This window comes from Nocardia camponoti, assembly GCF_014646135.1.
Lineage (GTDB): Bacteria > Actinomycetota > Actinomycetes > Mycobacteriales > Mycobacteriaceae > Nocardia > Nocardia camponoti.
The window spans coordinates 135,781-193,451 of the sequence record NZ_BMMW01000001.1; the positions used below are offsets into that span (position 1 = coordinate 135,781).

The window sequence follows — 57,671 nt, forward strand, 5'->3', positions numbered from 1 at the left end:
GAGGCCGTGATCGAACTTACGGGCCGCGACGCGGGTGCCGACCTTGGGCGCGCGATCGATAAGCCCCTCATCGCGCAACAGGCCAAGCGCTTCCCGCACGGTGTTGCGCGACGCGTTGTGCTCGGCGGCCAGCTCGTTCTCAGTCGGCAGGCTGCCGGTGAGCGAACCCGCCAGAATCTGGTGTCGCACGATGTCGGCGATGCGGCGTGCCCGATCGGCGCGCGCACCGCCGCCTCGTACCTGACCTGTTTCGCCTGGCGAATCGCTGACCTGCATAGATAGCGACGATAGCGGCACTTACGCGGCCAGTTCAGCCCAGCGAACCGAGGCCGAAATCAGGGGATGTTTCTCCGCCAGTCGGGCCAGGTCGCCGATCGCTACGACCTGCGTTGCTCGGGCGGCCCAGCGCTATTGCGCCACCTTGGCGTTGGCGGCGGGCATTGAATTCACGCGGATTCCAATGCTGGGAGCATTGCTCGTTACGGCTGACCAGGGTTGAGCACGATGAACAGCCCATGCGCCTCGGCGCAGAGCCGCTCGCCGTCATGCAGCGTGGCGCGCAGGTACACCTTGCGGCCGTCGCGGCGTTCGGCCCACGCGCGCAGCGTCAGCGGGGTGTTCAGCGGCGTGATCGAGCGATAGTCGACCGTCAGCGACGCGGTGCGCGTGATGTCTTTGGTGTGCACGGCGGCGGCCATGCCGATGAGATCGTCGAAGGCAAGCGCGATGTGACCGCCGTGCGCGGCACCGTTGCCGCCAAGGTGGAAGGTGCGGAAAACCACTTCGGCGACAACACCTTCGGTGGCACTCGCGCTCGACACCGTGTACGGCGGCAGCGTCACGTTGCCGCGCGCGGGCAGGTCGGTGCGACTCCAACTCGGCGACGACCACTCGTCAACAACACCGGCGTCGAGGCGCGCGTTGAGCGCTTCCAGCGTCGCGATGGCGTCCTTCGCCAATTCGTCGGACGGACTGATCAGGCGCACGCGGTCCATCAGGTCGCGGGTGCGCTCGATGAGGTCGCCGTAGAACTCGCCGCCAGCCGGACCGTCGGTGACGTTGTTCTTGCCCGCGGAGATCAGCTCGGCGATCGGCCGGAACCCGCCCTCGTGATGCTCGGCGTTGGGTCGCGAATTGTCCGCCTGTGTATCGTGCATGTGGAACACGTTATCGCTGTCGAGCTGGACATTCGCACACGGGACGACTCCTTTTCGCCCGGTGTGTCGCGCGTCACTGGCCAAGCTCGTCTCTCGATTAGGATCGACAACGACACCGGCATCGGCGGCGAAAGGCCAAGACGCATGAGTATCGCGGCGGTAATTTTCGACATGGACGGCGTACTGATCGATTCAGAACCTGTGTGGGAGAAGGTCCGTCACGATTACGTGGTCTTGAAAGACGGCCGCTGGCAGCCCGACGCGCAACGCAAAATGATGGGTATGTCCACCGACGAGTGGGCCGCCTACATGAGCGACGACCTCGGTGTCGCCAAACCGCTCGACGCGATCTCGGGCTCGATCATCAACCTCATGGCCGCCCAGTACCTGCATCACGTTCCGGCTATTCCGGGCGCGGTCGACGCGGTGAAGCGCCTATCCACCCAGTTCAAGCTGGGGTTGGCGAGTTCGTCGCCCGCGACGCTCATCGATCTCGTGCTCGACCGACTCGGTCTTATCGACGATTTTTCCGCCGTCACCTCAACGGCGGATGTCGGCAGCGGCAAGCCGTCGCCCGACGTGTACCTGGAAACCGCGAAGAAGTTGACGCTGAAACCAGCGCAATGCGCCGCCGTCGAAGACTCGACCAACGGACTCATCTCGGCGCACGCGGCGGGCATGCGGGTGATCGCGATTCCGCGCCCGGAATTTCCGCCAGCACCCGACGCGTTGGCCCTGGCTGACGTGGTACTCGACAATATCGACCAGCTCACCGCTGAGGTCATTACTGGCTAACCCGCCACCCTCGGGCGAAATGGTGCGTTCGCGAGGCTTCGCGCTCTAGTCTGTTAGCGCTACGCACGCTGTGGAGGGTGAATAATGACGGTCGAGATCGTGGCCGAGTCGGCGGTACCTGTCGGGTTGCCGCCCGCTTCGATGATCGAACGGATGACGCTCATCCTCGACGCCTTCGACGGGGCAACGCCCACCCTCACCCTGCTCGGGCTGGCTGAACGCACGGGTCTGCCCCGGTCGACCGTGCATCGCATTCTCGACCAAATGATCCGATTGCGTTGGCTCGCACACACTCCCGGCGGTTACCGCCTCGGCCTGCGCGTGCTCGAACTCGGTGGGCTCGCCGCCGAACACAATGAGTTGCGTGAAGTGGTGAGCCCGCTGCTGTACGACCTCAGCCAGCGCACCGGCCTCGTCGGCCACCTCGCCGTGCTCGACAACCGCGAAGTGCTCGTGCTCGAACGCGCGGGCGGACGTTCGCGGTCGGCGATCCCCACTCGCGTCGGCGGCCGACTACCCGCGCACTGTACGGCGGTCGGCAAGGCCCTGCTCGCCACGCTCGACCCCGGTGTCGCCGAAGCGTCACTGCGCGCGGGCACCGGGCCGCGTACCCCGCATTCGATCAACGATCGCGTTGAACTGCACCGCGAATTGGCCCGTATTCGCAACCGCCAGGGTGTCGCGGTCGACACTGAAGAACTCATGACTGGCGTTGGGTGCGTCGCCGTGCCGATCCGGGGACGCGGGGTCGCGCTCGCGGCAATCTCGTTGTCGGGCACCGTCGATGGAGAACGCGCCGCGCTCGACACAGTCCGCCTCGCGCGGGCACTGTCGGAGGTAGCGACCGAGGCGGGGCGCGCGTTGGCACCGCGCCAGGGTCGCCTCCGCTAGCTTCCGGTCGCCGCCGCCATCGCACGGCCAGCCGCACGGCCCGAGAAGATGCAGCCGCCGAGGAACGTTCCTTCGAGTGCGTTGTACCCGTGCACGCCACCGCCGCCGAACCCCGCGACCTCACCCGCCGCGTAGAGCCCGTCGAAAACCGTTCCGTCAGGACGCAACACCTGCGAGTCCAGATCAGTTTGTAAGCCGCCCAAGGTCTTTCGGGTAAGCACGTTCAAGCGCACCGCGATCAACGGGCCGTGCGCGGGGTCGAGAATGCGATGTGGCTTCACTACGCGACCCGCGCGATCACCAAAGTACTTGCGCGCGTTCGTGATCGCCGCGATCTGCGCGTCCTTGGTGAAGGGATTGCCGACCTCGCGGTCACGCGCGACGATCTGCCGCTCCAGCTCAGCGACGTCGAGCCGCGGGCCGCGCGCGATCTTGTTCATCCCGGCGACCAGCTCAGCAAGGGAGTCGGCGACGACGAAGTCGACCCCGTGCTCTTTGAACGCCTCAACCGGTCCGGGCGCACCCTTCGCGAGGCGACTACGCAGCGTGAGCTTGAGGTCCTTGCCGGTGATGTCCGGGTTCTGCTCCGATCCCGACAGCGCGAACTCTTTTTCGATAATCGACTGATCCAGCACGAACCACGAGTAGTCGTACCCGGTCGACAGGATGCGCTTCATCGTCTCGTTGGTGTCGAAACCGGGAAAACACGGTGCGGGCATGCGGATTCCGGTGGCGTCGAACCACAGCGACGACGGGCCGGGGATGATGCGAATGGCGTGGTCTGGCCACACCGGGTCCCAGTTCATGATGCCTTCGGTGTAGTGCCACATGCGGTCGCGGTTCACCAGCGCGGCACCCGCGCTTTCGGAAATGCCAAGCATGCGCCCGTCGACGTAGGCGGGAACGCCGGAGATCATCGTTTCCGGGCACGGCCCGAGGCGCTCGGTGGGCCAGTTGCGCCGAATCAGGTCGTGCGCGTGCCCGATCCCGCCGGAACTCACCAGCACCGTCGGGGCGGCAAAACTGAAGTCGCCCACCGCATCTCGATTCGATGCGAAGCCGCGCTCGGTATCGCTCGGTGCCAAGACGGTGCCGCGCACCCCGGTAACGGCGCCGCTGTCGTCGGTGACGAGTTCGTCGACCTGATGACGGAAAGCGAAGCGCACCAATCCTTTTGCCTCGCCAGCGAGCACCGGTTCAAGGAAGACGCGGACCACCTCGGGGCCAGTTCCCCACGTCAGATGAAAGCGCGGCACCGAATTGCCGTGTCCGTCAGCTAAACCGCCGCCCCGTTCGGCCCAGCCGACCACCGGCGTCGACCGCCAGCCCAGCGCACGCATGTAGTCGCGCTTCTCGTCGGTGGCGAAGCGCACGTACGCGCGCGCCCACTCGCGTGCCATCCGGTCTTCGTCCTCGCGATCGAAACCGGCCGAACCGAGCCAGTCCTGCAAGGCCAGTTCAAACGAATCCTTGATGCCGAGGCGACGCTGCTCGGGGGTGTCGACCAGGAACAGTCCGCCGAGCGACCAAGACGCCTGCCCGCCCAGGTTCGCCCGGTTCTCCTGGTCGATGACCAGGACTTTTCGGCCAGCGAGGACGAGTTCATGCGTGGCGACAAGGCCAGCGAGGCCCGCGCCAACGACGATCGCGTCGGGGGCGAAGTCGCCTTCGGAGGTCTGCTCAGTGGTGCTCGACATGCCCCAGAAACTAGCACCGGCGGCATTGTTGGCGGCACTAATAGCGATAGTGCGAAAAGAGACGTACTCGCCGCACAAGCGATGCGCGCCGTGTGCTTACTCGATGCTGAAATCCGGGTATTCAACCACATGAGCGAGCGCGAATGTTGTTGCGGCAGACGCGAATCGCTCTTTCTTTATTCTCACAACGGCGTGAGTGGGTGGCCATCATGTTCAACCGGAAGGTATTTCGTATCGTCGCAGTTCGCACACTATCGGTGCTGCTACTGACCGTCGGGATCACAACAACGACCAATCTAGGCGCGACGGCGTCGGCGCAAAACTATTGCGCCACTATCGATGTCGTCGTCGCGCGAGGAACAACCGAACCTGGCTATCTCGGCGCCGCCGTCGGCGACCCGCTTTATGGGGTGCTAAGCAGCCAACTTTCGGTCGACACTTCGGCATATCGGGTGAATTACCCGGCCGATCTGCTTGTCCCGACGTCGGTGAGTGACGGCACCCGCGACATGGTGACCCACGTGATCAACCAGGCCGCCGCGTGCCCGGATCAGCGGTTTGTGCTCGTCGGCTACTCCCAGGGCGCCGCGGTGACGCACGCGGTGCTCGGCACGCCAGCGATGATGATGCTGCCCGGCATGTGGGTGCTGCCCGCTGAGTTGTCGTGGCGGGTAACAGCGGTGCTGCTGTTCGGTGACCCGTTACGGCTGGTAGGGCAGGGCGTCGCTGGCGCGTACGCCGACCGCACCGCCAACTACTGCACCTCCGGTGACCCGATCTGCGCGGGCGGGATCTTCCCCGCCGCACACGGGAGCTACCAGTGGGCGTTCACGTCGGCGACGGGGTTGGTCGAGTCGCGGCTCTAGAAGCAGGACGGCCGCCGAGAAGTGTTCTCGGCGGCCGACTTTCGCGTGTCTACCAGTGAATTCCGGGCAGCACGCGACTCATCCGCGCAGCGGGGCTCGGGACCACCATCAACGGACTCAGGACGGGCCCGAGCATCGACAGGGCCGAGCGAGACGGTTCAGTCGACGAGGCTTCGGTCGACTTCCCTTGTGCCGCGGTGGATTCTCCGAACATCCGGAATCCGGTGTGCATGATCGTGCGCTTGAGCGACGGCATGAACATCTCCACCGCCTGCGAGAACGTGCCGACCGGCGTGTCGATGCGGTCGGGACGTTCGATCAGTGCGCGAACCACAACGTCGGCGGCGCGTTCGGGCGCGGGCAGCGGCAGCGCGCGGTACACCTCGGTCGGCGCGACCATCGCCGTCCGCACCAGCGGCATCCGCACCGACGTGAAAGTGACTCCCGCACCACGGTTTTCGACGGCGGCGATTTCGCTGAAGTTATCGAGCGCCGACTTGCTCGCGGCATACGCGGCGAAGCGCGGCACCTTAGCCTGCACCGCGATCGAGGAGATGTTGACGATGTGGCCGAACCCGCGTTCTCGCATCGACGGCAACAGGCCGAGGATCAGTCGAACCGCGCCGAAGTAATTCACCGCCATCGTGCGCTCGAAATCATGCATGCGCGCAACGGAATTCGCGACCGACCGCCGAATTGAGCGGCCCGCGTTGTTGACGAGGTAGTCGACGTGGTCGTGGTCGGCGAGCACGGTCTTGACCAGGGTGTCGACGGCGTCGGCGTCGGTGATGTCGCACGGGTAGGCGAACGCGCGGCCACCGGCTTCGCGGACCGCGTCGCGGGCAGCGGTGAGTTCGTCGACGCCACGCGCGACCATGAGCACGGTCGCGCCACGGCTCGCCACCGCGTGCGCCGTCGCCAGACCAATGCCCGCCGACGCGCCGGTAATCAGCACGATCCGGTCGGTGAGTGCGTCGCTGGTCGCGCGACCACGCTGCGGGTCGAGGTTGCTGCGCCAGTAGTCCCACAGTCGCGCGGCGTAGGTGTCGAAACTAGGCACGACCATCCCGTGCAATTGCGCGCGGGTGGAATCGGCGACGAACTCGGCGCTGAAGCTGACGTGCGGCGCCACTTCGGCGGGAATGCCGAGGCGCTCGAACAGGAAGTCGCGCACCGCGGGCGCGTACGGGAGGTGGCCGAGTCCGCTGAGCGCCTTCGCGCTCCCGGGAACGGTGCCGATGCCCACCGGGCCGCCCGCCGCTGCCGCGAGCGCCCCGTAGATCTCGCTGAACGGCTGCGGGCGCGGGTTGACGAGGTGGAACGTGCGGTGATCGAGGTCGTCGCGACGGACAAGGCGGACCATCGCGTCGGCAACGTAGTCGACCGGGACCACGTTCGTCGCGCCCAAATCCGGTAGGGGAAGCGGCAATTCGGCGGGAAGCGCGGTGGCGAGCGCACCGATGGCGCTAAAGAAGTAGTACGGTCCGTCGATCTTGTCCATCTCGCCGGTGCGGGAATCGCCAACGATGATCGCGGGTCGATAGACGCGCCAGCGCAGCCCTTCCGCTTCGCGAACCAACTTCTCGGCGGCGAACTTCGTGCGGTGATACGGCGACGTGAGCGCTTGGCCGAGGTCGAAATCGTCTTCAAAGAACTTGCCGCGATGGTCGCCAGCGACGGCGACCGACGACACGTGATGCAACGTGGCATCGAGCTCGCGAGCGAGCGCGATAACCGATTCGGTGCCCGCGACATTGGCCGCGTGCGCGGTCTGTTCGTCGGCGGTCATGTCATAGACCGCGCCGAGGTGCAGGACGTGATCGATGTGCTCAGGCGCGTTTTCAATGCCGAGACGTTCGGCGGTGAGGTCACCGACGACGGCGAAGACGCGATCGCCATGCGGGTGGGTTGCCGTTTGCGCGGTGAATTTGTCGACCGATTCCGCGCGCACGAGCACGTGCACTGTCGCGGTTGGGTCGGCTGCGAGCAGCCCAGCGACCACTCGACGGCCAAGAAAGCCAGTGCCGCCGGTTACAAGGTAGGAAACCATCGCCCCTCCAAAAGATTTCATCGATTCGCAGTCGGAAACGGTGAATGGGCATGCGGCAATGAATGCGCACATCAACGAGTTCCTGGAAACCGAGCACATCGTCATCGACGGCTCGACTGTGTCCAAAGATACTCGTCAGTAACGTACGACGGCAAGCTGGCGGAGTGTGGGAACGGTCACCATCGACGCAGGTCAAAGGGTATGTGTAACAAGGAATTTCAGTTACTTGAAGTGTCAGATAACTTGTCGCTACTGGTTCGCCAGCACCTTGTCGACGGTGGCGGCCATCTTCGCGCGAAACACCTCCGGCGCGAAGGAGTCGGCGTGGGCGCGAATCTTGGTCACATCGTATCGATCCGAGCGGAACGAACGCATGGTCTCGGCGAGTGCGTCGACAACGTCATCGTCGGTGCCCGCGGGCACATATTCCCCGGTCACGCCAGGGCGAACGGTGTCGAGCGCACCGCCAGCGCCAACCGCGAGAACCGGTGTGCCACAGGCCATTGCCTCGACCGGCACAATGCCGAAGTCCTCAATGCCGGGCATGAGCAGGGCTTGGCAGCGGCGGTACATGTCGAGCAGCAGTGCCGCCGATGTCGCGCCGAGGAAGGTGGTCTCTGACCCGGCGATGGACTCAAGCTGGGTGCGAAAACGCCCGTCGCCCAACACAACTAAGCGAACACCGGCTTTTTGCGCTGCCCGAATCGCGAGATCGGCACGCTTGTAGGGCACGAGGCGACCCGCGCAGAGAAAGAAATCCTCGCGTGGCAGCTGCGGCGCTGGGGTGAAATCAGCGACGCGTACGGGCGGATTCACCACGGTGGCGGGCAAGCCCCACCAATCGCGCACGCGGTCAGCGACAGCGTGCGAGTTCGCGACAACATGGGCGAGCCGCGGGGCAGCGCGTAATTCGCCGCGACGGGCAAGCGTGCCGAGGGCGGCGAGCGCGGTTTGGCCGGCACGGCCACCGGCTTCTTGCGCGCGAAAGTCCTTGTCCCACGCCCATCTTGCTGGGCTGTGCACATAGGCGACGGTGGGTGGCGCACCTGCCGCGAGGGCTGCTTGGGTCGCGAACGCGTGGTGACTCACCACGGCAACGTCGAAGTCGCGCAACGGCATTCGCCGAAATTCACGCGAGACCAACGGCAGCAGGGGAGCGTGGCGCCCACCGGTGAGGCGATGCGCCTTACTCAACCAACTGTCGTGCACGTCGCGCACTGGTTCACGCACCCCGGACGGTTCCACGATCGGCGCGAAAACCCTACTGTTCGACCAGGTTTGGACGAACTCACCAACGACAGCTTCCGATCCACCGAACTCGGTGAACCGTTCGTGGACAAGCGCGACTCGGGTCATTGGCTGATTCTCGCTTCGAGCTGTCGGGGCGCGGCGGTGCGCCGCAGGGCGGGGGCGACCGGGCGACCGGTCAGTAAGCCGTCGACGCTGCCCTGTTCGATGGCGGTGCGGTAGACGCGCGCGGCGTCGGCGCAGGCGGTGATGGTCTCGTCGATGGCGGCGTCATCATGGGCCGCCGAAGTGACAAACGACTGCCCGAGCACGCCACGCTGGAGTAGCTCTTGCAGGAACAACGTGCGGAACGCCTGCGACGGTTCATGATTGGGGTCAAGCGTCCGGAAGATCAGGCACGAAGGGCGACCACTGAGCATGAGGTAATCAGCGATCCCAAGATCGGCGACCAGCGCGGCAAAGCCCTCGATCAGGCGCCGACCCGCCGCTTCCATCCGTGCCACCGGGTCGCCAGCGCGGTAGGCGTGCGCGACGGCGCGGAACGCGGCGAGCGACGCGGTTTCCGGGCCGTGCGTGGTTGAAAGGAGGAAGACGCGATCGTCGTCGGTGCGCAGGCCACCGCGTTCCATGTACTCGCGTTTGCCCGCGAGCGCCGAGATCGGGAACCCGTTGCCCATCGCCTTGCCCCAGCACGACAGGTCGGGCGCGACCCCGTACACCTGCTGCCCGCCCCCTGCTGACCAGCGGAAACCGGTGATCATCTCGTCGAAAATCAGCAGTGTGCCATGCCTGTCGCACAGGTCGCGCACGGCGGCGAGGTAACCAGGCGCTGGCTCGGCGAGCGCGGTCGCGGGTTCCATCACCACGGCCGCGATGGGCGATTCGGTGAGGACACGCTCAAGGGCGGCGATGTCGTTGTACGGGAAGGTCGCGGAACTGACGGTGGGGATGCCCGCCGACATCGGGGTGGTGCCGATGAACCAGTCGTCAGTCGAGAAGAACGGTTGCTGGCAGATCGCGACGCGCTCGCGGCCGGTGACCGCGCGGGCGAGTCGAATGGCGGCCGTCGTCGCGTCGGAACCGTTCTTGGCGAACTTCACCATATCCGCGCCAGGGACGAGGTCCAAGAAGTCTTGCGCGGCAAGCACTTCCAGCTCGGTGGGCCGAGTGAAGGACATGCCGTTGGCCATTGCCGCCGCTGCCGCGTCGAGCACCGGCGCGTAAGCGTGCCCCAGAGTCACCGACCGCAAGCCCATGCCGTATTCGACGTAGCTATTGCCGTCGGCGTCCCACACCCGAGAACCCTTGCCGCGTACCAAGACTGGGGCCATTTGCTCGGGATATTGGTCGGCGCCACGCGCATAGGTGTGGGCACCACCGGGGATCAGATCGTGCAGGCGATCGTTGAGAGCGTTACTGCGGGTGAAATCGCGCATCAGTAGTGAACTTTCGGGTCATGCGGACTGGTGCGTGGCTCGGCAACGACACCATCCGGTACGGCTCGATGACTCCGCGCGCCCAAGCAACCCCGGCCGCGCGGCACTGGCGGTGCTCGGTCCTACTTTGTCGACGGTTTGTCGTCGGGCGCGCCGTTCTGCTTGCCAGACTGGCTGAACAGGTTGCGCGGCAATGCCGTCGTTTCCGGGTCCTCGGTCGGGGACAGCGCCCGTCCTGTCGATCGCGGGGCGACCGGCGTCGCGCGTCGCGGGGGTAGCGGAACCTCCGGTGCTGGCGGACCTGCCGTCGGCGCGGGTGCCGTCGGCGCCTCCCCGGACGCGGGCGCTGCCGGGTCCTTGACCACAGGTACCGACTTATTCGCGCCGAGGTCGCGCGCTTTCGCGCCGGTCCCGTACTCCTTTGGCTCCGGTCCGCGCTGCTCGGCGACGGGCGGGCGCTTTGTCAATGCTGAGTCGCGCTCGTTCGCCGTGAGCCCGCGCTCGTTCGTTGCTGACCAACCGTTGTGTGGGGGCAGCACCCGGTCGTTCAGCGGTGCGCGGGGAGCTGGTCGGTACGTCGGGGGAGGGGTGGGAGGGGTGGGAGTTGTTGGCGTCGCCACTGTCGGCACGTCTTTTTCGTCAACCGTCGGTTCAACCGACTTCTGCTCGGCGGGTTTGGTCCGACGACGTCCTCGCGCGACACCCGCGATCACCAACCCCTCGGCAACGACAATCAAGGTCGCCAACGCGGCAAACAGCGCTTCTTGAATCGGGTGCGGCGCGACCAATTCCCACGTTGGCGCGGCGATCACCGTGAGTCGAGCTGGCCCGACGATCTGGCGGAACTCGGTTTCGCGCGCGACATCACGCCCGTCAAAGCTGAGCTCAGGACGCAGGGGATCGGCAACGAGTTCCTTGGCGAAGGAATCCTCAAGGGTGCGACGGTGGCTTTCTAGGTCCGTCGCCGACCTTCGGATCGCCTCGCTGCGCATTTGCGAGCCCAAGCTGTCGAGTGACTCTTCAACGGCGACAACAAGTTTCGCCGCCTGCTCGGGCGTCGATGCCTGCGCCTTAATGATCAGCAGCGACGGCGACGGCCCGGTGATCGCCGAAACGCGCTTGCGTAAGTCGGCTTCGGACGGTGCCAGCCCGTTCTTCACCACATCCGACAGCACGCGGGTATCGGTGAGCATCACGATGTAGGGCTGAGTGAGTTCGTTGAACACCGCGCCAATGGACTGCTGGGAGATCTGGGCGGTGATGCTTGCCTCGTAGGTGCGCGGGCTGCTCTCGCGCACAAACCACACGCCACCGCCGACAAGCAGGGCGGCGATCAGGGCGAAGGGCAACACCCGAACCAACTTGCGCACGTGGGCGGCGATGTTGACCGAGGGCATCGACCGTTCACCGCGACTGTGCTCGTCGGTTGACACCGGCGATTGAGTGTCGGTCACTCTTCCCCCAAACTCCACGACAAAAACGCTCCAACCATAAACCTTGCCCCCGACGTAGGCGCGTCTACGATAGCGCACCGGACGGGATCGGTCTCGTTAGCTAAGTCGGTGCTGATTCTCATCGAACGCGGTAGTGGGTCACCAGGTAGGGTAATGCCGATTCTCGCGCGGCAGCGCCTGTCAGTGGGCGACCCGCGCAAAGTTAGCTTAAGTAAAGGGGTTATGTGGTGGGGGTTCAGGTCTCGGTATGTGTACCGGCCTTCAATGCCGCGCGGACGATTGTTCAGACGCTCGCGTCCATCCAAGCCCAGGATTTCACCGACTTCGAAATCGTCGTTGTCGATAATGCGAGTACCGACGGCACTGGCGACCTCGTCGCCGCCATTGACGACCCGCGCATTCGCTTGCACACCAACGCCGACCTTTTACCGATGGTCGACAATTGGAATCGGGCAATCGAGCTGGCGAGCGGCGACCTCGTCAAGCTCGTTTGCGCGGACGACCTCATCGCGCCGAATTGTCTGTCGGCCCAGGTCGCGTCGCTTGCCGACCCGACGATCGCGGTAGCGGCAAGCAAGTTCAGCGTGATCGACGACGACGGCGCGACGCTCGCCCAGCATCTCGGCTTGCCCGGTCTTGTTGGTCGGCACGAGTCGGCGGCGGCGCTGCGTGCGCTCGTTCGCAAGCTGCCCGACGACGTGTGCCCTACCGCCGCGTTCCTGTTCCGTCGTGCTGATTTTGCCGCGACCACGGGTTTTCGGGCCGACTTCCTGTACGCGATGGACATCGACCTGATCGCGCGACTGTGCGCCAACGGCGCCTTCTACGGCCACGGTCAAGCGCTGGCGACCAATCGCGCGTCGGCGTTCAACCACTCAAGCGCCACCTCATCGCTGAGCAAGTTCGCTGACGTCGTGCGGTTCAACCATCACCACCGACGTGCCCCCGGTGTCCGTCTCGTCGACGTGATCGCTGGCGACGGCCGCGTTGGCAAGCAGGCGCTCACCCGGGTTGGCGTGCGCCTGCGGCAGTTAGCCGGAAGAGGCTGACGACGGTGGGCACCCTCGCGTACTTCGCCGCTCTGCCTGTTGGCTGGATGTTCCTGCGCTGGATCTGGGACCGTCCGCAACGGGGGGTTCTGCTTGTCGCGGCGTTGGTGCCCTTCAACGGTCTGTTGCTGATCGCGCCCGAATGGATGCGGGTCGACGGGTGGAAGGAAGGGCTGCTGCTGCTCACGCTCGCGGTAGCGGCGTTCGTTCCGCATCGCGACAATCAGCCGCGCCCCGCGCTGCCGTGGTGGCCAATTGCCGCCGCGCTGTTGGTCTTTGGCGTTTCGTCGGCATTTCTCACCGCGGGCAAGCTCGGCCTGTTCGGCATCAAGATCACGTTCTTCTATCTGCTTGTCGTTCCGCTAATCCTTTATTTGCGACCGTTCACCAGCCGTGACCGCGACGTGCTCGTCACGATCATGATGATCGAATCCGTTGGTATCGCGCTGTTTGGTCTTGCCCAACAGGCGATTGGTGCCGACGGGCTCGCGCAAATGGGCTACGAGCACAACGTGACGATCCGGTTCGCTGGCGGCTTGCTGCGCTCGTTCGGCACCTTCAACCAGCCGTTCCCCTTCGCGTTCTATCTCGTCATGGTGTTGCTGGTCGGCGGGTCGGTCGCGCTCGCGGCGCCGGGTCGCGCTCGCAACCGGGCCTTCCTTTTCTGCACGCCGATCCTGGTCGCGGGCGTCGCGGCGAGCGTCGTGCGCGCCGCCATCGTTGGGCTCGTCGTCGGCGCGCTTGTCCTCGCGGTTGTTCGCTATCGCGAGCACCTCAAAGCGCTCCTTATTGGCACGGGCGTGCTTGTCCTGATCGCGGGCGGCGCGGCGTCGTCAAGCGCGCGAAGTTCACTGCTGTCGTCGGATAGTCTCGCCGCTCGTGAGATGGGGTGGCGCGTTGTCACCCGCACGGTCGGCAGTCATCCTTTCGGCGACGGGCTTGGTTCGACCGGTGCGGCCAAGGCCGCGCAACTGGTCGCCGAACTCGGACCGATGGCCGAGAACCTGCCGTACGCGACCGGCGAGGTGCAGATCTACGGCAGGCCGTATCAGCCAGACAACTACTACGTGAAGCTGCTGATCGAACTCGGCCCGGTCGGGGTGTGGCTGTTCGTCGCGATCATGGTCGTGATTTACCTGCTAAGCATGCGGACCGCGCGCACGGTGAGCGGCAACGATTCCGCGCTGGCGCTCGGCGTCGGTGCTTCGGTGCTCGCTTGCGCGGTGGCCTCGGTGGCATCGAGCTACTTCGAGATTTTCCCCAGTGATTTCTATTTCTGGCTCCTCGCCGCCGTCGTCGGTTGCATCGCCACTCAACACAACAGCGCGGACGGCGAGCCAGTCGTCGCGCGTTCTTTCGTACGTGAGCAGGTTTCATGAGCAACGAAAAGCCAAGCAGCGCACTGTGTTTCGGCGCGCTCGCGTACCGGCCCAACGGGGCGGGGGTGGCCACCTACCAGCGCGAACTGCTCGCCGAACTGCCCGCGCTGTTGCCGACAACGCCGCTGTCAGCGCTAATCCAAGCCGACGCCGCCGCCGAATTGCCAAGCGCGATAACGCCGCTCACCCGACCAGTCGCTGCGGGTGCGCGGCGGGCGTGGCACGGCATCGCGCCGCTGCGCGGGGTTGACGTCTTCCACGGCCTTGACGTCGACGTGCCGTTGTTCGGACCGCGTGCGTGTGTCGCGACCGTGCATGACCTGTCAGTTTTCGACGTGCCGTGGGCGTTCAGCCGCTACCGCGCCCGGGGCGAACAGGTGCTGGTGCGAACCGCGCTCGCGCGCGCCGACCTGCTCATCGCGGTCTCGGAGTTCACCGCTTCCCGTCTCGCTGACCGGTTTGGGCGTGACGCGGTTGTTGTGCCGCTCGCGCCCGCGAGTTGGGCGGCCGTTCCCGACGCGGAAACCGTCGCTAGGGTGTGCGAAAAGTATTCGCTGCCAAGTCGATTCATCATTCAGGTTGGTACGGTCGAACCGCGCAAGCAAGTTGCCATGCTCGCCGACGCGGCCAAGGCGCTCGACGTTCCGCTCGTCCTCGCGGGTGCGGGGTCGACGGGGCCGGACGCGCCTGCCGGAACGGTCGGCCTCGGCTACGTCGACACCGCTGACCTGCCCGCGCTGTATTCCGCGGCCACGGTTGTCGCGTACTGCTCGCAATACGAGGGGTTCGGGTTGCCACCGGTCGAGGCGATGGCGTGTGGCGGCGCGGTGGTTGCCAGCGCGGTCGGCGCGCTGCCGGAAGTGTGCGGCGACGGCGCGGTGCTTGTCGCATCAACAACCGTCGACGCGTGGACGTCGGTGCTGCGCCCGCTGCTTGCCGACGCCGAAGCCAACCTCGCGCTGCGCGACCGCGCCGTCGCCGCGATGTCGAAGTTGAGTTGGCGTAGTACCGCTGAGGCGACCGTCGTCGCTTATCGCGCGGCAGGACTGCTGTCATGACCGCCGACGCCCCGCCGAAGAGTCGGCTCACCGGCCGCATCGCCGTGAGCAACACCGTGGCGATGCTGGCGAGTCGCGTGTTCTGCGCGGCACTCGGGTTGGTCGCGACCATGGTGATCGCGCGAATGTTGCCCGGCGTCGAATGGGGTTATTTCTCCTTCGTTTTCGGGCTGCTTGGCATGCTCGCGATCATCACCGATCTCGGGGTGGGTCGCGCGGTCATCGGGAAGCTCGTACATGGCGAACCCGACGAGGTCGCCGAGATCGCTACCTCGTTCATCGTGCTGCGCACCCTGCTCGGGTTACTCGGTTACGTCATCGCGGTCGGGTACGTGGTGGTGTCCGGGTGTCCGCGCGAAGTAATCGTCGCGACCGCGCTCGCTGGCATCGTCGTTGTCATCGCGACCCCGAGCCACGCGCTGACCGTGCTGTTCGAGTCGACCATGCGCATGACCGTGGTCGCCGCGAGCGAGGCGCTGGCGCGCGCGGTGCAGGTCGCGTTGACCGTGCTGGCCGTCCTGTGGGCACCAACATTGCTGGTCGTGATCGTTCCCGCGCTGATCTATGAGCTCGTTTCGATCGGGATCAAGATCGTCGGCGTCGCCCGTGGACTCGGCGGCCCGATTCCCGCGCGGCACATCCAGTTCAGTTGGTGGGGGCCGATGCTGCGTGAGGCGTTGCCGCTGAGCATCGGGCTCGCGCTGATCATCATGTTGCAGAAGGTCGGGCTGCTGCTACTCGGCCACTTCGACACCTTCGAATCGGTTGGTCATTTCGCTGTCGGGATGAAGTTCGCCGACCTGCTCGACACCGCGGCGGTCGCGGTGATCGCACCGGTGACGACGCTGCTCGTCGCGGTCTGGCCGGCCGACCCAACCCGATTCCGGCAGTACTTCCGGCAGGGGACCGCCGCGCTTGCCGCCTTGATGTTCCTCGCACTTGTCGCGTTTTGGCCCGTCGCCGATGACGTGATCGCGCTGCTTTTCGGGCAAGCGTTCACCATCGCCGACACCGCGAGCCGGGTCCAGATCGTCGCCGCGCTATTCGGCGCGCTAGCTCACCTCGCGTTGGTAGCGCTGATGGCGGCGGGGCGAAGCACGCTCATTCCAGGGGTGGCCGCCGCGGCGCTGGCGGTGAATCTCGTTGTCGCGTGGCCGCTCATTGCCGCCGATTCCTTCACCGGCGCGGCCGTCGCCGGGCTGGTTGCCCAGGTTGTGCTGCTTGTCGCGATATGGGTTGCGCTGCGGGTCGCCGTCGGCATTCGCCGATTGATTCCGCTGTGGCCCATGAGCCTCCTTGCCGTCGCGGCGGCGGGCGTCGCGTGGGCCGGTACTGTTGTCGCGCGGCAGTGGGAACCCCCGTGGCTCCTCACCGCGGCGGTGGTCAGCGTGGGTTACCTTGTTCTCGCCAGCGCGGTGCTGCACTTCACTGTTGGACTCACTATCACGCGCTTGCGAGGGCACAAACCTGATGACACTGTGGCGGATCGCTAGGCTGCGCGGTGTCGCTTCCTTCCTTGTCGCCGTTGTCGCCGTGACCGTGGTTGGCTGCGGCGCACCGAGTCGTTCTAATGCGGCCCCGGAGATCATTAATCCCACGGGGCTGGGGATCTCCGGCGGCCACGGTTGGCAGGCGTTGAGCCAAACCGAGCTCGACCGTCAGCTCACCATCGTCGCCGACACCGGCGCGAAATGGATTCGCATCGACCTCGACTGGTCGGGTATCGAACCGCGACGCGGACACCAGGATTGGGCCGACTCCGATCGGGTCGTCAATTCCGCACGCGCACATGGTCTTTACGTGCTTGCGATCCTGACCTACACGCCCCGCTGGGCGATGCGCGACCGGACCGGCGACGACAAGGCGGCACCTGATCCCGCGCTTTACGGCCAGTTCGTCGCTGACGCAATTGAACGGTATCGCAGCAAGATTCGGCACTGGGAAGTGTGGAACGAACCCAATATCGACACCTTTTTCCGACCGAAACCTGACGTCGGGCTGTACGCGCAGTTGCTGCATCAAGCCGCGATGGCGGTGCGGGTGCGCCAACCGGGTGGCCAGGTGATCGTGGGTGGGCTCGCCCCCGCCGCCGACGACGGGACCGACATCGCACCGACGACGTTCCTGGAACGGCTTTACGCGTTGGGTGCCGAGTCGGATTTCGATGCTGTCGCCCTGCATCCCTATTCGTATCCGGAACCCCCGTCGGTGTCGGGTCGGGACAATGCTTTTGGCAACCTGTCCCGGGTCCGCGCGATCATGGACAGGCACGGTGATATCGGTAAACGGGTGTGGCCCACCGAATTTGGCGCACCAACGGGCACCGCATCGAGTGCCGTCAGTGAGGAAACGCAGGCGCGCATCGTCGCCGAGGGTCTTGGGGTGATGGCGACAATGCGCGGGCTTGGTCCGGTTTTCGTGTATTCGCTTGTTGACGCGGGTGATGACCGCGCTGATCAGGAGGACAATTTCGGCATGCTGCGCCGTGACTATTCCGCCAAGCCCGCGTTCGCGGTGCTGCGGGCAAACGCGAAGGCACTCGATGTCCCACGCTAGCCGTGACCTGCTGTTCATCGCGCACACCGGCCAAGCGTCGGGTGCGGAAAACGTGATGCTGTCGCTGGTTGAGGTGGCACTCATGCGGGGCGATCGCGTACGGGTCGCGTGCCCTGATGGGCCCTTGTGCGCGCGGCTGCCTGACGGGGTTTCGCGTGTTGTCATCCCCCCGCTCGGGTTGACCGGTGAGCGGGGTGCGCGACGGCTCGTCGCCGCCTCAGTGATGTTCGCGCGGTGGGCGCGGGCCGCTTTCGTGTTACGGAAACCGTTGCGCTCCAGTCAAGTTGACGTGATCATCAACTCGACGATGGCGTTGCCCGCCGTCGCGTTGGCGCGGCCGGATCGCGCGACGACAACGTGGCTCGTTCATGACATCCTCGCGAGCGGGCGTCAGTACGCGGCGGCGCGCGCGGGACGTCGGGCGGTTCGGCACGCGGTCGCGGTGTCGGAAGCGGCGGCCACTCCGGTTCGCGCACAAGGGATTTCGGTGTCGGTCGCCGTGAACGGAGTGACGTGGCCGGTTGACGCCGCGTCCGCGCCCGCGGTTAGGGAACCCGCCGTGATCGGGATTCTCGGGGTGATCACCGAATGGAAAGGTCACCACGTGTTGCTCGACGCGGTCGCGCGCGTGCCTGACGTTGTCGTCGAAATCGCGGGATCGGCGCTGCCTGGCGACGAGGAGTATCTCGCCCAATTGCGTACGCGCGCAGCAAAACCTGATCTTGCGGGCCGGGTGCGATTCCTTGGCCGCGTCGATGCGCTGCCGACGCTGCGCGGATGGGACGCGCTGGTTTCAGCGAGCGTTTTGCCCGAGGCGGGTCAGCTGGTTGTGCTTGAGGCGATGAGTGTGGGGATACCCGTGATCGCGACCGACCACGGGGGATACGCCGACGAGCGCGTAATGGTGTGCGTGCCCCCGAACGATGCGGGCGCGTTGGCGAAGGGGATCGCCGGTCTGGTCACGGATCTTGCGCTGCGCCAACGGCTTTCGTTGGCAGGGCGCGCGCGGGTACGGGAGTCACATGACCGTTCGGTGACGGTGCTGGCCATGCTGGACGCCTTGGTGCGCGAGTAATCGACGGCGCACAGCAGGCGGGCGACCCTCGCTTGGTGCCAGATTCGGGCGTCGGATGGGACTCGAACGGCCGCCCACCTATGCGCAGGTGGGCGGCCGCTTAGTTTGTGCTAGTTCGAGAACGTCGGGCCGTACGTCACGACCGTATCGCCCGTCGCGCCAACAACTTTCACGAACGGGCGCACGTTGGTCTGGCCGAGCACCCCGGTGACCGTGCCGTGGAAGCCCGACAGACGCAGGACGCCGTTCGCGCCCGACACGTCGGCACCGGCCACCTCAACTTCGCGGATACCGGGGCCGAAACCCGCCGTGACCTCGATGCCCGCGCGCGGGATCAGACCGTCGAGCTTGAGGGTGCCGCCGTCGCCGCCGAATTCGAGACCCAGTGAGGGCGTTGACCATTCGAACTTGATGCGACCGTCCAGCGTGGCCGGGTAACCGATCTGGTAGCCGACGGTGACGTGGCCCGACCACTGCTCAGCATCGGGACCGGAAACGACGAAACCGGCTTCGCCGCTGTGGAACCACTCACGGGTGAGCGGGTTGCCGTCGAGTGGTGCGACGAAGTTGACGCGGGTGTCGGATTGCACCGCTTCGATGGTGCGATCGTGGCCGTCACGCACCGAACTGACGCTGTCGACGCCCGCGCCAGCGGGTGCGGTGGCGAAGGTAAGGGCGATGGCGAGCGCCGACGCGACGGTGCCGATGCGCAGCGCGCGGGAAGTAAACACAGTAGGGATCCCCTCAGCGAAAACGAATTTCTCCACAAGACGTCGCACCAACCCCAATTGGCAGCGGCAGCGACGCTGCTGACCCGCTGGACCGTTCACGGCGCGATCTTGGCTCGCAGAATTATGGCACGCGCGGCCGTCATGTGCACGGTAACGAAAAGTACGTTACCCCACACGATTTGGGTCGTTAGCTGCGGAAACTGTGATCGGACCGGTCGGATCGTCAACCACCCAGCGGCCGTCGAGACCCGGTAGCGCGGTGCTTACTTCGGCAAGCAAATCGGGCAGGGTGAGCAGCACCGCGTCGGGGTTGGCCGCGACGAGTTCGGTGGGCGTGATGATGGGGACGTCGGTGCCTGGCATGCGCCGCCCGGCCTTCGCTGGCGAAGCATCCGCCACGGCTGTCAGGAGCGACGTATTCGCGCCAGCCAGCGCGAAGAGCGCTACCGCACGTGACGCGGCACCGTAGGCGTAAACCCGTTGGCCCCGTTGGGCATTCAGCCACTCGCGGAGCGCGGTGACGTGCCCGGTGACGCTGTCGCCGAAGCCGGCGAGCGCTTGCGGGGTGAGCGCGGCTCGCTCGGCCTGGTCAACTCGCTCGACGCTCGCATGTGCGGGGTGGTCGCCGTGGCGGGCGGCGAGGAGGACGGTGCCGCCGTAGAGGTCGAATTCCCACGCGCGCACGATCGACATGCCAACGGCGGCAAGCGATTTCCTGACCGCCTCGAGGGTGTAGTAGGCGAAGTGCCCATGCCGCAGCGCGTTCCACTGCCCATCACGCACGATCGTGGCGAGCGAATGGTATTGCAGGAGAAGGACTCCGGTGTCGCTTGTCGCGGCGGCGCGGTGCGCGAAGGCGGCCCGTTGGTCGGGTTCGTGCATGATGCCGAAGCAGTCGAGGACGACGTCAGCGGGGGAGTTGTCGTCCTGGGTGAACCCGCGCGCGGTGAGCAGCGGAACCCAAGTGCCGCCATGCGGGCTGCCGAATTCACGCACGGTTGCGCCGTCCAGCAGCCCGGCCGCCGCGACTCGCTTCACCGCGTCGGTCGCCTGCTCGCGCAACGCAAGGGGTTCGACGCCGCGCGGTTCGGACGTGACGGTGTCGTCGTCAGCCAGCTGCGCTAGGCCGCACGTCGCGCACCGGTCCATCCGCAGCGGGTGGCCGACTTCGCTCGCGGCGACAGGCTCGTCGGCGGGCGGGAAGTAGTCAGCTGCGGGCGCGGCGCCCAAGTCGAGGAGCACGGTCAGGTCGGTGCTCGGGCAGGCGCGGCACGTGCGGGTCATGACAGGATGTCCTTGTGCGTATCGAGGCGACCGAGTTGGTCGACGTTGTAGTGCTGATTCCCGAACCATTCCGCGACGAGCGCGGGCTGTTCACCCGCACATTCGACGCCACGGAATTCGACACTCACCTTGGCAAACCCGGTGCGTCGGCGGCATTCGTGCAGGACTCGCAATCGCGGTCGGTGCGCGGGGTGATTCGCGGGATGCACGGGCGCGGCGGGCGAGGTGAGGCCAAGCTGGTGCGGTGCGCGCGGGGGACCGTTCACGACGTGCTCGTCGACATCCGCCCGGACTCGCCCACTTTCGGTAAACAGCAGGCGTTCACCCTCGACGACGAGACCTTCACCCACCTCTACGTTCCGCCGGGTTTCCTGCATGGCTTCCAGGCCATCACCGACGTCGCCGACGTCTGCTACCGCATCGACCGCCCCCACGACCCCACCGAGGACATCGGCGTCGCCTACAACGACCCCGACCTCGCGATCGAGTGGCCGCTGCCGGTCACCATCGTGTCCCCGCGCGACGCGAGCGCGGCGAGCTACGCCGACCTGCGGACCAAGCTCGGCGGAACGGGCTAGGAGACCGGGCGATCGAGCGGCGTTCCCCTCTGCGGCATGGGCCTGAGCACCGTTCGCCTTGACGAGCGGTTCCCCGGCGGTGGTCACGTGGGCGAGCCGGGGCCTGGCGGTGGTCGCCGGGGCGAGCTGGGGCCCGGCGGTGGTCGCCGGGGCGAGCTGGGGCCCGGCGGTGGTCGCCGGGGCGAGCTGGGGCCCGGCAGTGGTCCCCGGGGCGAGCCAGGGGACGGCGGTGGTCACCTGGGGGACCCGGGGCCCGGCGGTGGTCGCCTGGGTGGCGCGGCTCGGTGTAGCGCTGTCGCGTGCGGACAGCGCCACCCAGGCAGCGCTAAGCGGTCGCGGGCGCACTCACCCGCCGCAGGTTCGCGTCGAGTTCGCCCGCGTCGCACAGGCTTTGCAGGTGCGGCAGGCGCGTGAAGCGCTGGAAGAACGCCTCCGAGGTGAGCCCACGCGCGGTGTATTCGCGGGCCAGTTCCTCAGCGCCAGCCGGGACCGTCCACTCGGCTTCGAAGCCCAAAACCGTTCTGGCGAGCGAGAAGTCGACCCGATACGACCGGGGGTCGGCACCGTACTCACCGGTGATGACCAACGTCGAGTTCGGCACCGCGTCGACAACCGCACCGGCGATCTCGGCGACGGTCAGGTTGTTGCGCTCGGTGCCGACATTGAAAGCGCGGCAAGCGATGTCGGCCTTGGGCGCGGTCAAGCACGTCAGGAACGCGGTGGCGATATCGCGCGCGTGCACCAGCGGACGCCACGGGGTGCCATCCGACAGCACCCGCACCTCGCCGGTCAGCACCGCGTAACCAACCAGATTGTTGAGCACGATATCGGCGCGCAGCCGCGGCGAGAAGCCGAAAGCCGTTGCGTTGCGCAGGAATACGGGCGTGAAGGTGTCGTCGGCCATCGCGGCGACATCGTCTTCCACCCGTACCTTGCTCTCGGCGTACGGCGTGATCGGCCGCAGCGGCGCGTCCTCGGTGACCAGCTCGGCACCGGCAGCGCCATACACCGAACACGTCGACGCGTACAAGAACCGTTGCACGCCAGCAGCTTTGGCGAGACGAGCAAGCCGCACCGAGGCGTGGTGGTTGATGTCGTAGGTGATCTCGGGTGCGAGCGCGCCAAGCGGATCGTTCGACAGCGCGGCCAAGTGGATGACCGCGTCGAACCCGCGCAACTGCTCTTCGGTCACTTCGCGCAGGTCAACGCGAAAACTGCCGTCCGGGTCGCCCGCGAAGTCGCCAAGCAGGCAATCGGCGAAATAACCGATGTCGAGCCCAACGACCGTGTGGCCCGCCGCGCGCAGCATCGGCGTCATCACGGTGCCCAGGTAGCCCTGGTGGCCGGTGACAAGTACCCGCATGTTGTTCACTCCCAATTGATGATCGCTTTTTCGAGCGTGAAAGTCTCGGCGTAGGCGGCGTGACACTGCACGCCACGCACCCGCGCGAGACCAAGGAACGCCGCTTCGTCAAACCAGTCCCGACCCACCTGCGACACGTAATGTTCGTGCAGCAGTGCGGATTTCGCGGTCAGCAGCGACTTGTCGAGCGGGTGATACACCGTCGGGCGCGGGGTGTCGGTCTCCCACTTGAGGATCTCGTAACCCAGCGTCAGATGATCGCGAAACTCTGTCGGCACCAGTTCGGCAAGCAGCCGATGATCCTGGTGCGCGTCCCCGCGTTGCGGCGCGAAAACCACGTCCGGTTCGCACGACGCGCGAAAGTCCTTGAGCGCGTCCTTGATTCGATCCCAATGGGCAGGCGACCGGCCGTCTGGCACGTCGAGAATCGTCACCTCAAGGTCGCTACCGGCACAGAACGCCGCTAGCGCCGCCCGCTCCTCAGCCTCGCGCGGCGTGCCGCCACCAGACAGCACAAGGGCGCGAACCCGCAGGTCAGGCACAGCGCGCAAGAGTGAAAGCAACGTCGCGCCCATGCCGATCGCGATGTCGTCGCAATGCGCGCCGAGCAGCGCGACCTCGCGCGGTCGCGTGGGGAACAGGCTGATCACGCCGACTCCCACACCATCCACGGTCGCGTGCCGTTGCGGTAGGCATCGTCGAGCTCGGCGCGTTCCTTGAACGTGTCGGCGGGCTTCCAGAAGCCGTGATGCTGGTAGCCAAACAGGCGACCTTCGCCAGCGAGCGCACCGCACGCGTCGGCGACCAGGTCGCCGCCGGGCGGCAGGAGATCAAAGATCTCCTGGCTCAGCACGAAGAAGCCACCGTTTTCCCAGAGCGGCATCTGGGCGACCGGCATGATGTCTTTGACAACGCCGTCGGGAGTGATATCCACACAGTGGAACGAAGATTGGGGCGGCACAACCATCATCGACGCCGCGGCACCGGACGCGTGGAACTTGTCGATCATCGTGTTCAGCGGTGCGTCGGTGAGCACATCGGCGTAGTTGGCGAGGAAGTACTCATCGCCGTCGAGGTGCTCACGCACGCGGCGCAGTCGCTCGCCAATCGCCGACTCAACGCCGGTGTCGACGAAGGTGATCGTCCAATCGCTGATGTCAGCACCAAGCAATTCGACCTCCCCGTTGCGAATCACGAAATCATTTGATGCCGATTCCTGATACGTGAGGAAATAGTTCTTGATGTGCTCAGCGCCATAACCAAGACACAGCACGAATTCCTTGTGACCGAAGTGCGCGTAATACCGCATCACGTGCCACAGCAGCGGTCGCGGACCAACTAACTGCATCGGCTTCGGCACGATGTCGCCGGAACTTCCGCGCATCCGCATGCCGTAACCGCCGCAGAACAAAACGACCTTCACTGGTTCACCTTCGTTTCAAGCGCGGCCCGATGCAGCACGGGGAGCGGAAAGACCAATTCGCCGCCCCAGTCACCAATGTGGCGAAGCTGTTCGGTGAGTTCGATTTCGAGATTCCACGGCAAGACAACGACCACGTCGGGGCGGTCGAGGTCGATGCGTTCGGGTTCGTGAATGGGAATGCGGGTGCCCGGAGTGAATCGGCCATGCTTATACGGGTTCCGGTCGACGGTGTATTCGAGCAGGTCAGGGCGAATTCCGCAGTAGTTCAACAGCGTATTGCCCTTGCCGGGCGCGCCATAGCCGACAACGCGTTTGCCTGCGGCTTTGCAGTCGAGCAGGAAGCGTAACAATTCCTGGCGAACACCTTCGGTGCGCGGCGCGAGCGACAAATAACCGGCGGGTTCATGCAGGCCAGCGGCACGTTCGAGGTCGAGTACCTCGGTCACGCGCGCTGTCGGCACGGCAACCGCATCGGGGCGCGCCCACAGGCGAATCGAACCGCCGTGCGTGTCGAGCAGTTCGACGTCAACAACGGTCAGCCCGGCAACCGCGAGCGCGCGCTGCGCGGAATGCACGGTGTAGTACTGGAAATGCTCGTGATAAATCGTGTCAAACTGACCGAGCTCGACCAGATTCAGAGCGTGATGCACCTCGATCGACAGCCAACCGTCGTCGGCGAGTAGGCCGCGCAGCGACCGGGTGAAGCCGCGTAGATCGGGAATATGCGCGTAGACGTTGTTGGCGACGACGAGGTTCGCCGGGCCGTGCTCGGCGCGCACCCGCGCTGCCGTTTCCTCGTCGAGGAACGCGGTCTCGGTTGGCACGCCGGCCGCGACGGCGGCGGCGCCAACATTCACCGACGGCTCGATGCCGAGGCAGCGAATCCCGCGCTCGACAACGTGGCCAAGCAGGTAGCCGTCGTTGCTCGCGACTTCAACGACGAACGAGTCGCCATCGAGGGAGAGTCGGTCGACCGCGGTCTCGACGAAGGTGCGCGCGTGGTCGACCCAGGACCGCGAATACGACGAGAAATAGGCGTATTCGGTGAAGGTGTCTTCCGGGGTGATCAGCGCCGGGATCTGCAGCAGCAAGCATTCTTCACATAACCGCAGGTGCAGCGGATAAGTGGCCTCGGCAATGTCGAGTTGTTCGGGCGCGAGGAAGCTTTCACAAGGCGGCGTCGCACCCAAATCGAGCACGCTTGTCAGCCGCTCGGAATCACACAGTCGACAACGCACGCCAGCCCCACTTTTCCCGCACCCGAAAACGAATCGGGGCAGACAATACCGTGGTCACGCGCTCCCTGCGAACTGGAAACATACGCATAGCAAACGATATTCATGGTACGTTTAAAAATTCGCCTGCGATTAGAGCGAATAGCTATCGTCGAGCGACGTCATTTTGATTGCTAAACATGTGAGTTCACTCACTCCCGGTCAGCGACCAACTGGCATCATGCGAATTCCGTATCGGCGCAACGCTTTGCGGGATAAGAAAGGGCGTCCGCCCAGCTAACGTTATGCCCCTATCACCCGACAGTTGCTGAGAATGTCGACGCGCTGGTCGCGTGTAACAATCGGTGCGACGACACCGAATCGACGGGGTAATGGGCGTGCCGGTCAATCCGGTGTTTCTGGCGTTAGGCGAGGTGCTTCGACCATGAGTTTCCGGCTCGTCAGTGGCGGCGATCTCGATGCTGCCTATCCATCAGCAGAAAGCCGCGCGAGTGATGCGGTCCATTGGCGCGCCCGCTACCTCGCAAGGGTGCTTTTCACCGATGCCGCCGCGATCGCTGTCGCCGTCAGCGCTGCTCAGACCATTCGCTTTGGTGGCCCCGACGAACCATCGTTGGCGTGGCCGGTTCCGCTGAATGTCGGCTACACGGTCGTGTCGATCGCCCTTGGCATCACCTGGTTGGTGCTGCTTGGTGGCACCGGATCGCGCGCTCCCCATGTGCTTGGCGTCGGCGTCGATGAATTCCGTCGAGTCGGCTCAGCCACGCTTCGGCTGTTTGGGCTGTTGGCGATCGTCGCACTGGTGTTGCGGGTCGACTTCGCGCGCGGCTACCTGGCGATCGCGTTGCCCGCCGGGATGATCGGGCTCGTCGCGGGCCGGTTGTCGTGGCGAATGGTGTTGCGCCGCTGGCGCGCTCGCGGTCGTTGCCTCACCACCGTGCTCGCGGTTGGGTCGCCCGAGGCCGCGCACGCGATGGCGACGGCCTTTACCGACGACCCCGGGTCGGGGTATCGGGTGATCGGGGTGTGCGTTCCCGCCGGTGGCGCGCAATCAGCAACGGGCGCAAGCCATCTCGCTGTGCTTGGCGACGATCGCTCCGTGGTGGAAGCGGTCACACGCACGGGCGCGGAGTCAGTGGCGATCACCTCGACCGAACACCTCGGCCCCGCGCAGTTGCGCCAAATGGCGTGGGAGCTCGACCAACTTGGCGTCGACCTCATCGTCGCGCCCGGCGTCGTCGACATCGCGGGCGTGCGGCTCACCCATCGCGTTGTCGCTGGCATGCCGATGCTCCATATCGATGGCCCGCGCTACAGCCTCGCGAAGTCGCGGCGAAAAGCGTTGTTCGACTTGGTGTTTGCGTCGGCAGTGGTCGCGCTGGCGGCCCCGGCGCTGCTGGCCATCGCCATCGCGGTGAAGTGCACCAGCCCCGGGCCCGTGCTGTATCGATCGGAGCGCATCGGCCGCGACGGCGTGCCGTTCAAGATGATCAAATTCCGCAGCATGTTCGTCAACGCCGATCAGCTTGCCGACCAGTTGATCGCCGAACATGGCGGCAACCCAGTGTTTTTCAAGCTCAAAGACGACCCACGCATCACCCCGGTCGGCGCGTTCTTACGCAAGTACAGCCTCGACGAGTTGCCCCAGTTCTTCAACGTGTTGCGCGGCGAAATGAGCGTGGTCGGCCCGCGCCCGCAGGTGCAGCGCGAGGTCGACAGCTACGACGGAGCGATGCGGCGCCGACTGTTGGTGAAGCCGGGCCTCACCGGTTTGTGGCAGGTGAGCGGACGGTCGGACCTGTCCTTGGAGGATTCGGTCCGCCTCGACCTGTCGTACGTGGAGAACTGGTCGATGGTGCTCGACCTAAGCTTGATCGCCCGCACGATCGGCGTGGTCACGTCGGGCGACGGCGCGTACTAGTCAGCGCAGGTCGCGCCGACGAAATGCCACTGAGCCTGCCGCCGCGATCAGGACCGCGATCAGCGTCAGCCAGACCAGCGGCACCGCGTCGAACGAGGCACCGGGCAGCTTCGGTGGATGGACGAACGGCACCAGATCCATCACGTACTGCGGGAACGTGCCGAGCGAACCAACAAGCAGCACAAGGATCATCACGCTCAGGGCCGCCCACGCGAGCGCGGCGAAACGCGGCACCGCGCCGTACAGCAGCAGTGCGATGGCCGTCACCACCCACACCGCGGGAAGCTGAACCGCAACGGCCGCAAGCGATTCGGCGACTTTTCCCGCGAGGTCATGGGTTGTCGCACCCCACACGACGCCGATGCCCAGGCCCGAAAGGCCAAGTGCCACCGCGGGTCCCACTACCGCGAAGAGCACGTGGGCACCCAGGTGGCGATAGCGGCTCGCCGCGCTCAGGATGAGCTCGGCCCGACCGGACCGTTCTTCCTCCGCCAAACGCAATACCGACGAGATCGAAAACGCGGCGGCAGCGGCCGCGAGCATCGCGACGGCGTAGCCGATAAACGACTTCGTGAGATCGACTGAGCCGCCAAGGGAGGTGACCGCGTTTTTGATCGTCGCGCTGTCGCCGAGCATGCCGCTCACGCTGTTCACGGCACCACCGATGAGCAGGCCGTACAGCGCGAAACCGACGCCCCAGGTGATCATCGACCCACGTTGCAATCGCCAGGCAAGGCCCATCAGTCCCGACAGCGCCGGTCCCGCCTGCGGTTTGCCAGGTCGATCGGCGAACAGCCCAGCCCCGAGGTCGCGTCGGTCGCGCAACCAGTACGCCGAAGCCGTCGCCGCCGTCGCGAATGCGGCGAGCAGGACGAACACCCACCAGCGTTCGTCGGCGAAGGACCGCACTTGCAAGCACCAGCCGAGCGGTGACAACCACGACAGCACGCCGTTGCCAGCGTCGCCGACGGCACGCAGCGCGAAAGCGGCACCGAGCGCGCCAAACGCGATGGTCCGCGTTGTACGCGCGCTGTCGCTGAGCTGGGCAGCGACGGCGGCAACCGCACCCCACCCGATGCCCGACGCGGCGAGAGCGCACCCCCACGCCACCGAACCCGCGAGCGGAAGGCTGGCGGCAACAAGCGACAGCGCGCACGCGATGCCCGCGACAGTGGCCGCACCGAAGGTGAGCAGCAGGGCGGCGGTGAGTCCGGCGAACCTGCCGACGCTGGTCGAACCGACAAGTTCGGCGCGACCGGTTTCTTCTTCGACTCTGGTATGCCGAATGACGGTGAGGATGGCCGCGATCGCGATCGCTGCATACATCGCGCCCGCCTTCCACGTGCCGATCGACCCGAGCGCGGAACTGAAAACCGGGCCATACATCGCGAGCAGCGCGGGGGAGTTGGCGGTGGTGCGCGCGAAGCGGGCCAGTTGGTCAGGTGACGAGTAGAGGTCCTTGATCGACACGACCTGTAGTGCGGGCATCAGGCCGAGCACGGCGATCCAGAGCGGGGCGGTCACACGGTCTCGGCGGGCGTAGAGGCGCAACAGCAGCATTGTTCCCACGAATTCGCCTGTCGCGGACCGGGATTCACGTCCTGGGCGCACGAGCGTACTCATGCCGTCACCGGGGAGTTCGTGATATCGGTATCAGCAAGGTGGTAGTGGCTGAGGAAAAGCTCTTCCAGCGTAGGTGGCGAACTGGTGAGGCTGCGGATCCCAGCGGCGCCGAGTACACCGATGACGTCACCCAAATGTGCTGAGTCAACCTGCAATTGGATCGTTGGCCCTTCGCGGTGGACGTCGGCTACTCCGGGCAGCGCGGCCACATCGCCTGGCTCGCCGGACAATTCGGCGGTGATCGACGTGCGGCTCAGATGACGCAACTCCGCGAGCGAACCGGTTTCGACCGTGCGCCCCGCGCGAATAATGGTGACCCGGTCGCAGAGGTGCTCGACCTCAGACAGGATGTGACTCGATAGCAACACCGTGACGCCGCGCGCCACCGCCTCGCGCACACATTCCTGAAAGACGCGTTCCATCAAGGGATCTAGCCCGGACGTCGGCTCGTCAAGCACAAGCAGATCGCCGGTCGCGGCGAACGCGGAAACGAGTGCGACCTTCTGCCGATTGCCCTTCGAATACGCGCGCGCCTTCTTCGTCGGATCGAGTTCGAACCGTTCGATCAGGTCAGCGCGCCTGCCCGCGTCGATGCCACCACGCATGTGGCCGAGTAGGTCGATGGTTTCGCCGCCCGACAGCGTTGGCCACAACGTGACATCGCCTGGGACATAAGCGATTCGGCGATGCAGCGCGACCGCGTCGGTCCACGGGTCGCGCCCGAACAGCCGCGCCTGCCCACCGGACGCGCGAAGGAGGCCAAGCAGAACGCGAATCGTCGTTGACTTGCCCGCGCCGTTAGGCCCGAGGAAGCCGTGAATCTCGCCCGCACGCACGGTGAGATCGAGACCGTCGAGAGCCGTTGAACGTCCAAATACCTTGCGCAGCCCCGTGATATCGATCACGGGCTCGATTGATGATGGCGACATGGGGTCACTCCTGGCTGAGCTGGTCGAGCATGGTTGGGTCGGTGAACATGCCCTGGGCGTAGAGCTCAAGGGCCGGGAAGGTGACCTCGTCGGCCAATGCGCGAATGGCCGCGCGGAAGTCGGGTACCTCGTTGCCCGAAGTGCGCAGTTGCAGAAAGAGATTCATCGCACCAACGTGGCAAAGCACGAGGTAGCGTGCGCGGGCGCGCGGGTCGCGACTGGGCTTAATCATCCCCGATTCGACAGCGGCCTGGGTGTAGGCGACAGCGTCGTCGACCATGTGGTCGAGCATCGACACCGCGAGTTCGCCACCGGCTTGGAAACTGCGCAGCAAGTAGGCAACGAGCGGCGCGTAATCCTCCACCTCGGCCATCGCGGTGAGCATGCCCGGTCCTTGCGCGCGAATCGTGCGCAGTTTCTCATCGCGAATCTGGGCGAGTACTTGGGCGTCGCAGGCAGCGCGCAGCCCCTCCTTCGACCCGAAATGGTGAATGACCAGGCCCGGGGACACGCCCGCTGCCGTCGCGATCGCGCGTACCCCGACGCTGAAGCCTTGCTCACCGAACAACGTGATGGCCGCATCGCGGATGCGGGCGGCGGCCGTGAGATCGGCTGAACACATGTTCAGTATGTTAAACGAACGTTCAGCCTAAGCGCAATGGTTAAGGTCGATGGCATGGCTGGCACACCGACGACGGCAGAGCATCTACGCGCGGCGCTAGACGGGCCGTGGCGCGCGATTCGAGAGCAAGCACGAACTGAGTTCGCGGACAAGCAATTCGCGGGCGACCCCAATCTTGACCTTCCCGAAGCACGTGCCCGTGTGCTTGAGCAGATGCGCACCATTGCCGCCCTCGGCTACCCGGAGCGCGGCTTCCGGGTGGAAAACGGCGGCACGGGTGACCCGGGTGGCGCGGTCACCGGGCTGGAAATGCTCGCCTACGCCGACCTCTCGCTGTGGGTGAAATCGGGCGTTCAGTGGGGTCTCTTCGGCGGTGCGGTCGAGAATCTTGGCACCGAGCGGCATCGCGGCTACCTCAAAGAACTCATCAACCTCGACCTGCTCGGTTGCTTCGCGATGACCGAATCCGGGCACGGCAGCGATGTCGCCGATCTGGAAACGACCGCGACTTACGACCCGGCGACCGAAGAGTTTGTCATCAACACCCCAACTCCGTCGGCGCGCAAGGATTACATCGGCGGTGCGGCCGAACATGCCCGTGTTGCAGCGGTTTTCGCGCAACTCAATACCCTCGGCGAGGGCAAAGGCGTGCACTGCTTCCTCGTGCCGCTGCGCGATGATGAGGGAAATGATCTGCCCGGGATCACCACCTCCGACGACGGTCGCAAAGGTGGGCTGCCGGGCGTCGACAACGGGCGCATCACCTTCGACCAGGTGCGCATCCCGCGTGAAAACCTACTCAATCGCTACGCCGACGTCGCGCCGGACGGCACCTACAGCTCCGAAATCGAGAACCCAAGCCGCCGCTTCTTCACCACGCTCGGCACGCTGGTGCGTGGCCGCGTGAGTGTCGGCGGTGCGGCGTCGGCGGGCGCGCGCGTCGCGTTGAGCATCGCGGTGCGGTACGCGCTCGCGCGGCGACAGTTCGCCGACCCCGACACGGGAACCGAAACGCTGCTGCTCGACTACCGCAGCCACCAGCGTCGCCTACTTCCACTTGTCGCGAAGTCGTTCGCGCTCGCCTTCGCGCAGAACGATCTTGTTGTCCGCATGGACGCGATCCAAACCGGTCGCGAGACCGATCCGCACGCACAGCGGTCACTCGAAAAGCGCGCTGCCGGTTTGAAAGTCGCGCAGACGCGGCACGCGAGCCGCGCGATCGCCGAAGCGCGCGAAGCATGCGGTGGCGCGGGCTATCTCACCGAGAACCGCATCGTGACGCTCAAGGGCGACACCGACGTGTTCACCACCTTCGAGGGTGACAATGTGGTGCTCACCCAGCTCGTCGCGAAGGAAATCCTCAGCGGTTACGCCGAAGAGGTCCGCGACCTCGACGCGCTCGGCTGGGTCCGTTTCGCCGCGACCAGCGCCGCCGACGTCGTCCGAAAGCGTTCTGGCGTAAGGCAACTCATTCAAACCCTGCGCGATCGCGGCGACGAAACCGTCGACGAAGCCGACCTCGGCAAACGCTCAGTACAACTGCAACTCTTCGCCGACCGCGAAGACTACCTGTTGCGCACCGCCGCGCATCGACTGCGCGCGCGAGCCGAAGAAACCACCCCGTTCGAAGCGTTCAACAACGCCCAAGACCACATCCTCGCCGCAGGTGCCGCCCACATCGACCGACTCGTGCTCGAAGCCTTCGTCGATGGCATCGCCGACATCGACGACCCGGATGCCCGCGAACTCGCCGAAACCGTCTGCGACCTCTACGTGTATTCGACGTTGGAGGAGAACTTGAGCTGGTATCTCATGCACAAGTTCCTCTCGGTCGAACGCGCGAAGGCGGTGCGGCGCGGCGTGAACGAACTTGTCGAACGGCTGCGTCCCGACGCGCTGACGCTCGTCGAGGCGATGGGCGTGCCCGAATCCATGTTGCGTGCCGAAATGCTCACGGACGCAAGCGTTTACAAGCGCGCGTAACGGTCAGGCTGGCCCGTAGGTGACGACGGCGGTGACGATGAACCACAGCACCCACGCGATGGCGAGAAGCATGCCAAGCGCGAGGGAAAGGCGCAGGAACGCGCGCCCAAAGTCCGCGTCGCCCGGCACCTTCGGGTACAGCTTCCACGGGCTGTACCAGGGCGCGACGAAGGGGCGTTCCTCGGCGCGACGGGCCAGCTCGGCCTGCTCTTCGGCGAACGCTTCGGCTTGAGCTTGTGCGGGGCCGCCGTGCCAGAGCGTCACATCAACCGGGCCGAGGAACCCTTCGTCAAGCAGGTCCTGCGGCGGCGGCAAATAGGGCAGCAGGCCGAGGCCGCGGAACGCGATCGCGACGTCGTTGGCCGTCCACAAATGCGCGCCGCGCGCCGACAACGATTCAAAGTACTGCTCAAGGCGATGCGGGTCGTCGGTGACGATCACGTCGAAGCTCGGATCGCTCCAACCCTGATGAATGTCGATGTCAGCGCCGGGCTTTGGCACGATCAGGCCAAGGCCGTGGATCGCGCGCTGACCGAGGCCGCGCGCGTCGAGGTAACCCTGCAACGCGTAGGTGTGCTCGCGGGAACGCTCAAGCGGCGTTGACTTCTCGCCGCCGGTGAACTGCGCCGGTTCACCCGAAACCTGCCACGGCCCGTTCAGCGGAATCTCAAGCACACCGTCTTGGCGAACCGCGAACGTCTCAACCTCAAGCACGATGCAGCCCGTTGGCGTCCACACGATCGCGTCGAACTGATGCGCGCCGTCGTGGTGCACCTGCGGGTTGATCGTGGCGATACCTTGCGGGCTCGTTGGGCCGCGCCAGCCGCGCAACCAATCGATGAGCGCCTGCTCGGCGTCGGTGCCTTCCGCGTTTTGCACACGCACGAGCATGGTGAGCCGTCCTTTTCGGATGTAGGGCGCCACGGGCCGAGAACCGTTGGGCTACATCGTAGCTCGCGTACTCGACGATGCGGGCCAAGAAACTCGCGGGCGCTCAGCTCACGTCGGCGGCGATGTCGCCCGCGGCTACCGCGGCGGCCAACGTCGCGTGATCGGCTTCGGTTTGGTCGGCGTAGCGCACCGCGAAGCGGGCGATGGCGGTTTCGAGCCGATCGTCGTCGAAGTCGTCGCCGAGATACCCGGCGAGCGCGCGTGGGTCGAGCGAACGCGCGTGCGCGCGGGCAAGCAACGCGCCGGCGAGGCGGCCGTAGTCGTCGAGGTCGTCGGAAAGGCCAGCCGGGTCGATCCCGCCTTTGAGGTTGCGGAATTGGCGGACGATGAACGGCAACTGGCCGTCGTCGCCCACATCGATGGTCGTCCAGCCGAGCAAAATATCGGTCTCGGCTTGCACGGTGCGCGCCCCGACGACGATGCGTTCGCCCTCATGTCGCTTGGGTTGCGCGGGCAGATACGGCGCGAGCGCCGACGGATTCGCCTGCTTGACCTGCAAAACAAGGGATTCGCCATCGTTGCCATGCAGCAGCGCGACATAGCTGTGCAGGCCGACGCTGCCGGTGCCGACGATGCGGAACGCCACATCCGACACCGCGAACCGCGCGAGCAGGCTGCGGCGGGATTCGCGGATGGTGTTGGCGTAGCGCTCAAGGCCGTCGATCACCGCGTCCGCCCGCTCGGGCGTGACATGGGTGAGCACCGGCGGGTCGTTGATGAAGCGGTGGCGACTGATGCCGGTTTCGTGGTCATCGAGGTGTTCGGTCCACTTCTTGACGACCTTCGCGCTGGTGTTCTTGCGCGCTTTTTTGACGGCCTTGTGGAAGTCGTCGACGAGGCCGTCGGCACGCGCGTGATCGAGAATCGACGCGTCAGCCAGTGCGGTCCACGACTGCATAAACGGCAACTGAGCGAGCTCGACGATCGTGCGGCGATAGCTCGCGACCGCGTCGTAGGCGGCCCGTTCGCAGTCCTCAGCGCTCGCGCCCGCTTCGCGGCCAGCAAGTACCAAACTCGCGGCGAGACGTTCGAGATCCCATTCCCACGGCCCGACGATCGTTTCGTCAAAGTCGTTGATATCCATGGTGATATCGCCGCGCGGGGTGCCGTACAGGCCGAAGTTGGCCGCGTGCGCGTCGCCGCAGAGCTGCGCGGGCAGGCCGCTGTGTGGGCCGTCAGCGAGGTCGGCGGCCATCAGCCCGGCGGCACCGCGCAGAAACGTAAAAGGCGAAGCGAGCATGCGACCAACCCGCAGCCCGACCAGCTCGGGAATCCGACCGCGATTGCTCGCCGCGATGAACTCGGCGACGGTAGGTCGACGCGGCCCGACCGCGGCCCGGTCACGCGATTCGGCAGGCACCCGTTCCCTGGCGGCTCGCCCGCGCGCCGTCGCCTCTTCGGCCGACACGTACGTGCGCAAATCAACCCCGCTACTACCACCGTCGAACACGAAAACGAAGTTTAATGCCGACAGACCGGACCGCGCGCCACAGCGGTTCGCAGTCCACCCGCGCAGCGCCGCCGGGCCGACTTTCCGCGCGCCCGGATAGCGCGCCGACACCTCGGTGCGGTAAGCAGGGGCGTGGCAACCGAATCGGGACACGAAGCCGGATCCGCCGACGGCGGGGTCTTCAGCGACCGAGTGCTGACCGTGCCCAACGTTTTGAGCATCATCCGACTCATCGGCATCCCTGTTTTCGTGTGGCTGCTGCTTGTTCGCCATGCCAACGGCTGGGCGTTCGCTCTGCTCATCGCGAGCGGCTTCACCGACTTCCTCGACGGCAAACTCGCGCGTCTGCTCGATCAGTCGTCGCGCCTTGGCGCGCTGCTCGATCCGCTCGTCGACCGGCTTTATCTCGTCACCACCTTGGTTACGTTCGTCATTGGCGGGCTGATGCCGTGGTGGATCGCGGCCATTCTCATTGGGCGCGACGGGCTGCTCACGCTCACCCTTTCGGTCTACAAACGCCGCGATCTGCCGCCGCCGGACGTGATCTACCTGGGCAAGGCCGCCACCTTCGCGCTGATGTCGGCCCTGCCGTGGATGCTCACCGGGGAGATGGATTGGGTCGGCGCGGGTTTCGGATGGGCCTTCGGTTGGGCATTGTTGATCTGGGGTACCGCCCTGTATGTCTGGACGGGCGCGCTCTACACCGGGCTCGCGTTGGCGGTCGCTCGATCGATACCGCCTGTGCCGCACCAACGAAGCTAGTCGATACTGTTACGCGCAACGTTCACGACGGAAAGGACGTCCAGTGACCCGGACCCCTGATGACCTGCGCTACACCGATGAACACGAATGGGTGCGGCGCGTCGGACCGACAACGGTCCGCGTTGGCATCACCGACTACGCCCAGTCGCAACTGGGCGACGTCGTGTTCGTCCAGCTGCCCGAGCTCGACACCGACGTCACCTCGGGCGACAGCATCGCCGAGGTCGAGTCGACCAAGAGCGTGTCCGACATCTACGCCCCGCTCACCGGCAAAATCGTTGCGGTGAACGAGGATCTGGTCACGTCGCCGGAGACGCTCAACACCGACCCGTACGAGGGTGCCTGGCTGTTCGATCTCGCCTTCGCGGACGAGGCCGGACTCGACGCCGCACTCGCGGAATTGCTTGACGCGGCGGGTTATCAAGGAGTTATCGGGGGCTGACGATGCCTTCGCAGTTCTCCCTGCACGGGTGCGCCCCGGCAGGGTACGGTCAAAGCACAGCACCTGCTTGCATGGATGATCAGGTTCGAGGAGGAGAGAAACGGTGAGCGAGAACAGGGACCCGGGTTACGGGGAGACCGCGGCCGAGACGACATCGGTCTTCCGCGCGGATTTCCTCAACGAGGTCGACGCGTCGCGCTCCTCAGAGCCGGCCGGTGAACAGCCGGTGCAGGGTGTCGAGGGTCTGCCCGCGGGCGCGGCCCTCCTGGTGGTCAAGCGTGGCCCCAACGCGGGTTCGCGCTTTCTGCTCGACCAGCCGACCACGTCGGCTGGCCGTCACCCCGATAGCGACATCTTCCTTGACGACGTCACGGTAAGCCGTCGCCACGCGGAGTTCCGGCAGGACGAAGATTCGTTCCAGGTCGTCGATGTGGGCAGCCTCAACGGCACCTACGTCAACCGCGAGCCGGTCGATTCGTCGGAGTTGCAGAACGGCGACGAGGTGCAGATCGGCAAGTTCCGACTGGTGTTCCTTACCGGTCCGCGCGCGCAGGTGACCGAATCGTCGACGGGTGCGGGTTCGCGATGAACCACGCGGTGCTGGTGCCCGCGAAGGGCGCAGTGCTGTGACGGAAGCGGCGCGGTGGGCGCGTACGGGTATGTCGATCGGCTCCGTACTCGACCTGCTGCGGCCAGATTTTCCCGATATCACCATTTCCAAAATCCGGTTCCTCGAATCTGAGGGCCTGATTCGGCCGGAACGCACGCCGTCGGGGTACCGCCGTTTCGCGGTCGCCGATTACGAGCGGCTGCGGTTCGTCCTCACCGCGCAGCGCGATCAGTACTTGCCGCTGAAGGTGATTAAAGAACAGCTCGAAGCGATCGACAGCGGGGCCGCCACCTTGGGCGTGCGTGAAGCGCGCGCCCGCGCGGGTGGCGCCTACGCCACCGCTTCGGGCGAGTCGATGCCCGTCAGTGACGAACTCATCGAGCAGGCAGCGCCGCGTCGACTTGGGCTCGTTCCCGGCGAGATCACGCCCGAGGAACTGCGTTTCGATCCGGAAGCGCGGCTCACTCGCGAAGACGTGCTCGCCAAAGCTGAGATCGACGGCCGTTTTCTCGACGACCTCGTCGCGGCTGGGCTCATCGTTCCCGGCGGCGGCGGTTTCTTCGAACCCGACACCGTCACTCTTGCTGTCGCCGCTAAGGCGATGGCCCAGTTTGGGCTTGAGGCCCGTCATCTGCGGGCGTTCAAGCTTGCCGCCGATCGTGAAGCGGCCCTTGTCGCCCAGATTGCCGCGCCGATTGCGAAAAGTCGCGACGCCGATGCGCGCGCTCGCGCCGACGAGACCGTGCGTGAACTGGCCGCACTGTCGTTGAATCTGCACGCGGCGCTGGTGAAAGCGGCCGTGCGGTCCGCACTCGGCGGCTGACACGCTCCGCTTCGGGTCGGTTACACCCGCTTGCGTGGCCCGAAATTCGCCTAGACTCAACTTACGGCGAGCTGTGCAGCGGTCGTGCCGGCCGGCGGCGAGTATGGGAGGCAGGGCGAAGAATGAGCGAGATGCGCGTGATCGGTATCCGTGTCGAGCAGCCACAGAACCAGCCCGTGCTGTTGCTCAGGGAAGCAGCGGGGGAGCGATACCTGCCCATCTGGATCGGGCAGAGCGAGGCTACCGCGATCGTGCTTGAGCAGGAGGGCGTCACTCCAGCCCGTCCGCTCACCCACGATCTCATCAAGATCTTGATTACCGAACTCGGGCGCACGCTCAAAGAGGTTCGCATCGTCGATCTACAGGAAGGCACGTTCTACGCCGACCTGGTTTTCGACGGCGATCTACGGGTATCGGCGCGGCCGTCGGATTCGGTCGCTATCGCGTTGCGGGTTGGCTGCCCGATCTTCGCTGAGGAACCGGTGTTGGCCGAAGCAGGCCTGGTGATGCCCGATGAGCGTGAGGACGAAGTCGAGAAGTTCAAGGAATTCCTTGAATCAGTGTCGCCGGACGACTTCAAGGCAACGGACAGCTGAAACGCTACTTCACCCTGAAGTAGAGGTCGAGGGAATCGCCGGGCGCGGTGCTTGGTGTGACGAGGGTCATGGCCGGACAATCGAAGCAGAGTCTGAGCAAGGCAGGACCAAGCAGCCGGGCAACTTCCGGAGCAAGGAGCGTTGTAGTGGCAGAGCAGATGCAGCCTGGGCTGTTTCCTGACGACTCGCTGCCCGACGAATTGGTCGGCTATCGCGTACCGAGTGCGTGCCAGGTCGCGGGAATCACCTACCGGCAACTCGATTATTGGGCCCGCACCGGGCTAGTCGTTCCGTCGATTCGCGGCGCGGCAGGGTCTGGCAGCCAGCGGCTTTACTCGTTCAAGGACATCCTGGTCCTCAAGATCGTGAAACGCCTGCTCGACGCCGGGATTTCATTACAGAACATCCGCATCGCCGTTGACCATTTGCGCAGTCGTGGCGTCCGCGATCTGGCGGGGATCACGCTGTTTTCCGACGGCACGTCGGTCTATGAGTGCTCATCGGCGCAGGAAGTCGTCGATTTACTCAAAGACGGACAGGGCGTTTTCGGCATCGCGGTCAGTGGGGCGATGCGCGAACTCACCGGTGCGATCGCCGACTTCCCCGCCGAGCGGGCAACCGCGATCACCGATCGACCCGAAGACGAACTGTCGTTTCGACGGCGGGAACGGGAAAACCGTAAGACTGGTTAACGCCACATAGTGGCGATCGCGACACCGGACGGTCACGCCCGGTGTCGCGCCGGGTCCGCCGAGCCGACTAGACTCGGGCGTGCGTCGCCGTCGCGCGGGAGAGCCTCGAATTCAGCCAGATTTCGGGCGCCGAAGGAGCAGCACCTCCCCGTCAATCTCTCAGGCACCAAGGACCGCGCGATGATTCGACGCCTCTGGAAAGCGGTGGCATCCGAAGCCGCCCGCCCACGGGGAAAGGCGCGCGACCAGCTGGTCGGGTGACCGAATCTCTCAGGCGCCACGACAGAGGGGGAGGGCTGGTTTTCGTCGACTTGGTGTCGACCCGCCCGACCTGGAGCTGCCGTGACCCGTTCATTCGCCGACCGCCATATCGGACCCGACGACACTGAACTCACCCGCATCCTCGACGTGATCGGCGTCGATTCGCTCGACGCTCTCGCCACGGCCGCGCTTCCCGCGACGATCCTCGACGGTTCGGGTCTTTCCGCGCTGCCGCCCGCCGCGTCCGAGCACGAAGTTCTTGGCGCGCTCGCCGAACTCGCTGCCGCCAACACCGTCGCGACGTCGATGATCGGCCTCGGCTACTACGACACGCTCACGCCGCCGGTTTTGGTGCGCAACCTGCTGGAAAATCCGGCTTGGTACACCGCTTACACGCCGTATCAGCCCGAAATCAGCCAGGGTCGCCTTGAGGCGCTGCTCAACTTCCAGACGATGGTCGCCGACCTGTCGGGGATGGACGTGGCCAACGCGTCGATGCTCGATGAAGCCACCGCGGCCGCCGAAGCGATGACGTTGCTGCATCGCGCGAGCAAGTCGAAGTCGTCGCGCCTGGTCATCGACACCGACCTGTTCCCGCAGACCAAGACTCTGCTTGCCACGCGCGCTGAGCCGCTCGGCATCGAACTGGTCGAGGCCGACCTGGCGGCCAACGGGCTGCCGGACGGCGATTTCTTCGGGCTGATCGCGCAGACGCCGGGTGCGTCGGGTCGCGTTGTTGACTGGACCGAGGTGTTCGCGGCCGCCCACGAGCGCGGCGGGCTCGTCGCTGCCGGGGTCGACCTGCTCGCGGCCACCCTCGTCACGCCGCCCGGCGAACAGGGCGCCGACGTGTGCTTCGGGACAACGCAGCGCTTCGGTGTGCCGATGGGCTTCGGTGGCCCGCACGCCGGTTATCTCGCCGTTCGACAGGCCCTCGCCCGTCAGCTGCCCGGCCGCCTCGTTGGCGTGTCGGTCGACGCCGACGGCGCGCGCGCGTACCGCCTCGCGTTGCAGACGCGCGAGCAGCACATCCGTCGCGAGAAGGCCACGTCCAACATCTGTACCGCGCAGGTGTTGCTCGCCATCGTCGCCGCGATGTACGCCAGCTATCACGGCGCTAATGGCCTGCGTGCCATCGCGCGTGGGGTGCACGAGCACGCGGTGGCTATCGCCGCCGGGCTCGGTGCGGCCGTCGTGCACGACACGTTCTTCGACACGGTGCTCGCGAACGTGCCCGGCGGTGCGGAAGCTGTTGTCGCCAAGGCGAAGTCGCGTGGGATCAACCTTCGCCTCGTCGACGCCGACCACGTCGCGATCGCGTGCGACGAGGCGACAACGCCCGATCACGTTGCCGCTGTCATCGAATCCTTCGGTACCGCAATCGATCCCGACGCCGATACCGCCACGTTCTCCCCGATCGAGACCCGCACGTCGGACTACCTCACCCATCCCGCGTTCACGCGCTACCACACCGAGACCGCGATGCTGCGCTACCTTCGCGCGTTGTCGGACAAGGACATCGCGCTCGACCGCAGCATGATCCCGCTCGGGTCCTGCACGATGAAGCTCAACGCGACCGCCGAAATGGAGGCCATCACCTGGCCCGGTTTCGCGCGACTGCACCCGTACGCGCCGGTCGACGATGTCGCCGGTTCGTTGCGGCTGATCGCCGATCTTGAGTCCTGGCTCGCCGACATCACCGGTTACGACGCGGTGAGCTTGCAGCCGAACGCGGGCAGCCAGGGCGAATACGCTGGGCTGCTTGCCATTCGGCGTTACCACCTCGACCGTGGCGACACCCACCGCGACACCTGCCTGATCCCGTCGAGCGCGCATGGCACCAACGCGGCGTCGGCGGCGATGGTGGGGATGCGCGTTGAGGTGGTGAAGTGCCGCGACAACGGTGACGTCGATTTGGACGACCTGCGCGCCAAGATCGCCGACCACGCCGACCGGCTCGCGTGCATCATGATCACCTACCCGTCGACCCACGGCGTGTACGAGCATGAGGTAGCCGAGTTGTGCGCGCTCGTCCACGATGCGGGCGGCCAGGTGTATGTCGATGGTGCGAACCTCAATGCCCTTGTGGGACTTGCCCGTCCGGGTCGCTTCGGCGGCGACGTCAGCCACCTGAACCTGCACAAGACCTTCTGCATCCCGCACGGTGGCGGTGGTCCCGGTGTTGGTCCGGTCGCTGTGCGTTCGCATCTTGCCCAGTACCTGCCGGGCGACCCGCTCGAAGCTGGTTCGCACGCGGTGTCGGCCGCGAAGTACGGGTCGGCGTCGATCCTGCCGATCACCTGGGCCTACATCCGCATGATGGGTGCGGCGGGACTGCGGGACGCCACCCTGACGGCCATCGCGTCGGCCAACTACATCGCCCGTCGCCTCGACGAGTACTTCCCCGTGCTCTACACCGGCGAAAACGGGATGGTGGCCCACGAGTGCATTCTCGACCTGCGTGAGATCACCAAGCAGACCGGCGTCACCGTCGACGATGTGGCAAAGCGCTTGGCGGACTACGGTTTTCACGCGCCGACGATGAGCTTCCCGGTCGCTGGCACGCTCATGGTGGAGCCGACCGAGAGCGAGAACCTCGAAGAGATCGACGAATTCATCGACGCGATGATCGCGATCCGCGGCGAGATCGACCAGGTTGGGGCTGGCGTGTGGCCGGTCACCGACAACCCGTTGCGTGGCGCACCGCACACCGCGGCGAGCCTCGTCGGCGAGTGGGATCACCCCTACAGCCGCGAAACCGCCGTCTACCCACGGGGATTGGGGCATTCGCGCGCGAAGGTGTGGCCCTCGGTGCGCCGCATTGACGGCGCGTTTGGCGACCGCAATCTGGTCTGCTCGTGCCCGCCGCTGGAAGCCTACGAAAGCTAGTCGTTAGTCCAACCGAAACGGGTCCCATCGCATCACGGTGGGGCCCGTTTTTGTTGTGCGCATCAATATAGGGGGACGATGTGGTAACGGTCGCGACAAAGTTGCTGGTTTGAAAATTGGCGGACCAGATTTGCCCGGCAAAACAAACTGGATGACTTTATTTTCCGATTCCCGTGAGTGTCCAGTTGGGTCATTCGGGGCGTAAAAAACCAGTTCATGACTAGAAAATCGACAAAAATCATGCGCTATGCGAGGAATGTCGAATTGTGTTGGGGCACCGAGTAATTGTTACTAGGGTGTTTCCGGCAATCTGGATGCCAGATATTTGCTGTCGGGCTATGGTCGGGAGTGGTCCGCAGGGAAAGTCCCTGGCAGAGGTTCGACGCTGGACATGCGAGGGGTCGAAGATTTATGGAGTTTGTCGACAGCTGTGCCGCTAACGAGGATCTGATTCCGCTTTCGTCCGCACAACTAGGCATGTGGTTCGCTGACAGCGTCAATAGCGGGCCAAGCAGCGGCACGAACATCGCGCAGTACGTCGAGATTGACGGCGAACTCGACGTTGAGCTGTTCAACGAGGCGGTGCACGAGACCGCACAAGAAACCGAATCGTTGATCGTGCGGATCGTTGAGGCCAATGGCAGGCCGTTTCAGCTCGTTGACCGTGGGATTAGCTTCAACGAACTCGTTATCGACTTCCGGCACGAAGCCGACCCACTCGCCGCCGCGCTGGCGTGGATGCGCGACGACTACACCGCACCCGTCGACATCACGCGCCACCAACTTGTCGTCACCCGACTGCTGCGGGTACGCGATGACCTGTACCTTTGGTATGCGCGCGGTCATCACCTCATCATCGACGGCTACGGCGCGTTCACCGTCGTTAGCCGGATCGCGGAGCGATACAACGCGCTGCGGGAAGGTCGCGCTCCGGCGAAATGGACGGGTGCGAGCCTGCGCGACATCTCCGCCGACGACGAAAACTACCGCGCCAGCGCACGATTCGAGACCGACCGCGCTTACTGGCTCGACAAGGTGCGCGGATTGCCCGCTCCCGCAGGGCTTTCCGGCCGCACCGCATTGCCTAGCGTGCTTGATCGGATCGCGGCACGGCGGCTTCCTGACGAGTTGTGCGCGTTGCTTGACCGTCGTGCTGGGGAACTAGACGCGTCCGCCGCGCAGGTGATTGTCGCCGCGTTTGGGGTGTTTCTCGCGCGGATGCTCGACGTTGACGAGGTCGCGTTGTCGGTGCCGATGAGCGCGCGTGTCACCAAACGGCTGCGCGATTCGGCCGCGATGGTGGCGAATATGGTGCCGATCCGCACCGCGCTCGACGCGACAACGACGGTCGGTCAGGTGGTGCGCACCACCAACACCGAGCTGGTTTCGGCGCTGCGGCATCAGCGGTATCGCTTCGAGGATTTGCGCCGTGATTCGCCGGATATCGACAACTCCGCCAACACTTTTGGGCCGGTTGTCAATATCGTCTTCTTCGACTCCGACATCCGGATCGGCGACGCGGTTGGTCACTATCACGCGCTCACCTCGGGTGCGCTCGAAGACCTGCAGATCAACCTCTATCGCACCGGGGCCGCCGCGCCGCTACTGATCGAATTACATGGCAATGAGCGGCTTTACAATCAGCGCGATATCGACGTGCACACCGACACCTTCATCGAGTTTTTGCGGCGGTTCGTCGCCGCTCCGGACGACCAGCCGTTGCTCGATCTGCCGTTGCTCGCGCCTGAGCATGAGGTGGTCGACGTGGTTGCGCCCGGGGTGCGGCCCGCTGAGACGTTGGTCGATGTGCTTGCGCGGCAGCGGGACGCGACGCCGTCGGCGGTTGCGGTGACCGAGGGTGCTTCGTCGGTCACGTATGCCGAATTGCATTCGCGTGCTGCGGGATTGGCTTCGGTGCTGCGCGGGTTGGGTGCGCGGCCGGGGAAGATCGTGGCGGTGTCGCTGCCGCGCGGGATCGAGGCGATCGTGGCCGAAATCGCGGTGTTGGAGACCGGGGCCGCGTTCTTGCCGCTGGATGTGACGCACCCGCGTGAGCGGTTGGAATCGATTCTGCGACAGTCGAATCCGATCGCGGTTGTTGTTGATTCGCGGACGGCGACAGTGGTGCCGTCGGCCCCTGAACTGTTGGTTTCCGTGCATGCGGAGCCTGCTGATGAAGGTTCGCAGGAGGCGCCTCGCCGTCCCGGCGAGGTCGTTTCGTCGACGCCAGCGGGGGTGGCGGGCGATTCTGGAACGGATTCGGTCGTTGACGAGGGAACGCGGTCCGGCGGTGCTGGTGTGCCCGCTTCGTCGGTGCAGGGTCCGGCGGCTGCTGGTGCTGGAACGGACCCGTCTGCGCAGGTACGGGCGCCGGGTGATCCCGAAACGGACTCGATTGTTGGCGAGAGTGCGCGGTCGGGCGATATGGCTGGTGCTCCCGGAGCAGACTCGGCCGCTAGCGAGGGCACGCGGTATGGAGGTGCGGCTGCTACTGCCGGAACTGGGTCGGCCGTTGGCGAGGGTGCCGGGTCCGGCGGTGCGGTTGCTGCTCACGGCGAGAGCGGCCCGTCGAGTGACGACGCCGCTTATGTGATCTTCACATCCGGGTCGACGGGGGAGCCCAAGGGTGTCGTGATCACTCATCGCGCGGCGGTCACTTATCTCGCCAATGCTGTTGCGGCCCTCGGTGTTCGGCGCGATGACGTGTGGACGTGGTTGCATTCCATCGCGTTCGACTACTCGATCTGGGAAGTGTTTGGGCCGCTCAGTACGGGCGGGCGGATTGTCGTCGTCGACCAGGCCACCGCGCGAGCGCCGGAAGATCTCGTCGCGCTCACCGCGGCCGAAGGTGTCACGGTGTTCAGCCACACCCCGTCGGCGTTTTACCAGTTCGCGGCGGCGGCGCGGCGGGGTGCCGATCGCGACGCCCTCACTCTCCGGCTGGTCGTTCTCTCCGGCGAAGCGCTCGATCCCGCCGCGCTCGCGCCATGGTTCGCCGACCACCCGGACCGCCCGGTGGTCGTCAACAGTTACGGCATCACCGAGACAACGGTTTTCGTCACCCACGCCGCGCTCACCCCCGATGATGCGACCGCCGACGCCGCGAGTCGCATCGGCACCGCGCTGCCGGGGTTGCGCGCCTCGGTCCTTGACCGGAGGCTTCGCCCAACGCCCATTGGTGCCTGGGGCGAAATCTATGTCGCGGGCGACCAACTCGCGCGCGGGTACCTCGGCAAGCCGGGGCTCACCGCGACGCGCTTCGTCGCCGACCCGTGGGGTGAACCCGGCGCGCGGATGTACCGCAGCGGCGACGTGGCGCGCCACAATCACGACGGCGAACTCGACTATCGCGGCCGAGCCGACCAGCAGGTCCAGCTGCGTGGCTACCGCATCGAACTGGACGAGGTGAAGGCCGCGCTGTTGGCCGACCCCACCGTCGCTGCCGCGGCGGTGATTGTGCACGGCGCAGGTACGGACGCCGCACGGCTCGTTGGTTACGTGTTGCCCAACGAGGGCGCGGTGATCGACACGGAAAGTGTTCTTACGCAAGCGAGTTCGCGACTTCCCGAGTACATGCTGCCCAGTGTGCTGATGGTGGTCGCGGAGCTTCCGCTCACGGTCAACGGCAAGCTCGATGTGCGCGCGTTGCCGGAGCCCACCGAGACCACGGCGGCTGCTTACGTCGAGCCGCGCACCGAGATGGAACGCCAGCTGGCTGGGGTTTTCGCCGATGTGCTCGGCCTTGAGCGCGTTGGGGCCGAAGATAACTTCTTCGCGATCGGCGGCAACTCGCTCACGGCGGCGAGCGCGGTGGTGCGCGCCGCCGAGGTAACCGGGTGCGCGGTGTCGGTGCGCGACCTGTTCGCCGCGCCGACCGTCGCGGCGTTCGCGGCGCGAGTCGGCAACGCACGGCAGCATCAGCGGCCCGTCCTCGCCCCGGTCGACCGGCCCGAACTGATCCCGCTCGCTCCCGCACAGCAGCGGATGTGGTTGATGAACCGCCTCGACCCTTCGTCGAGCGTCTACAACATCCCCGTCGTCCTGCGTTTCACCGGCGCACTCGACCACGTCGCGCTGTGGGCGGCCCTGGGCGATGTTGTTGAGCGGCACGAGAGCCTACGCACGCGCTATCCCACGGTGAACGATGAAGGGACACAAGAGATTCTGACCACAGCGGCCGCGCTCGCGGGCTGTGCTCAGGCACCCGAAATTGTCGCCCCAGACGCACTCGACGCCCGAATCGCCGAGCTGACGGCCGAGGGCTTCGACCTGGCCGCGCGCCCGCCACTCCGCGCGACGGTGATCACCACGGCCCCGAACGACCACGTCTTCGTCCTTGTCCTGCACCACATTTGCTGCGACGGCGCGTCCCTAGCACCCCTCGCGGTCGATTTCGCAACGGCATACGCGGCCCGAACGGGCGCGTCGTCCGCACCGGCAGCCACCCTCAGCACTGGCTCCGCGACTGGCGAAAACATCGCGCATGGCACCCACAGCCCCGGCGCCGCCACCGCGAACGCCGCCACCGCAGCGAACGCCGCGTCTGCTGCGAACCCCGCTGCCGCCGCGAACGGTGTCTCCGCGGCGAAGGACGAGGCCGCTGCAGACATCGCGGCTGCTGCGGGTGGTACGTCTGTCGCCGGCGGTGTGTCTGCCGCGAATAGCCGGGCTGCCGCAGACCGTGCATCTGCGGCAAACGGTGAGCTTGCCGCCAATGGTAGGCCCGCTGCGGATGGTGCGGCTGCCGCGAACGCCGCGACTGCCGCGAATGGCGAGGTCGCTGCGGACCTCGCGTCTGCTACGAATGGTGCGGCTGCCGTGAACGGCGAGGGTGCGACAAACACTCCCGCCGCGAATCCCGCCCCGCTCACCGTCCAATACGCCGACTACACCGACTGGCATCGTCGGCTTCTCGGTAGCGCCGTTGACCCCGACTCCGTTCGCGCCATCGAATTGCAGTACTGGAGAACGCAATTGGCTGACCTCCCCGACGCGCTCACCCTCCCCAGCGACCGGCCGCGGCCGCCGCGGCAATCGCTCGACGGCGGGCTCGTCACCTCCCGCATTCCCGCCCCGCTCTTCGCCGGCATCGAACATCTCGCGCATTCCGCTGACGTCACGCCGTTCATGGTCGTCCACGCCGCCCTCGCCGTGTTGCTCGCGCGGCTGTCAACCAGTGACGACATCGTCATCGGCGCACCCATCGCGGGGCGCGGTGAGGCCGACCTCATGCCGCTCATCGGCATGTTCGTCAACACCATCGCCTTGCGCACGTCGGTTGACCCGGGGGAGTCGTTCGCCGAATTCCTCGACCGCGTCAAAGAGACCGACGTCGACGCGTTCGCGCACGGCGACCTGCCTTTCGACGAGGTGGTCGACGCGGTCGCACCGCAGCGCAGCGCGGCCTACGCGCCCGTCTGCCAGGTGTATTTGTCGTTCGACAACACCGAACTGCCGCAGCTCACCCTGCCCGGCGTGCGCGTCGACGTGCTCGACCCTGGCGCGGAACCGGCCAAGGTCGACCTCGTCTTCACCGTTGGCGCCAACGGCACCGGCGGCGACATCGCGCTGCGGGTCAACTATGCGACCGACCTCTTCGACGCGCCCACCGTCGAACGCATGACGGACCGCCTCCTTCGCCTGCTCACCGCGATCCTCGCCGACCCGTCCGCCGCCGTCGGCGACCTTGACCTGCTCGCAGGCGACGAACGCGCCGAACTGCAGCCGGTACGCGGCGCCGCTGCCGTCCCCGGCGTCGCCTTCGCGGACTTGCTCGCACGCGGGGTTGCCACGTCGCCCCACGCGCCCGCGATCATCGCTGGCACCGACACCCTCACGTTCACCGACGTCGATGAACAGTCAAACCGGTTCGCGCGCAGGCTCATTGAGAACGGCGCGCGGCCGGGCGGCGTTGTCGCACTCGTCCTCCCGCGTTCGGCCGATTTCGTGATCGCGATGTGGGCGGTCGCGAAAACCGGTGCGGCCCTTGTCCTTATCGACCCACGCAACCCGTCCGATCGCGTCGCGGCGATGCTCGCCGACAGCCGCCCGACCGTCGTGCTCACCAGCACCGATGTCGAAGCAACGGTGCCAGCGGGCCCCTGGGTGGAACTGGTCGTCGCCGATCCAGCATCACGCGCCGTCACCGCCACGTACTCGCCCGACCCGATCACCGATCATGAACGCGGACGGGCGATTTCGGCCACTGACGTCGCCTACGTGATCTACACCTCCGGCACGACCGGCGTCCCGAAGGGCGTCGAGGTCACCAACCAGGGTCTCGCTAACTTCGCCGCCGAACAGCAGGAACGCTACGCGGTAGACCCCGACGTGCGCGTGCTCCAAGCGGCAGGTCCCGGCTTCGACGCTGTCGTCCTCGAACTGCTCATGGCGCACCCCGGCGGCGCGGCGTTGGTCGTCTCGCCACCGACGGTGTACGCGGGTGAAGAGCTCACCGAACTCATTGCCGCCCAAGGGGTTACGCACGCGTTCCTCACCCCAACCGTGCTCGCATCCATGGAACCGGGCGCGGTCCCCAACCTGCGTGTCCTGGTCGCGGGTGGCGAAGCGCTGACTCCCGAACTGCGCGCCGCGTGGGCACCGAACCGCAGCCTGTTCAACGGGTACGGGCCGACCGAAACAACCATCATGGTCGCGATCAGCGACGCGATCGCCCCCGACGGCTCGATCACAATCGGCGGCCCGATTCGTGGCGTCACCGCCCAGATTCTCGACAGCCGACTACGCCCGGTTCCTGTCGGCGTAACAGGCGAATTGTATGTCGGCGGAGTACAATTGGCGCGCGGCTACCTCGGCCGACCAGCCCGCACGGCGGGTGCGTTCGTGGCCGACCCCACCGGCGCGGGCACGCGCATGTACCGCACCGGCGACCGCGTGCGCTGGACCCCTGACCACACCATCGAATACCTCGGCCGCAGCGACAACCAAGTCAAAATTCGCGGCCAGCGCACCGAGCTGGGCGAAATCGAATCGGTGCTCGCGCAAGATCCCGCCGTCGCGCACGCCGTCGTCGTCCTTCGCTCCGATGATCACGGCGAACACCTTGTCGGCTACGTCGTCGGAAATGGTTCGCGCACAGCACCTTCCGCTGACATCGACCCGGAAGCGGTCCGGGCGGGCGCGCGTGACCACCTCCCCGCGCACATGGTCCCCGACGCCATCATGGTGCTCGACCGCTTCCCCCTCACCGCGAGCGGCAAGCTCGACCGTGCCCTGCTTCCAGCGCCGGAATTCACCTCCGTCACCGACCTCGCCCCGCGCACCCCGACGGAAGTGCTCGTCGCCGAGGTTTATCGCGATGTGCTCGGCGTCGCGCACGTGAACGCGCTCGACAACTTCTTCGACCTGGGCGGCAATTCCCTGAGCGCGACAAAGGTCGCCGCTCGACTTGGCGCGCTGTTCGGCGCCGACGTCGGCGTGCGCGCCCTTTTCGAAACGCCGACCGTCGACGCCCTCGCCCGCAGCCTGGATGGATTCACCCCGACAGAAACGCACGCCGTCCTCGGCGGACAAGCGCGACCCGAGCGAATCCCGTTGTCCCCGGCCCAATCTCGAATGTGGTTCCTCAACCGCTTCGACCCAGGCGCTGCCGTTTTCGACGTCCCGGTCCAGGTTCGCCTCACCGGCCACCTCGATATCGACGCTCTGCGCGCGGCCTTCGCCGACGTCATCGAACGGCACGAAACCTTGCGCACCCGCTACCCCGACAGCGACACCGGCCCCTACCAAGAAATCTTGTCCGTCGACGAAGCCATGCCGGAGATCATCGTTGAGCCCGTCACGGCCGACGTTGACCACCGCATCCGCGAGATCATCGCGACCGGATTCGACGTGATTAACGAAGTGCCCGTGCGTATTTCGGTACTCAAGACCGCACCAAGCGAGCACGTCCTGATTCTCACCGTGCACCACATCGCCATCGACGGCTCGTCGCTCGCACCGCTCGCTGCCGACATCGCCACCGCATACGCTGCGCGCGCCGCAGGCGAGGCGCCGATCTGGTCGCCACTGGCTGTCCAGTACGCCGACTACGCGATCTGGCAACAGGCCTTGCTCGGCGACGACACCGACGGCGCGAGCGCGGGTGCACGACAACTCGACTACTGGCGCGGCACCCTCGCTGACCTGCCCGAAGTGATCGACCTGCCCACTGACCGCCCGCGCCCGCCGCAGCAGTCGTTCGACGGCGCGACCATGACCGCGAGCATCCCCGCGCCCCTGCATCGCGCGCTCGTCGACTTTGCCCGCCAACACAACACGACGGTGTTCATGGTGACTCACGCCGCGTTCGCGGTGCTGCTCGCTCGTCTGTCCGGCAGCGACGACATCGCCGTTGGCACCCCGGTCGCCGGTCGTGGCGTGCCCGCGCTCGACCCGCTCATCGGCATGTTCGTCAACACCCTCGTCCTGCGCGTCCCCGTTGCGCCCGCCGCGTCGTTCCTCGATGTGCTCGACCACGCCCGCGAAGCCGACCTTGGCGCGTTCGACAACGCGTCAGTGCCCTTCGAACGACTCGTTGAAGTGCTCAATCCGCCCCGCAGCACCGCCCACGCGCCCCTGACTCAGGTCGGTTTCTCCTACCAGAACATCGACATCCCGACCTTGAGCATGGCCGGGCTCACCGTTGACGCGAAACTGCTCAATCCCGGTGTCGCCAAATACGATTTGCATCTCACGCTGGTCGACAATGTGGATGCCGATGGACAACCAGCGGAGATGGGCGTCGAATTCGGTTTCGCCACTGATCTTTTCGACATCGAATCGATCGTGCCGATCTTTGACCGCTTCGTCGCGGTGTTGACGGGTGTGCTCGCTGATCCGACGCGACCGGTCGGTGACCTGGCGATTCTCGCGAGCGACGAAGAGGTGCGGCTCGCCGGTCACGCGCGTGGTCGGACACCGGTCCCCGGGCCTTCGACACTTGCCGACCTTTTCGCCGCCAAGGTCAACGGGGGACCCGAACGCACCGCGTTGATCGACGACGTGACCGGAGAACGTCTGTCGTACCGCGAGTTTGGGGATCGCGTCAACGCGCTCGCACGTACCTTCATCGGGGTAGGTCTTGGTCCAGGCTCGCTGGTCGCGGTCGCGCTGCCACGCTCCGTCGACCTGCTCGTCACCCTGTATGCCATCGAGACCGCGGGCGCTGCGTATCTTCCGCTGAACCCCGATCATCCAGCAGACCGGGTCCGCACCATTCTCGACACCGCGCGACCGGATGCGGCGGTTGCCAGTACCCCGCTGCCCTTCGACAAGCCGCAGTGGACGTTCGACGAATTATCCAGTCGGGCAAGTGATTCCCGCCCAGTCACCGACGCTGACCGAACCGCCTCGCTGCGTCCCGAGCACCTCGCCTACGTGATCTTCACGTCGGGTTCGACCGGCGTGCCCAAGGGCGTCGCGGTCACCAACAGGGCCGTGACTAACCAATTGCGTTGGCTTACCAAGCATTACGCGATCGACGCGGACGATACCGGCCTGCTCCGCACGCCGGTCACCTTCGATCTGTCGATCTGGGAGTTGTTCGGACCCTTAACTTCTGGTGCGCGTCTCGTCGTCGCCGACGCGGAGGCGCACAACGACCCGATGGCCGTCGCCGGGCTAATCGCGCGGCACGGCGTCACGATCGCCGACTTCGTTCCGTCACTGCTCGCCGCCTGCCTCGACACCGCGACAGCCGACGACCTCGCTTCGCTGCGCCAAGTGCTCTGCATCGGCGAACCGCTCGACGCGGTCACCGTTGGTCGCTTCCGTGACGTGAGTTCCGCGCGCATCGACAACCTCTACGGGCCGACCGAAGCGGCGGTGAGCGCGACCGCCCACGAGATTGAGGACCTGGGCGCGTCCGTCCCGATCGGCACGCCCGAAGCGGGTGTCGCCACCTACGTTCTTGATTCCCGCATGCACCCGGTGCCCGTCGGCACGATCGGCGAATTGTATTTGGGCGGTGAACAACTCGCGCGCGGCTACTACGCGCGGCCCGGGCTCACCGCGACCACGTTCGTCGCCGACCCCTTCGCGACGACACCCGGCAAGCGTCTCTACCGCACCGGCGACCTCGTACGCCTTGAGGATGACGGGCAGCTCTACTATGTCGGCCGCCGCGATTCGCAGATCAAAATCCGTGGCCTGCGCGTCGAGCTCGGCGACATCGAAGCCGCCCTGCGCGAACACCCGGACGTGCGGGCCGCGGTGGCGAGTGTGCGGACGGTCGCGGGGGAGCCGCTGCTTGTCGCCTACGTCGTAACCTCAAGCGGCACAACCGATCCACTGCGCACGTTCCTCAGCACGCGACTGCCCGCGTACATGGTGCCGACGCAGGTGATGGCCGTTGACGCGATCCCGCTCACCAGCAACGGCAAGATCGACTTCCGCGCTCTCCCCGAGCCGAACCTGTCCGCGACAACCGCCGGGTATCGCGCGCCGAACGGCCTGATCGAACAGACCATCGCGAGCGTGTTCGCCGAACTTCTCGACCGCCCCGTCGTCGGTGCTGACGACAACTTCTTCGACCTCGGCGGCAACTCGCTGCTCGCCACCCGCGCGCTCAGTCGCATCGGCGCGGTACTCGGCGTCGACATCGCGGTGCGAGCCATGTTCGAAGCGGGGACGGTCGCGGAGCTGGCCGACTGGATCGACCGCAGCAGGCTCATCGGTGCCGCCGCCGCTGGCCCGTTCGCGCGGCCCAAGCCTGACCGGGTTCCGCTCTCGCCCGCCCAGTCGCGTATGTGGTTACTCAACCAACTTGAGCCCGACACGGCGACTTATGTTGTGCCGCTTGCGATTCGCCTCGACGGGCCCGTTGACGTCATAGCGATGAGCGCTGCCTTGCGTGACGTTGTCGAACGTCACGAGATCCTGCGCACGACCTACCCCGCCTACGACGGCACTCCAACGCAAGCGGTCCTGCCCGTCGACACCGCCCTCGCCGACGCCGACCTCACCCCGCGCGCGGTCGAGTCGGACGACGCGCTCGCCGAGGAATTACGCGCCTTCTTCAGCGAAGGTTTCGACGTCTCGGCGGGCGCTCCGTTGCGCGTCGCGTTCTATCGGATCGGTGCGGCGGACAACGCGTACGCGTTCGCGATGGCGGTGCACCACATCAACTGCGACGGTTTCTCGGTCGAACCGCTGGTCGCCGACTTGATGACCGCTTACCTGGCCCGCACCGATGGGGTCGCGCCGAACTGGTCGCCGCTGCCGGTGCAGTTCGCTGACTTCGCGCTGTGGCAGCGCGACCAACTCGCGACAACAGGCGACGCGGACCTCACCTATTGGCGCACCCAGCTCGCGAGCCTCCCCGACGTGCTCACCCTGCCTAGCGACCGACCACGTCCCACCACGCAAACGCACCAGGGTGCGACGGTGCACGCCCGGGTGCCCGCCGACGTCGCGTCGGCCGTTGCCGACCTCGCGCGCGGACACGGGGTCACCCCATTTATGGTGTTGCACACGGCTTTTGCTGTTCTGCTCGCGCAGCTGTCGGGCACCGATGACATCGTGATCGGCGTCCCGTTCGCCGGGCGCGGCGACCGCAGCCTGGACCGCCTCGTCGGCATGTTCGTCAACACGCTCGTGCTGCGCACCCGGGTGCGCCCCGACCAGCGGTTCACCGACCTGCTTGACCTCACCCGCCGCACCGACGTCGAGGCGTTCGACCACGCCGCGACCCCGTTCGAGCAGCTGGTTGAGGTGTTGAACCCGGCCCGCTCGACCGCCCACGCCCCGCTGTTCCAGGTGATGCTTGCCTACCAAAACATGGCACCGGCGGTACTTGAGCTGCCCGGGTTGGCGATCCGTTCGATCGATGTGGGCAGCGATCCGGCGATCGGCGATCTGCTGCTGATGGTCACCGAAGACGAAGGGGGACTTGGCCTTCGGCTCACCTACGCGACAGACCTTTTCGATGAAACGACCGCGCGCGGGTTCACCGACCAACTCGTGACGGTGCTATCGGCTGTCACGGCGAACCCAGGTATCGCCGCAGGCGACATTGCGCTGGTGGAAAGCGACTCGGGCACACCGGAATTCGCGGCGCTGGTCGATCCCGATCACACCCTGGTTGATGCCTTTGACGCGCAGGTCGCGCGGACGCCGGATGCGGTCGCACTGGTCGACGCGGCTGGCGAAAACCTGACCTATCGCGAGTTGGACGCGCGCGCCAATCAGCTCGCCCGACGCCTCATCGCGGCGGGTGCGGGACCGGAAACCACGGTCGCGGTCGCGGTGGAACGCTCGATTGACCTGGTTGTCGCGGTGTACGCGGTGGTGAAGTCGGGTGCGGCGTTTGTGCCGCTTGACCCGGCGAATCCGGTCGCGCGACTCGCGCACACCATCGAGGTTGCCAAGCCGGTTCTCACGGTCACCACGACCGCGAGTCGATCGGCGCTACCTGTCGATGGGCCCGAAGTGATCGTGGTCGATGAACCGGGCGGCGACTTCTCGACCGCGCCGGTGACCGACGCGGATCGCATCGCGCCCCTGCGCGCCGACCACCTCGCCTATGTGCTGTTCACGTCTGGGTCGACCGGCACGCCCAAGGGCGTCGCACTCACCCACGCCGCGACGATGCACCAATTGGCATGGGCGCAAACAGCATTCCCGCATGACGGCTGCGACGTTGTCCTACACAAGACCCCGCTCACATTCGACATCGCGATGTGGGAGTTGTTCTGGCCGTTGCAGATTGGTGCGCGCATCGTGCTCGCCGAACCGGGCGGTCATCGCGATCCGCGCTACCTCGCCGAAACCATTGCGCGCGAAGGAATCACCTCGGTGCACTTCGTGCCGTCAATGCTCGACGTGCTGCTGGAACAGCCGTCGATGACGGCGCTGCCGAACGTGCGCTGGGTGTTTGTCGCGGGAGAGGCGTTGGCGCAGCGCACAGTTGAGCGGGCGCGGACTGTTTTTGTGCGGGCCACGCTCGCGAACTGGTATGGCCCCGCCGAGGCTGAGGTCATCACGTCGCACCGCTGTGGTGCGGGTGCGCTTGCTCCCGCCGTGCCCATCGGTTCGCCCGTCACCGGTATGGCGGCGCACGTGCTCAATACGCGACTGCGCCCGGTGCCCGCCGGGGTCGTCGGCGAACTGTATGTGTCGGGGATTCAGCTGGCGCGCGGATATCACGGCCGGTCCGACCTGACCAGCGCGCGGTTCGTCGCCAACCCCTTCGGTGCGCCGGGCGAACGGCTGTATCGCACAGGCGATTTGGTGCGCCGCACTCGCGACGGAGTGCTTGAGTACGTTGGTCGCGTCGATTTCCAGGCGAAGTACCACGGCCAACGCGTTGAGCCAGGCGACATCGAGAACGCGCTCGCGTCACTGCCCAATGTGGGCCATGCGGTCGCGATCGTGACCGCCGACCGCATCACCGGTTACGTCACGCCGACGGCGGGCAACGACCTTGATGGCCGCGAGCTGCGTAAGCGGTTGGGTCGGCTGCTACCCGCGTATCTTGTCCCCGCGAGCGTGATCGTGCTCGACGGTTTCCCGCTGACCGCAACTGGCAAGCTCGACCGGGCCGCGCTCGCCGCCGTCCGGCACGACGAGACAATTGACCCCACTGACTTGCAAGAACGTCTGCTCGCCGACTACGAGGCCCGCACCGATCGGGAGGCGGTGCTGGCCAAGATCGTCGCCGAGATCGTTGGCATCGACAAGCTTAGCGTGACAGCGGACCTGTTCGACCTTGGTCTCAACTCGCTGTCTGCCGCGCAGCTCGCCGCCCGCGCCGAAGCCGCGTTGCAGGTGCGCGTGACCGTCCGCGACATTTTCGAGAACACCACTATCGCCGAGCTCGCGGAGCAGCTCGCGGTGCGTGATCGCTATTCGAGCGTGCCGCTTGTCCATCACACCGGCACCGACGAGATTCCGCTCGCGGCGGCGCAGCGCCGAATCTGGATTCTCAACCAACTCGACCCGGCGTCGTCGGCGTACAACATCGTCTTCGCCGCGCGACTCACGGGCGAACTCGACGTTGACGCCTTGCGGTCGGCGATGCTGGACGTGATGGAGCGGCATGAGCCGTTGCGCACGGTGTATTCGGCGACCGCGACCGGGAGCGCGCACCAGGTGGTGCGTGCCGGCATCGCTGACCTGCCGGTGAGTAGGCCGCGCGATGACGACGAGCTGGCTCGGTTGTTGCGCGCCGAGGTGGACGCGGGTTTCGATGTGGCCGTTGACTTTCCGGCGCGGGCGCGGTTGTTCGCTGTCGGTTCGCATGAGCACGTGCTCGTTGTCGTCGTGCATCACATCGCTGCCGACGGGGCGTCGATGGCACCGCTCGCGCGTGACGTTTTCGCTGCCTATCGCGCGCGCCGGACCGGCACCGATCCGCAATGGCCGACGTTGCCGGTCACCTATACCGACTACGCGCGGTGGCAGCGTGATCTGCTTGGGGCAGAAGAGGATTCGACTTCGCTGGCCGCGCGGCAGATCGCGTACTGGTCGCGGACGCTCGCGGACGCACCTGAGCTGCTTGAACTGCCGACCGATCGACCACGGCCCGCCGTGTTGTCGAATGATGGTGGGCGCGTTGAGTTTACGGTGAGCCCCGAGCTGGCGGCGGCCGTGGGAGAGGTGGCGCAGCGCGAGGGCGTCACGGTGTTCATGGTCCTGCACGCGGCGCTTGCGCTGCTGCTCGCGCGGACCGCGCACACCAACGATGTCAGCATCGGCACGCCCGTCGCGGGACGTGGTCGGCCGGAACTGGACGAACTCGTCGGGATGTTCGTCAACACCGTCGTTTTGCGGACCCGGTTCACCGACGACCAGCCGTTCCGGGAGATGCTCGCCGACCTGCGCGCGACCGACCTCGAAGCGCTCGCTCATGCGGACGTGCCGTTCGAGCGCATCGCTGAGGTATTGGATCGCGGCAGGTCGACGGCATTTTCCCCGCTCTATCAGGTGATGCTCGGGTTCCGTAATGCGGAGACGACGCACCTTGAGCTTGACGATTTGACGGTCGACGTCCTAGATCCCGAGGTCGCCCAAGCCAAGACTGACCTCACTGTTTTGTTGAACGAACAGGCCGGTGATGCGGGCATCGTCGGCGAAATCATCTACGCCACTGACCTTTTCGATGAAGAGACTGCCGCACGCTTCGCCGACCGGTTCCTGCGGGTGCTCGCCCAGGTATGCGCGGATCCTGAGCTGCCCATCGGTGACCTTGCGCTGCTCAACGAGGAAGAGCGGGTCGAACTGGTTCCCGCCGGGCAGGAAAGTCCGGTGCGCGCCCGGCCGCTGCCGGAGTTGCTATCGGGAGACGCGGCCGCCGACCGCGACGCGATCGCGTTGATCGGCGACGGGCAGACGCTCACGTATGGCGAGTTGGATGAGCTGTCGGACCGACTCGCGGTGCTGCTTGCGCGGAGGGGTGCGCGACCCGGTGTCTTTGTCGCCGTTGGACTTCCGCGTTCGCTGAACTATCACGTCGCGCTGTGGGCGATCACGAAGACGGGTGCGGCGTTCGTACCGCTTGACCTGCGGTATCCGGCGGACCGGCTCGCACACATGGTGCGCGACTCGGGTGCGTTGTTCGGAATTACGTCGGCGGAGGCGTTCGAGAGTGTGCCGGACGGGGTGCCGTGGGTGTCGCTCGACGATCCTGCTGTTGTTGACGAAATCGCCGCTGCTGCTGGCACTTTCGCCGGTCCGGCCCGACCGATTCGGCTTGACGACGCGGCGTATGTGATCTACACCTCCGGTTCGACGGGCGTGCCGAAGGGTGTTGTCGTCACGCACGAGGGCTTGGCCGGGTTCGCTGACGCCCAG

At 65.9% G+C, this 57,671-nt stretch carries 37 protein-coding genes, 2 pseudogenes and 1 riboswitch (2 of these 40 only partly in view); of the genes and pseudogenes, 21 read left to right on the plus strand and 18 right to left on the minus strand.

Features of this window, described 5'->3' with window-relative positions:
* On the minus strand, positions 1-276 hold the beginning of the coding sequence (locus tag IEX78_RS00665; RefSeq protein ID WP_188826746.1) for a GntR family transcriptional regulator. It extends 501 nt beyond the left edge of the window; 276 of the gene's 777 nt are visible here — the first part of the coding sequence; its start codon is at positions 274-276; the stop codon falls past the left edge of the window.
* Between the two features lie 203 nt (positions 277-479).
* Positions 480-1,157, minus strand: a complete 678-nt coding sequence (locus IEX78_RS00670) for a PaaI family thioesterase (RefSeq protein WP_188826747.1) — start codon at positions 1,155-1,157, stop codon at positions 480-482.
* Between the two features lie 144 nt (positions 1,158-1,301).
* On the opposite strand from IEX78_RS00670, the gene IEX78_RS00675 reads away from it, so the two are divergent.
* Both IEX78_RS00675 and IEX78_RS00680 read left to right on the plus strand, forming a co-directional pair.
* Complete coding sequence (locus IEX78_RS00675; RefSeq protein WP_188826748.1) at positions 1,302-1,952, plus strand: HAD family hydrolase; 651 nt, start codon at positions 1,302-1,304, stop codon at positions 1,950-1,952.
* Between the two features lie 84 nt (positions 1,953-2,036).
* Positions 2,037-2,843, plus strand: coding sequence for an IclR family transcriptional regulator (locus IEX78_RS00680; RefSeq protein ID WP_188826749.1), 807 nt, complete (start codon positions 2,037-2,039; stop codon positions 2,841-2,843).
* Here the strand turns inward: IEX78_RS00680 and IEX78_RS00685 are convergent.
* Entirely contained in the window at positions 2,840-4,540 is a 1,701-nt protein-coding gene (locus IEX78_RS00685) for an FAD-binding dehydrogenase (RefSeq protein WP_188826750.1), read from the minus strand. The genes IEX78_RS00680 and IEX78_RS00685 overlap by 4 nt on opposite strands.
* Before the next feature lie 209 nt (positions 4,541-4,749).
* On the opposite strand from IEX78_RS00685, the gene IEX78_RS00690 reads away from it, so the two are divergent.
* Positions 4,750-5,406, plus strand: a complete 657-nt coding sequence (locus IEX78_RS00690) for a cutinase family protein (RefSeq protein WP_188826751.1) — start codon at positions 4,750-4,752, stop codon at positions 5,404-5,406.
* A 49-nt stretch (positions 5,407-5,455) separates the two neighbouring features.
* Here the strand turns inward: IEX78_RS00690 and IEX78_RS00695 are convergent, their stop codons facing one another.
* From IEX78_RS00695 to IEX78_RS00710, 4 genes are all read right to left on the minus strand, one after another.
* Positions 5,456-7,456: an SDR family oxidoreductase gene (locus tag IEX78_RS00695; protein WP_188826752.1), complete on the minus strand. Its 2,001-nt coding sequence runs from the start codon at positions 7,454-7,456 to the stop codon at positions 5,456-5,458.
* A 249-nt stretch (positions 7,457-7,705) separates the two neighbouring features.
* Positions 7,706-8,812 (minus strand): glycosyltransferase, encoded by a 1,107-nt coding sequence (locus IEX78_RS00700; RefSeq protein WP_188826753.1) that lies wholly within the window; start codon positions 8,810-8,812, stop codon positions 7,706-7,708.
* Complete coding sequence (locus tag IEX78_RS00705; protein WP_188826754.1) at positions 8,809-10,140, minus strand: glutamate-1-semialdehyde 2,1-aminomutase; 1,332 nt, start codon at positions 10,138-10,140, stop codon at positions 8,809-8,811. The genes IEX78_RS00700 and IEX78_RS00705 overlap by 4 nt, the downstream gene beginning before the upstream one ends.
* Before the next feature lie 122 nt (positions 10,141-10,262).
* A complete protein-coding gene (locus IEX78_RS00710) occupies positions 10,263-11,594 on the minus strand; it encodes a YveK family protein (RefSeq protein WP_188826755.1) in 1,332 nt (443 codons plus the stop codon).
* A 227-nt stretch (positions 11,595-11,821) separates the two neighbouring features.
* Between IEX78_RS00710 and IEX78_RS00715 the strand changes: the two genes are divergently transcribed.
* From IEX78_RS00715 to IEX78_RS00740, 6 genes are read left to right on the plus strand one after another with little or no spacing between them, the layout of a single operon-like run.
* Positions 11,822-12,643 carry a glycosyltransferase family 2 protein gene (locus tag IEX78_RS00715; protein ID WP_188826756.1) on the plus strand — a complete coding sequence of 274 codons (822 nt, stop codon included), beginning with the start codon at positions 11,822-11,824 and terminating at the stop codon, positions 12,641-12,643.
* A gap of 5 nt (positions 12,644-12,648) precedes the next feature.
* Positions 12,649-14,022: an O-antigen ligase family protein gene (locus tag IEX78_RS00720; RefSeq protein WP_188826757.1), complete on the plus strand. Its 1,374-nt coding sequence runs from the start codon at positions 12,649-12,651 to the stop codon at positions 14,020-14,022.
* Positions 14,019-15,080 (plus strand): glycosyltransferase family 4 protein, encoded by a 1,062-nt coding sequence (locus IEX78_RS00725; RefSeq protein ID WP_188826758.1) that lies wholly within the window; start codon positions 14,019-14,021, stop codon positions 15,078-15,080. Before IEX78_RS00720 ends, IEX78_RS00725 begins: the two co-directional genes overlap by 4 nt.
* Complete coding sequence (locus IEX78_RS00730; protein WP_188826759.1) at positions 15,077-16,573, plus strand: oligosaccharide flippase family protein; 1,497 nt, start codon at positions 15,077-15,079, stop codon at positions 16,571-16,573. Before IEX78_RS00725 ends, IEX78_RS00730 begins: the two co-directional genes overlap by 4 nt.
* Complete coding sequence (locus tag IEX78_RS00735; RefSeq protein ID WP_188826760.1) at positions 16,551-17,636, plus strand: glycoside hydrolase 5 family protein; 1,086 nt, start codon at positions 16,551-16,553, stop codon at positions 17,634-17,636. Before IEX78_RS00730 ends, IEX78_RS00735 begins: the two co-directional genes overlap by 23 nt.
* Positions 17,623-18,711: a glycosyltransferase family 4 protein gene (locus IEX78_RS00740; protein ID WP_188826761.1), complete on the plus strand. Its 1,089-nt coding sequence runs from the start codon at positions 17,623-17,625 to the stop codon at positions 18,709-18,711. Before IEX78_RS00735 ends, IEX78_RS00740 begins: the two co-directional genes overlap by 14 nt.
* Before the next feature lie 110 nt (positions 18,712-18,821).
* On the opposite strand, the gene IEX78_RS00745 is transcribed toward IEX78_RS00740, so the two are convergent.
* Together IEX78_RS00745 and IEX78_RS00750 are read right to left on the minus strand one after the other, a co-directional pair.
* Positions 18,822-19,442, minus strand: a complete 621-nt coding sequence (locus tag IEX78_RS00745) for an MspA family porin (protein ID WP_229683615.1) — start codon at positions 19,440-19,442, stop codon at positions 18,822-18,824.
* A 165-nt stretch (positions 19,443-19,607) separates the two neighbouring features.
* On the minus strand, positions 19,608-20,726 hold the full coding sequence (locus tag IEX78_RS00750) for a class I SAM-dependent methyltransferase (protein WP_188826762.1): 1,119 nt from the start codon (positions 20,724-20,726) through the stop codon (positions 19,608-19,610).
* Between the two features lie 14 nt (positions 20,727-20,740).
* Between IEX78_RS00750 and rfbC the strand changes: the two genes are divergently transcribed.
* A complete protein-coding gene (gene rfbC, locus IEX78_RS00755; RefSeq protein ID WP_188826763.1) occupies positions 20,741-21,304 on the plus strand; it encodes a dTDP-4-dehydrorhamnose 3,5-epimerase in 564 nt (187 codons plus the stop codon).
* Between the two features lie 325 nt (positions 21,305-21,629).
* Here the strand turns inward: rfbC and IEX78_RS00760 are convergent, their stop codons facing one another.
* From IEX78_RS00760 to IEX78_RS00775, 4 genes are read right to left on the minus strand one after another with little or no spacing between them, the layout of a single operon-like run.
* Positions 21,630-22,667: an NAD-dependent epimerase/dehydratase family protein gene (locus tag IEX78_RS00760; protein WP_188826764.1), complete on the minus strand. Its 1,038-nt coding sequence runs from the start codon at positions 22,665-22,667 to the stop codon at positions 21,630-21,632.
* Between the two features lie 5 nt (positions 22,668-22,672).
* Positions 22,673-23,317, minus strand: coding sequence for a PIG-L deacetylase family protein (locus IEX78_RS00765; protein WP_229683616.1), 645 nt, complete (start codon positions 23,315-23,317; stop codon positions 22,673-22,675).
* Positions 23,314-24,090 (minus strand): glycosyltransferase family protein, encoded by a 777-nt coding sequence (locus IEX78_RS00770; RefSeq protein ID WP_188826766.1) that lies wholly within the window; start codon positions 24,088-24,090, stop codon positions 23,314-23,316. Before IEX78_RS00770 ends, IEX78_RS00765 begins: the two co-directional genes overlap by 4 nt.
* Positions 24,087-25,328: a class I SAM-dependent methyltransferase gene (locus tag IEX78_RS00775; protein WP_188826767.1), complete on the minus strand. Its 1,242-nt coding sequence runs from the start codon at positions 25,326-25,328 to the stop codon at positions 24,087-24,089. Before IEX78_RS00775 ends, IEX78_RS00770 begins: the two co-directional genes overlap by 4 nt.
* Positions 25,329-25,749: 421 nt before the next feature.
* On the opposite strand from IEX78_RS00775, the gene IEX78_RS00780 reads away from it, so the two are divergent.
* The gene (locus IEX78_RS00780; protein ID WP_188826768.1) at positions 25,750-27,246 is read left to right on the plus strand and encodes a sugar transferase; all 1,497 of its coding nucleotides are present in this window, start codon (positions 25,750-25,752) and stop codon (positions 27,244-27,246) included.
* On the opposite strand, the gene IEX78_RS00785 is transcribed toward IEX78_RS00780, so the two are convergent.
* The 3 genes from IEX78_RS00785 to IEX78_RS00795 are packed head-to-tail and all read right to left on the minus strand — an operon-like array spanning position 27,247 to position 30,420.
* Positions 27,247-28,869 (minus strand): ABC transporter permease, encoded by a 1,623-nt coding sequence (locus tag IEX78_RS00785; RefSeq protein ID WP_188826769.1) that lies wholly within the window; start codon positions 28,867-28,869, stop codon positions 27,247-27,249.
* Positions 28,866-29,798: an ABC transporter ATP-binding protein gene (locus IEX78_RS00790; protein WP_188826770.1), complete on the minus strand. Its 933-nt coding sequence runs from the start codon at positions 29,796-29,798 to the stop codon at positions 28,866-28,868. The genes IEX78_RS00785 and IEX78_RS00790 overlap by 4 nt, the downstream gene beginning before the upstream one ends.
* Before the next feature lie 4 nt (positions 29,799-29,802).
* The gene (locus IEX78_RS00795; RefSeq protein WP_188826771.1) at positions 29,803-30,420 is read right to left on the minus strand and encodes a TetR/AcrR family transcriptional regulator; all 618 of its coding nucleotides are present in this window, start codon (positions 30,418-30,420) and stop codon (positions 29,803-29,805) included.
* 36 nt (positions 30,421-30,456) lie between these two features.
* Here IEX78_RS00795 and IEX78_RS00800 point away from each other — a divergent pair, with 36 nt between their 5' ends.
* Positions 30,457-32,403, plus strand: a complete 1,947-nt coding sequence (locus tag IEX78_RS00800; RefSeq protein WP_229683617.1) for an acyl-CoA dehydrogenase family protein — start codon at positions 30,457-30,459, stop codon at positions 32,401-32,403.
* A gap of 3 nt (positions 32,404-32,406) precedes the next feature.
* Here the strand turns inward: IEX78_RS00800 and IEX78_RS00805 are convergent, their stop codons facing one another.
* Together IEX78_RS00805 and IEX78_RS00810 are read right to left on the minus strand one after the other, a co-directional pair.
* Complete coding sequence (locus tag IEX78_RS00805) at positions 32,407-33,294, minus strand: nuclease-related domain-containing protein (RefSeq protein ID WP_188826772.1); 888 nt, start codon at positions 33,292-33,294, stop codon at positions 32,407-32,409.
* Positions 33,295-33,397: 103 nt separating this feature from the next.
* Entirely contained in the window at positions 33,398-34,804 is a 1,407-nt protein-coding gene (locus IEX78_RS00810; RefSeq protein WP_188828323.1) for a DUF2252 domain-containing protein, read from the minus strand.
* Between the two features lie 132 nt (positions 34,805-34,936).
* Here IEX78_RS00810 and IEX78_RS00815 point away from each other — a divergent pair, with 132 nt between their 5' ends.
* From IEX78_RS00815 to IEX78_RS00850, 9 genes and pseudogenes are all read left to right on the plus strand, one after another.
* Positions 34,937-35,566 carry a CDP-alcohol phosphatidyltransferase family protein gene (locus IEX78_RS00815; protein ID WP_188826773.1) on the plus strand — a complete coding sequence of 210 codons (630 nt, stop codon included), beginning with the start codon at positions 34,937-34,939 and terminating at the stop codon, positions 35,564-35,566.
* 43 nt (positions 35,567-35,609) lie between these two features.
* Entirely contained in the window at positions 35,610-36,008 is a 399-nt protein-coding gene (gcvH, locus tag IEX78_RS00820) for a glycine cleavage system protein GcvH (RefSeq protein ID WP_229683618.1), read from the plus strand.
* Between the two features lie 103 nt (positions 36,009-36,111).
* On the plus strand, positions 36,112-36,597 hold the full coding sequence (gene odhI / locus IEX78_RS00825; protein WP_188826775.1) for an oxoglutarate dehydrogenase inhibitor Odhl: 486 nt from the start codon (positions 36,112-36,114) through the stop codon (positions 36,595-36,597).
* Between the two features lie 70 nt (positions 36,598-36,667).
* The gene (ftsR, locus tag IEX78_RS00830; RefSeq protein WP_188828147.1) at positions 36,668-37,441 is read left to right on the plus strand and encodes a transcriptional regulator FtsR; all 774 of its coding nucleotides are present in this window, start codon (positions 36,668-36,670) and stop codon (positions 37,439-37,441) included.
* 122 nt (positions 37,442-37,563) lie between these two features.
* Positions 37,564-38,037: a bifunctional nuclease family protein gene (locus IEX78_RS00835; protein WP_188826776.1), complete on the plus strand. Its 474-nt coding sequence runs from the start codon at positions 37,564-37,566 to the stop codon at positions 38,035-38,037.
* 92 nt (positions 38,038-38,129) lie between these two features.
* Positions 38,130-38,729, plus strand: coding sequence for a MerR family transcriptional regulator (locus tag IEX78_RS00840; protein WP_308426518.1), 600 nt, complete (start codon positions 38,130-38,132; stop codon positions 38,727-38,729).
* Between the two features lie 85 nt (positions 38,730-38,814).
* A riboswitch (glycine riboswitch) is annotated at positions 38,815-38,915 on the plus strand.
* A 156-nt stretch (positions 38,916-39,071) separates the two neighbouring features.
* Positions 39,072-41,879, plus strand: a complete 2,808-nt coding sequence (gene gcvP / locus IEX78_RS00845) for an aminomethyl-transferring glycine dehydrogenase (RefSeq protein ID WP_188826778.1) — start codon at positions 39,072-39,074, stop codon at positions 41,877-41,879.
* Positions 41,880-42,290: 411 nt separating this feature from the next.
* Positions 42,291-46,307 (plus strand): annotated as a pseudogene (locus IEX78_RS24830) (condensation domain-containing protein); the annotation flags it as partial.
* A gap of 390 nt (positions 46,308-46,697) precedes the next feature.
* Positions 46,698-57,671, plus strand: a pseudogene (locus IEX78_RS00850) (non-ribosomal peptide synthetase) (its annotated part continues 9,687 nt past the right edge of the window); the annotation flags it as partial.

Excerpts from the sequence above, each read along its gene's own strand:
- IEX78_RS00670 (WP_188826747.1), bottom strand. The coding sequence starts at position 1,157 with ATGCACGATACACAGGCGGACAATTCGCGACCCAACGCCGAGCATCAC.
- IEX78_RS00675 (WP_188826748.1), top strand. The coding sequence starts at position 1,302 with ATGAGTATCGCGGCGGTAATTTTCGACATGGACGGCGTACTGATCGAT.
- IEX78_RS00680 (WP_188826749.1), top strand. The coding sequence starts at position 2,037 with ATGACGGTCGAGATCGTGGCCGAGTCGGCGGTACCTGTCGGGTTGCCG.
- IEX78_RS00685 (WP_188826750.1), bottom strand. The coding sequence starts at position 4,540 with ATGTCGAGCACCACTGAGCAGACCTCCGAAGGCGACTTCGCCCCCGAC.
- IEX78_RS00690 (WP_188826751.1), top strand. The coding sequence starts at position 4,750 with ATGTTCAACCGGAAGGTATTTCGTATCGTCGCAGTTCGCACACTATCG.
- IEX78_RS00695 (WP_188826752.1), bottom strand. The coding sequence starts at position 7,456 with ATGGTTTCCTACCTTGTAACCGGCGGCACTGGCTTTCTTGGCCGTCGA.
- IEX78_RS00700 (WP_188826753.1), bottom strand. The coding sequence starts at position 8,812 with ATGACCCGAGTCGCGCTTGTCCACGAACGGTTCACCGAGTTCGGTGGA.
- IEX78_RS00705 (WP_188826754.1), bottom strand. The coding sequence starts at position 10,140 with ATGCGCGATTTCACCCGCAGTAACGCTCTCAACGATCGCCTGCACGAT.
- IEX78_RS00725 (WP_188826758.1), top strand. The coding sequence starts at position 14,019 with ATGAGCAACGAAAAGCCAAGCAGCGCACTGTGTTTCGGCGCGCTCGCG.
- IEX78_RS00730 (WP_188826759.1), top strand. The coding sequence starts at position 15,077 with ATGACCGCCGACGCCCCGCCGAAGAGTCGGCTCACCGGCCGCATCGCC.
- IEX78_RS00735 (WP_188826760.1), top strand. The coding sequence starts at position 16,551 with ATGACACTGTGGCGGATCGCTAGGCTGCGCGGTGTCGCTTCCTTCCTT.
- IEX78_RS00740 (WP_188826761.1), top strand. The coding sequence starts at position 17,623 with ATGTCCCACGCTAGCCGTGACCTGCTGTTCATCGCGCACACCGGCCAA.
- IEX78_RS00750 (WP_188826762.1), bottom strand. The coding sequence starts at position 20,726 with ATGACCCGCACGTGCCGCGCCTGCCCGAGCACCGACCTGACCGTGCTC.
- IEX78_RS00760 (WP_188826764.1), bottom strand. The coding sequence starts at position 22,667 with ATGCGGGTACTTGTCACCGGCCACCAGGGCTACCTGGGCACCGTGATG.
- IEX78_RS00780 (WP_188826768.1), top strand. The coding sequence starts at position 25,750 with ATGAGTTTCCGGCTCGTCAGTGGCGGCGATCTCGATGCTGCCTATCCA.
- IEX78_RS00785 (WP_188826769.1), bottom strand. The coding sequence starts at position 28,869 with ATGAGTACGCTCGTGCGCCCAGGACGTGAATCCCGGTCCGCGACAGGC.
- IEX78_RS00790 (WP_188826770.1), bottom strand. The coding sequence starts at position 29,798 with ATGTCGCCATCATCAATCGAGCCCGTGATCGATATCACGGGGCTGCGC.
- IEX78_RS00795 (WP_188826771.1), bottom strand. The coding sequence starts at position 30,420 with ATGTGTTCAGCCGATCTCACGGCCGCCGCCCGCATCCGCGATGCGGCC.
- IEX78_RS00800 (WP_229683617.1), top strand. The coding sequence starts at position 30,457 with ATGGTTAAGGTCGATGGCATGGCTGGCACACCGACGACGGCAGAGCAT.
- IEX78_RS00805 (WP_188826772.1), bottom strand. The coding sequence starts at position 33,294 with ATGCTCGTGCGTGTGCAAAACGCGGAAGGCACCGACGCCGAGCAGGCG.
- ftsR (WP_188828147.1), top strand. The coding sequence starts at position 36,668 with ATGTCGATCGGCTCCGTACTCGACCTGCTGCGGCCAGATTTTCCCGAT.
- IEX78_RS00835 (WP_188826776.1), top strand. The coding sequence starts at position 37,564 with ATGAGCGAGATGCGCGTGATCGGTATCCGTGTCGAGCAGCCACAGAAC.